At 63.8% G+C, this 55069-nt stretch carries 60 protein-coding genes (1 of these 60 cut by a window edge); 11 read left to right on the forward strand and 49 right to left on the reverse strand.

What is annotated here, in order from left to right; translation table 11 throughout:
• Positions 1-284: 284 nt before the first annotated feature.
• From CCR94_RS05775 to CCR94_RS05790, 4 genes are all read right to left on the reverse strand, one after another.
• Positions 285-1886, reverse strand: a complete 1602-nt coding sequence (locus CCR94_RS05775; RefSeq protein WP_158254642.1) for a tetratricopeptide repeat protein — start codon at positions 1884-1886, stop codon at positions 285-287.
• Between the two features lie 127 nt (positions 1887-2013).
• On the reverse strand, positions 2014-2808 hold the full coding sequence (locus tag CCR94_RS05780) for a DUF1217 domain-containing protein (RefSeq protein WP_104506934.1): 795 nt from the start codon (positions 2806-2808) through the stop codon (positions 2014-2016).
• Complete coding sequence (locus tag CCR94_RS05785) at positions 2805-3077, reverse strand: hypothetical protein (protein WP_104506935.1); 273 nt, start codon at positions 3075-3077, stop codon at positions 2805-2807. The genes CCR94_RS05780 and CCR94_RS05785 overlap by 4 nt, the downstream gene beginning before the upstream one ends.
• Positions 3078-3163: 86 nt before the next feature.
• Positions 3164-3544, reverse strand: a complete 381-nt coding sequence (locus CCR94_RS05790; protein WP_104506936.1) for a hypothetical protein — start codon at positions 3542-3544, stop codon at positions 3164-3166.
• Between the two features lie 164 nt (positions 3545-3708).
• Here CCR94_RS05790 and CCR94_RS05795 point away from each other — a divergent pair, with 164 nt between their 5' ends.
• Both CCR94_RS05795 and CCR94_RS05800 read left to right on the forward strand, forming a co-directional pair.
• Positions 3709-4035 (forward strand): hypothetical protein, encoded by a 327-nt coding sequence (locus CCR94_RS05795; protein WP_104506937.1) that lies wholly within the window; start codon positions 3709-3711, stop codon positions 4033-4035.
• A 13-nt stretch (positions 4036-4048) separates the two neighbouring features.
• Positions 4049-4495, forward strand: a complete 447-nt coding sequence (locus CCR94_RS05800) for a pilus assembly protein PilZ (protein WP_104506938.1) — start codon at positions 4049-4051, stop codon at positions 4493-4495.
• Between the two features lie 101 nt (positions 4496-4596).
• On the opposite strand, the gene CCR94_RS05805 is transcribed toward CCR94_RS05800, so the two are convergent.
• Positions 4597-5268: a response regulator transcription factor gene (locus CCR94_RS05805; RefSeq protein WP_104506939.1), complete on the reverse strand. Its 672-nt coding sequence runs from the start codon at positions 5266-5268 to the stop codon at positions 4597-4599.
• 223 nt (positions 5269-5491) lie between these two features.
• On the opposite strand from CCR94_RS05805, the gene CCR94_RS05810 reads away from it, so the two are divergent.
• On the forward strand, positions 5492-5938 hold the full coding sequence (locus CCR94_RS05810) for a hypothetical protein (RefSeq protein ID WP_104506940.1): 447 nt from the start codon (positions 5492-5494) through the stop codon (positions 5936-5938).
• On the opposite strand, the gene CCR94_RS05815 is transcribed toward CCR94_RS05810, so the two are convergent.
• The 6 genes from CCR94_RS05815 to fliF are packed head-to-tail and all read right to left on the reverse strand — an operon-like array spanning position 5935 to position 13590.
• Positions 5935-6492, reverse strand: a complete 558-nt coding sequence (locus tag CCR94_RS05815) for a transglycosylase SLT domain-containing protein (RefSeq protein ID WP_425332314.1) — start codon at positions 6490-6492, stop codon at positions 5935-5937. The genes CCR94_RS05810 and CCR94_RS05815 overlap by 4 nt on opposite strands.
• Positions 6485-8359: a flagellar hook-length control protein FliK gene (locus tag CCR94_RS25905; RefSeq protein WP_104506942.1), complete on the reverse strand. Its 1875-nt coding sequence runs from the start codon at positions 8357-8359 to the stop codon at positions 6485-6487. Before CCR94_RS25905 ends, CCR94_RS05815 begins: the two co-directional genes overlap by 8 nt.
• Positions 8356-10023 carry a hypothetical protein gene (locus CCR94_RS05825; RefSeq protein WP_104506943.1) on the reverse strand — a complete coding sequence of 556 codons (1668 nt, stop codon included), beginning with the start codon at positions 10021-10023 and terminating at the stop codon, positions 8356-8358. The genes CCR94_RS25905 and CCR94_RS05825 overlap by 4 nt, the downstream gene beginning before the upstream one ends.
• Entirely contained in the window at positions 10020-11207 is a 1188-nt protein-coding gene (locus CCR94_RS05830) for a MotB family protein (protein WP_104506944.1), read from the reverse strand. The genes CCR94_RS05825 and CCR94_RS05830 overlap by 4 nt, the downstream gene beginning before the upstream one ends.
• On the reverse strand, positions 11204-11956 hold the full coding sequence (locus CCR94_RS05835; RefSeq protein WP_104506945.1) for a hypothetical protein: 753 nt from the start codon (positions 11954-11956) through the stop codon (positions 11204-11206). The genes CCR94_RS05830 and CCR94_RS05835 overlap by 4 nt, the downstream gene beginning before the upstream one ends.
• Complete coding sequence (gene fliF / locus CCR94_RS05840) at positions 11953-13590, reverse strand: flagellar basal-body MS-ring/collar protein FliF (protein ID WP_104506946.1); 1638 nt, start codon at positions 13588-13590, stop codon at positions 11953-11955. Before fliF ends, CCR94_RS05835 begins: the two co-directional genes overlap by 4 nt.
• A gap of 191 nt (positions 13591-13781) precedes the next feature.
• Here fliF and CCR94_RS05845 point away from each other — a divergent pair, with 191 nt between their 5' ends.
• Entirely contained in the window at positions 13782-14462 is a 681-nt protein-coding gene (locus tag CCR94_RS05845) for a glycosyltransferase (RefSeq protein ID WP_104506947.1), read from the forward strand.
• A gap of 131 nt (positions 14463-14593) precedes the next feature.
• Here the strand turns inward: CCR94_RS05845 and CCR94_RS05850 are convergent, their stop codons facing one another.
• From CCR94_RS05850 to CCR94_RS05965, 24 genes are all read right to left on the reverse strand, one after another.
• Positions 14594-15541 carry a GDP-mannose 4,6-dehydratase gene (locus tag CCR94_RS05850; protein ID WP_104506948.1) on the reverse strand — a complete coding sequence of 316 codons (948 nt, stop codon included), beginning with the start codon at positions 15539-15541 and terminating at the stop codon, positions 14594-14596.
• 48 nt (positions 15542-15589) lie between these two features.
• Positions 15590-16681, reverse strand: coding sequence for a GDP-mannose 4,6-dehydratase (gene gmd / locus CCR94_RS05855; protein ID WP_104507005.1), 1092 nt, complete (start codon positions 16679-16681; stop codon positions 15590-15592).
• Positions 16682-16692: 11 nt separating this feature from the next.
• Positions 16693-17484, reverse strand: a complete 792-nt coding sequence (locus CCR94_RS05860; protein ID WP_104506949.1) for a hypothetical protein — start codon at positions 17482-17484, stop codon at positions 16693-16695.
• 34 nt (positions 17485-17518) lie between these two features.
• Positions 17519-18235 (reverse strand): hypothetical protein, encoded by a 717-nt coding sequence (locus CCR94_RS05865; protein ID WP_104506950.1) that lies wholly within the window; start codon positions 18233-18235, stop codon positions 17519-17521.
• 17 nt (positions 18236-18252) lie between these two features.
• Complete coding sequence (locus tag CCR94_RS05870; protein WP_104506951.1) at positions 18253-19497, reverse strand: class I SAM-dependent methyltransferase; 1245 nt, start codon at positions 19495-19497, stop codon at positions 18253-18255.
• An 86-nt stretch (positions 19498-19583) separates the two neighbouring features.
• A complete protein-coding gene (locus tag CCR94_RS05875; RefSeq protein WP_146089871.1) occupies positions 19584-22028 on the reverse strand; it encodes an O-linked N-acetylglucosamine transferase family protein in 2445 nt (814 codons plus the stop codon).
• Positions 22029-22134: 106 nt separating this feature from the next.
• The gene (locus tag CCR94_RS05880) at positions 22135-23091 is read right to left on the reverse strand and encodes a flagellin N-terminal helical domain-containing protein (protein ID WP_104506953.1); all 957 of its coding nucleotides are present in this window, start codon (positions 23089-23091) and stop codon (positions 22135-22137) included.
• Positions 23092-23401: 310 nt separating this feature from the next.
• Positions 23402-24361 carry a flagellin N-terminal helical domain-containing protein gene (locus CCR94_RS05885; protein ID WP_244593957.1) on the reverse strand — a complete coding sequence of 320 codons (960 nt, stop codon included), beginning with the start codon at positions 24359-24361 and terminating at the stop codon, positions 23402-23404.
• Positions 24362-24691: 330 nt separating this feature from the next.
• Positions 24692-25465, reverse strand: coding sequence for a flagellar type III secretion system pore protein FliP (fliP, locus tag CCR94_RS05890; RefSeq protein WP_104506954.1), 774 nt, complete (start codon positions 25463-25465; stop codon positions 24692-24694).
• Entirely contained in the window at positions 25462-25977 is a 516-nt protein-coding gene (locus tag CCR94_RS05895; RefSeq protein WP_104506955.1) for a flagellar basal body-associated FliL family protein, read from the reverse strand. Before CCR94_RS05895 ends, fliP begins: the two co-directional genes overlap by 4 nt.
• A 23-nt stretch (positions 25978-26000) precedes the next feature.
• Positions 26001-26726 (reverse strand): flagellar basal body L-ring protein FlgH, encoded by a 726-nt coding sequence (flgH, locus tag CCR94_RS05900; protein WP_244593958.1) that lies wholly within the window; start codon positions 26724-26726, stop codon positions 26001-26003.
• A complete protein-coding gene (locus tag CCR94_RS05905) occupies positions 26723-27349 on the reverse strand; it encodes a MotE family protein (RefSeq protein WP_104506956.1) in 627 nt (208 codons plus the stop codon). The genes flgH and CCR94_RS05905 overlap by 4 nt, the downstream gene beginning before the upstream one ends.
• A gap of 71 nt (positions 27350-27420) precedes the next feature.
• Positions 27421-28533 carry a flagellar basal body P-ring protein FlgI gene (flgI, locus tag CCR94_RS05910; protein ID WP_104506957.1) on the reverse strand — a complete coding sequence of 371 codons (1113 nt, stop codon included), beginning with the start codon at positions 28531-28533 and terminating at the stop codon, positions 27421-27423.
• A 1-nt stretch (position 28534) separates the two neighbouring features.
• Positions 28535-28996 carry a flagellar basal body P-ring formation chaperone FlgA gene (gene flgA / locus CCR94_RS05915; protein WP_184421645.1) on the reverse strand — a complete coding sequence of 154 codons (462 nt, stop codon included), beginning with the start codon at positions 28994-28996 and terminating at the stop codon, positions 28535-28537.
• A 23-nt stretch (positions 28997-29019) separates the two neighbouring features.
• Complete coding sequence (gene flgG / locus CCR94_RS05920; protein ID WP_104506959.1) at positions 29020-29808, reverse strand: flagellar basal-body rod protein FlgG; 789 nt, start codon at positions 29806-29808, stop codon at positions 29020-29022.
• A 10-nt stretch (positions 29809-29818) separates the two neighbouring features.
• Positions 29819-30130 (reverse strand): flagellar hook-basal body complex protein FliE, encoded by a 312-nt coding sequence (gene fliE, locus CCR94_RS05925; RefSeq protein WP_104506960.1) that lies wholly within the window; start codon positions 30128-30130, stop codon positions 29819-29821.
• Between the two features lies 1 nt (position 30131).
• Complete coding sequence (gene flgC, locus CCR94_RS05930) at positions 30132-30551, reverse strand: flagellar basal body rod protein FlgC (RefSeq protein WP_104506961.1); 420 nt, start codon at positions 30549-30551, stop codon at positions 30132-30134.
• 2 nt (positions 30552-30553) lie between these two features.
• The gene (flgB, locus tag CCR94_RS05935) at positions 30554-30934 is read right to left on the reverse strand and encodes a flagellar basal body rod protein FlgB (protein ID WP_104506962.1); all 381 of its coding nucleotides are present in this window, start codon (positions 30932-30934) and stop codon (positions 30554-30556) included.
• A gap of 60 nt (positions 30935-30994) precedes the next feature.
• Positions 30995-32242: an ATP-grasp domain-containing protein gene (locus CCR94_RS05940; RefSeq protein ID WP_104506963.1), complete on the reverse strand. Its 1248-nt coding sequence runs from the start codon at positions 32240-32242 to the stop codon at positions 30995-30997.
• 47 nt (positions 32243-32289) lie between these two features.
• Complete coding sequence (locus tag CCR94_RS05945) at positions 32290-33159, reverse strand: CheR family methyltransferase (protein ID WP_104506964.1); 870 nt, start codon at positions 33157-33159, stop codon at positions 32290-32292.
• A gap of 84 nt (positions 33160-33243) precedes the next feature.
• Positions 33244-33609 carry a response regulator gene (locus CCR94_RS05950; protein WP_104506965.1) on the reverse strand — a complete coding sequence of 122 codons (366 nt, stop codon included), beginning with the start codon at positions 33607-33609 and terminating at the stop codon, positions 33244-33246.
• Positions 33610-33648: 39 nt separating this feature from the next.
• The gene (locus CCR94_RS05955) at positions 33649-34137 is read right to left on the reverse strand and encodes a chemotaxis protein CheW (RefSeq protein WP_104506966.1); all 489 of its coding nucleotides are present in this window, start codon (positions 34135-34137) and stop codon (positions 33649-33651) included.
• Positions 34134-36884: a hybrid sensor histidine kinase/response regulator gene (locus tag CCR94_RS05960; protein WP_104506967.1), complete on the reverse strand. Its 2751-nt coding sequence runs from the start codon at positions 36882-36884 to the stop codon at positions 34134-34136. The genes CCR94_RS05955 and CCR94_RS05960 overlap by 4 nt, the downstream gene beginning before the upstream one ends.
• A 13-nt stretch (positions 36885-36897) precedes the next feature.
• Positions 36898-37401 (reverse strand): hypothetical protein, encoded by a 504-nt coding sequence (locus tag CCR94_RS05965; RefSeq protein WP_104506968.1) that lies wholly within the window; start codon positions 37399-37401, stop codon positions 36898-36900.
• A gap of 301 nt (positions 37402-37702) precedes the next feature.
• Here CCR94_RS05965 and CCR94_RS05970 point away from each other — a divergent pair, with 301 nt between their 5' ends.
• Positions 37703-38743, forward strand: a complete 1041-nt coding sequence (locus tag CCR94_RS05970) for a protein-glutamate methylesterase/protein-glutamine glutaminase (RefSeq protein WP_104506969.1) — start codon at positions 37703-37705, stop codon at positions 38741-38743.
• A gap of 260 nt (positions 38744-39003) precedes the next feature.
• On the opposite strand, the gene CCR94_RS05975 is transcribed toward CCR94_RS05970, so the two are convergent.
• The 3 genes from CCR94_RS05975 to flgF are packed head-to-tail and all read right to left on the reverse strand — an operon-like array spanning position 39004 to position 41633.
• Positions 39004-39489: a hypothetical protein gene (locus CCR94_RS05975; RefSeq protein ID WP_146089872.1), complete on the reverse strand. Its 486-nt coding sequence runs from the start codon at positions 39487-39489 to the stop codon at positions 39004-39006.
• 43 nt (positions 39490-39532) lie between these two features.
• Complete coding sequence (fliI, locus tag CCR94_RS05980) at positions 39533-40870, reverse strand: flagellar protein export ATPase FliI (protein ID WP_104506971.1); 1338 nt, start codon at positions 40868-40870, stop codon at positions 39533-39535.
• 37 nt (positions 40871-40907) lie between these two features.
• Positions 40908-41633 carry a flagellar basal-body rod protein FlgF gene (flgF, locus tag CCR94_RS05985; RefSeq protein ID WP_104506972.1) on the reverse strand — a complete coding sequence of 242 codons (726 nt, stop codon included), beginning with the start codon at positions 41631-41633 and terminating at the stop codon, positions 40908-40910.
• A gap of 156 nt (positions 41634-41789) precedes the next feature.
• Here flgF and motA point away from each other — a divergent pair, with 156 nt between their 5' ends.
• From motA to CCR94_RS06015, 6 genes are all read left to right on the forward strand, one after another.
• Positions 41790-42662, forward strand: coding sequence for a flagellar motor stator protein MotA (motA, locus tag CCR94_RS05990; protein WP_104506973.1), 873 nt, complete (start codon positions 41790-41792; stop codon positions 42660-42662).
• Positions 42663-42665: 3 nt separating this feature from the next.
• Positions 42666-43613, forward strand: a complete 948-nt coding sequence (locus tag CCR94_RS05995) for a flagellar motor switch protein FliM (protein WP_104506974.1) — start codon at positions 42666-42668, stop codon at positions 43611-43613.
• A gap of 28 nt (positions 43614-43641) precedes the next feature.
• Positions 43642-43977 carry a flagellar motor switch protein FliN gene (gene fliN, locus CCR94_RS06000; protein ID WP_104506975.1) on the forward strand — a complete coding sequence of 112 codons (336 nt, stop codon included), beginning with the start codon at positions 43642-43644 and terminating at the stop codon, positions 43975-43977.
• Positions 43958-45019, forward strand: coding sequence for a flagellar motor switch protein FliG (locus CCR94_RS06005; RefSeq protein WP_104506976.1), 1062 nt, complete (start codon positions 43958-43960; stop codon positions 45017-45019). The genes fliN and CCR94_RS06005 overlap by 20 nt, the downstream gene beginning before the upstream one ends.
• 150 nt (positions 45020-45169) lie before the next feature.
• Positions 45170-46258, forward strand: a complete 1089-nt coding sequence (flhB, locus tag CCR94_RS06010; protein ID WP_104506977.1) for a flagellar biosynthesis protein FlhB — start codon at positions 45170-45172, stop codon at positions 46256-46258.
• On the forward strand, positions 46258-46695 hold the full coding sequence (locus CCR94_RS06015) for a hypothetical protein (protein ID WP_146089873.1): 438 nt from the start codon (positions 46258-46260) through the stop codon (positions 46693-46695). The genes flhB and CCR94_RS06015 overlap by 1 nt, the downstream gene beginning before the upstream one ends.
• Before the next feature lie 152 nt (positions 46696-46847).
• Here CCR94_RS06015 and CCR94_RS06020 read toward each other — a convergent pair whose 3' ends face one another.
• From CCR94_RS06020 to flaF, 11 genes are all read right to left on the reverse strand, one after another.
• Positions 46848-48917 carry a methyl-accepting chemotaxis protein gene (locus CCR94_RS06020; RefSeq protein ID WP_158254643.1) on the reverse strand — a complete coding sequence of 690 codons (2070 nt, stop codon included), beginning with the start codon at positions 48915-48917 and terminating at the stop codon, positions 46848-46850.
• A 131-nt stretch (positions 48918-49048) separates the two neighbouring features.
• On the reverse strand, positions 49049-49501 hold the full coding sequence (locus CCR94_RS06025; protein WP_104506980.1) for a hypothetical protein: 453 nt from the start codon (positions 49499-49501) through the stop codon (positions 49049-49051).
• A 22-nt stretch (positions 49502-49523) separates the two neighbouring features.
• Positions 49524-49898: a flagellar protein FlgN gene (locus CCR94_RS06030; protein ID WP_146089874.1), complete on the reverse strand. Its 375-nt coding sequence runs from the start codon at positions 49896-49898 to the stop codon at positions 49524-49526.
• A gap of 21 nt (positions 49899-49919) precedes the next feature.
• Positions 49920-50429, reverse strand: a complete 510-nt coding sequence (locus CCR94_RS06035; protein ID WP_158254644.1) for a hypothetical protein — start codon at positions 50427-50429, stop codon at positions 49920-49922.
• Between the two features lie 70 nt (positions 50430-50499).
• Positions 50500-50898, reverse strand: a complete 399-nt coding sequence (locus tag CCR94_RS06040; protein ID WP_104506983.1) for a hypothetical protein — start codon at positions 50896-50898, stop codon at positions 50500-50502.
• Positions 50898-51680, reverse strand: a complete 783-nt coding sequence (locus CCR94_RS06045) for a flagellar biosynthetic protein FliR (RefSeq protein WP_206605784.1) — start codon at positions 51678-51680, stop codon at positions 50898-50900. The genes CCR94_RS06040 and CCR94_RS06045 overlap by 1 nt, the downstream gene beginning before the upstream one ends.
• Positions 51677-53767, reverse strand: coding sequence for a flagellar biosynthesis protein FlhA (gene flhA / locus CCR94_RS06050; RefSeq protein WP_104506984.1), 2091 nt, complete (start codon positions 53765-53767; stop codon positions 51677-51679). Before flhA ends, CCR94_RS06045 begins: the two co-directional genes overlap by 4 nt.
• A gap of 137 nt (positions 53768-53904) precedes the next feature.
• Positions 53905-54171 carry a flagellar biosynthesis protein FliQ gene (fliQ, locus tag CCR94_RS06055; protein ID WP_104506985.1) on the reverse strand — a complete coding sequence of 89 codons (267 nt, stop codon included), beginning with the start codon at positions 54169-54171 and terminating at the stop codon, positions 53905-53907.
• A gap of 8 nt (positions 54172-54179) precedes the next feature.
• Positions 54180-54593, reverse strand: a complete 414-nt coding sequence (flgD, locus tag CCR94_RS06060; RefSeq protein ID WP_104506986.1) for a flagellar hook assembly protein FlgD — start codon at positions 54591-54593, stop codon at positions 54180-54182.
• Positions 54594-54620: 27 nt separating this feature from the next.
• Complete coding sequence (locus CCR94_RS06065) at positions 54621-55022, reverse strand: flagellar biosynthesis repressor FlbT (protein WP_104506987.1); 402 nt, start codon at positions 55020-55022, stop codon at positions 54621-54623.
• Positions 55023-55029: 7 nt separating this feature from the next.
• On the reverse strand, positions 55030-55069 hold the end of the coding sequence (gene flaF, locus CCR94_RS06070; RefSeq protein WP_104506988.1) for a flagellar biosynthesis regulator FlaF. 308 nt of this gene lie beyond the right edge of the window; 40 of the gene's 348 nt are visible here — the last part of the coding sequence; its start codon lies beyond the right edge, outside the window — the gene reads right to left on this strand; it ends in the stop codon at positions 55030-55032.

Here is a 55069-nt window from a genome sequence, read left to right on the forward strand (position 1 = left end):
GGCTACCTCACCGGTCAAAACCCCTCAAAGGTTCATCTGAAGACGCGTCAGCGCCCGCCGCAAGTCCGCGGCGACGCCGTCGATGGCCGCTGTATAGGACCTCCAAACCGGAACCGTCAAGACAGTTTTTTGACTTTTCTCGCCACCCGGCCGGACGGCGACGCAAGCCAGAGGATTTAATCTCGTAAAATCATATTGTTATTCAGGATCGAAAAATCCTTGCGGGCGATGCGGACAAGGGCCTGACGTCGGCGCCTCAGCCAGACGTCACCTCTTCCCAAACATCAACCGGGAAACTTTCTCCGGATTTCCGGCGTCATTTCGTTGAAAAGCGCTGTCCAATCGTCGCCGTCGGCGCAGCGAAACAACCGCATCGTCGGATACCAAGGCGAATCCGCGCGCGCATGCATCCAGCGCCATTCCGGAATGTGCTTCAACGCGACCCAGACCGGACGGCCCAACGCGCCGGCGAGATGGGCGATGGATGTGTCGCAGGTCACGACCAGATCAAGATTGGCCATGATGGCGGCTGTATCGATAAAGGCGTCCGGACCGGAGTCGATACCGTCAAAACGAATCAAGCGTCCTTCGAGCGCTTTCGGAAACGGAGACGCGACATCCTCCTTCTGCAAGCTGAAGAAGCGCGCGTTGGGCAATTCGGCGAGCGGGGCCAGATGAACCGGCGGGATCGAACGCCGGGGATCGACGCGAAAATCGCTGCTGCCGCTCCAGCACAGTCCGATCTTCACGCCTTCGCCCGACATGCGCGCCCGCCAATGGGCCACGCGGTCCGGTTCGGCGCGCAGATAGGGCGCCGGCGCCGGAATCGTTTCCAAGCGCGTTTCACAGGCGCGGGGCAAGCTGCTGAGGGACAATGTGGCGTCGAAATCGCCCGACTGATCCTTGTCGTCGCGCCAGGCGACCTTGGCTCCCGATGAATCGAGCAACCGCCACATCTTGGCGGGACAGGCGAACGTCACCTCGGCGCCCGCTTCGGCCAGCAGGACGATATAGCGAAAGAACTGGATGGTATCCCCGAGGCCATGGTCATTGACGACGAGAATTTTCCGACCGGCCAATGTCGCGGGCGCGCGAAGATCGAATTTCGCGGATGAAATCAACGTCAGACGTTGGCCCTTGAACCAGCGATGTTCGTAACCTTCCCATCCGGCGGCGAAATTCCCCAGCAAAAGCTGCAAGCACCCCTTGTTGGCCAGAGCCTCGTCGGAATCCGGTTCGAGGCGCAAGGCTTCATCGAAGGCTTCCAGGGCTTCAGAGAATTGCCCCAATTCCTTCAAGGCGATGCCAAGACCCGCGAAGCCGGAGGCGTAATCGGCCTTAAGCTCGATGGCGCGTCGATAGGCGTCGCGCGCCCCGGCATAGGCGCCAAGACGCATCAGCGCGTTGCCAAGATTGAGCGCGGCCTTGATGAAGTCCGGCTTGAGCGCGAGCGCGCGCTTCTGATCCTCGGCGGCTTCGGCCGCGCGCCCGACCGAGACCAGAGCGGCGCCGCGATTACAATAGAAATTGGCGTCGCCGGGCTTCAAAGCGCAGGCTTGGTCGAAACTCTCCAGCGCCGCTTCATAGTTCTTGTGCGCCATGAGCAGGCAGCCGCGATTGAACCAGGCGACGGCGTAATCGGGCTTGAGGCTCAGGGCGCGATCATAGAAAGCGAGCGCGGCCGCCGCATGGCCCTTAGTCTGCAAGATATAGCCGCCAGAGCACAGAGCCTCCGGAAACTCCGGCCTGAGGCTCATGGCCCGGTCGAAAAGGGCGATGGCCGCGTCAAGGCGGCCTGCGGCTTGCTCGCGCAAGCCCGCCTGATAAAGATCGTCTGCTGCGTCATTGTCAGAGCGGATCGCCGCATTGCCCAAATGAAGCGTCATGCGCCGCGGTTCTCCCATTGAATAGCTAGAGCTTTTTCACGTTTCGTGGAAACATGAAAAAGCTTTCGATTTTTGTTTTAACGCATTTTCTTAACGCGAACCGGTGTCCACTTCGCTTGAATATGCTCTAGCCGCCGAGTTTCAAAGTGTTGATGCTCATCAGGAGATCGAAACCGATCCCTGAACCGCTGGAACTCGTCGAATTGAAGAGACTTGTCACCAGGTTGCTGGATGAAGACGCGTCGGCGTTTGGGTTCTGATAATCATATTGCGCCGCGAAGCGTTCGAGGAACTTCTGGACTTTCGTTGAACTCGTGAAATCCGAATATTTGAGCAGCTTGTCGAACGTTGCCGCCTGCCGGTCGATGTTGCTGGATGACGTATAGGATGAAATCCCGAGGGTGGTCTGGACAACGGTGAGGAGCTTCTTGTCAGCGAGAATCGAATAGCCGTCCGTGATCTTGGAAGCGTTCTGTTGGAAATAGAGCGCCAGTTCAACGCCAGGATTGGTTTTCGCCTCGTTCGTTTGCAGCGTCTGCGTCACGTATTTGTCGACAACGCCCTGAGACACAGCGGTCTGCGTCGTGGTGTCGGCTCCATTGGCGGCAAAATTGAACGTATTCACCAAGGCTTTGATCTTGGGATTGTTCAGCGTATTGGCGAGGGCCTTCGAACTGCTCGTGCCCTGTTCCATCGCCTTCTGAATGAGCGTCTTGGCATAGGTCATGTCGCTCAGACCGAAAGCGGTCATCACGTAATTAAACAGCCTTGTATTCTTCACCAGAGCGGCGGCGCTCGTCACCGAGCCAATATTGGCCTGATAATATTTGGTCGCCTGCGACACGGTGGGATCGCTCGCCGTCAACTTCTGATAGCGGCTGAGATTGGTCGATATCTGCAAGTAACTAGAAAACGTGCTCATGACGGCGTCTCCACGGCATGATCCTGCGTGAGCGAACGCAGGCCTTCGCGTTGGCGTGAAACTGGCGGTTCGGTCACGCCCTGGCAGTCGATGAGCCGAAGGCTCGGCCGCCGCGCCCGTCCCGCCGCTCGCGATTGGGCGACGATGGCGTGGAGGTCGCGCAGGCATAGCGCCAGACTTTCGGCAGCCAATTCATCGCGTTGCTCCTGCCTGGGCGCGCTGCGCAGGGCGCGGTGAATCGATTCGATTCGATTGATGATATCTTCCATTGCGGGCGTCCGTCCTGCGCATTTTGGACGGAGCTTCCGCTTTCCGGGTTAATTTATTTTCAACTCCAGCGGGAAAATTTGTCAGATCACCCGCCTAGATTGCGGTGAGTCGGCGGCGCGTAGACGGACGAGGCGCGCGCGAGGTTGCGCTGGTCGATCTTGGCGGCCAGGGTTTCGGCGAAGGCGGTGGCGATGCCGCCGGACCGGGGGTGCGCGACTTCGGCGGCCAGCGGCGCCTGCGCCGCGATGGGGGCCGGCGCGTGGACCGGCATGGGCGCGGGCGCGGCGACCTGCGGCTGATATTCGGCGCGCAAGGGCTCCTGGACCAGTTTTTCCTGCAAAATGGCGCAAAGCTCATCGATGGAGCGATCAAGCGAGACGAGCGCGCGATATTCCGGAACCTGTAGCAGGCGTTGGCGCATGTCTTCGCGCAAAGCGCGCATGGACTCGAGAATTTCGTGCGGCATCGAATCAGTCCTCCCCGTTGGCTTTGAGGACTTTCCACGCCAAGACTGGCGCGAAGCTTTCGTTTCCGCGCGAGTCCGCGCGAAAGCCTCGCAAAAGGATTCTGACGTTCAATGGTGGGACGAGCACGGGATGAACCCGTCACAACCGCCGCAAGGACCGCTCCATGATCGCCACGAGTTTTTCCGCGCCGGACGACATTTCCGCCGTTGCGGACAGCCCCTCGATCCTGCGCCTGCGCCTGCTCGAAATGCAATTCGCCGCCGCCGGTCCGCTGCCGGACGCGCAGCGCCAGTCGGCCTACGACCTGATCGGCGCGCTCAAGCGCTCCATCGCCGAAAAGCCCGCGCTCAGCTTCGCCGACGTGGTCGCCAAGCTGAAGACCTGGGACGACCTGGCCCGCGACACGATCGGCGACAAGGCCGACGATTTGCAAATCGACATGATGCGCAGCGCCCTGGCCGATCTGCGCCGCCTGCCGTCAGCGGCCTGACACAGGAGGCCCCATGCCGCCGCGCGAATTGATCGCCGAGCAGATTCCGCTCCGCCGCCCCTCCCTCTTCGACCTGTTCCGCCGCAAGCCCCGCAGCGATGTCACTTACACCGTGCTGTCGACGGGGCCGGCGGCGTTCCCCGGAGAGCGCCGATTCGCGCCCAGACGCCGGACGCGCCTGCGCTCCGGCAAGATTCTCGACCGCGCCAACCGCTTTCTGGTGGAGACGTCCATTCTCGATCGTTCGGCGGGCGGCTTGCGCTTGCGCCTGGCGCACAATTGCGAATTGCCGGAGATCTTCCACCTGTTCGACGACGAGAGCGAGAGCATTCACGCCTTCCGCGTGATCTGGCGGCGTCACGACACCGTGGGCGTCCGCGCGCGGCCGGGCGGCCCCGTGCCCGCGACACGGCGGCTGATCATCGAGCTGCGCGGAAAATTCTACGCCATCAAGGATTAGAATTTTCGCCCGCGCGAGCCTTCGTTGGGAAGGAACGCCGCGCAAAAGAAAAAGGCCGCGCGGGGGAGACGCGGCCTTTTGATGGATCGGGGGAGTCCCGGTCAGTTCAGTGTCAGGCAATACCCGAGATAGCGCTTGGAATCGATGGGATCGTAACCCAGGCGGTGACGCAGCTTCTTGCGCAGCTTGCTGATGTGGCTTTCCACCACGTCCTCTTCGACCTCGTCGTCGAACAGCCCGTAGATGGCGTTGAAAATCTGGGTCTTGGTGACGCGCTTGGACTGGTTCTGCACCAAATATTCCAGGATGCGGCGCTCGCGGCGCGGCAGCGGCAACGCGCTTCCGCCGACTTCGGGATCGCGTCCATCGAAATAGACGCGCATTTCGCCGACGACCTTGTATTCGGGAGACGTTTCCTTGCGGCGACGGATCGCGCCGACGCGCGCCATGATTTCGCGCACATGAATCGGCTTGCGCACCACATCGTCCATGCCGGCGGCGAACAGCTCCAGCGTCTGTTCCAGCGACGGCGAATCGTTGAGCGCGATCACCGGCGCGACGCAACGCTCGCGGATCAGGCGCGGAAAGGCCTCGCGATTGGTGCAATCTCCGATGAGAAACGCCTCGACCGCCTGGAGATCCGGCTTGCCCGCGCCCGACACCCACTCCTCGAATTCGTCCGGGCGCAGGCCTGTCGAGGCCACGCCTTCGCGATTGAAGCTGGTGGCGTAACCCGTCTTCACGATATCGCGCTCATCAACAATGACGAACATGCCATCCCCCGTTTCCGAAAATCATTTCCGTTCGTGCGCCCTTGCGAGCACACGTATAAGTTGTGTTAATATGGTTAATGAAGCATTAAGAACAGCCGAGGCTGTGCCATAATTGACCAAGCTATGATCGTTCCATTATGTTTTCGTTGATATTTTCAAACGCATTCTCGCCAGGCTTCATTCGGCGCTCGGGGGCGCGCCGCCTCACCTTAGGTTGCATCCCATGCGTTCACGTTCCGCCTTTTCGCGCCCGGACGGCGATTTCGCCTCAATCCTCGCTTCGCTGGACGAGGACGCGAAAAGCGATTTCTTTCGCCCCATCGTGGGCGTGGCGCGGCTGTGGCCCGATGCGGCGGAGCGGCGTTGCCCCGCCACGGGGATCGCAAGCGCCTATGCCGAGCAGCAACCGGAACCCGGCGCGCCCGCGCGCGAAATTCCCGATCGCCACATTCCCGGCTTCCAAATTCCCGGATTCACGGAGATATCCCAACGCATTTCGGCCGCGCGCGGCGCCGCAGAGCTTCACCGGCTGCGCCGCGCGCTCGCGCTCGCCGCCCACCCCGACCGGGTTCCGCCCGAGGACCGCGCCGAGGCGGAACGGCTGATGGCGCGGGTCAACGCCGCCATCGATCGCGCCCTGTCCGAAGCGTCGAGCCTTCCTGGAGCCTAAGCGCCGCCCGGCGCGCAGAAGCGCCGCGCATTGTCGGTCCAGCCGCCAAAACCGCTGCGCACCATGCTGGAAATCACGGCGCAGACATATTTCTTCTGTGCGTAATTATTGTCCGGGCCGGCGTTGTAGCGCGCCACCGCCAGGGTCCAACTCGGCTCTCTCGCGCGGAGCTCCTTCAGGAAGCGGGCGGCATAGGCGACATTGAGCCGTTCGTCGAACATGGCCGCGAGCGAGGCGAAGTTCTTGCCGTGGAAGCGATGGTTGATCTGCATGCAGCCGATGTCGATGAATTTCGCGCCGCGCGCCTTGGCCGCGTCGAACTTCGCCATGGCCTCCGGCAGGCTGGCGGAGAAGACCGCCACGCCGTCGACGTTCATCGCATAGGGTTGCAACTGCCCGCGCGCGCCGGTTTCGGTCAGGCCGACCGAATAGAGCACGGCGAGCGGGACGTCTTCCGCTTGCGCGGCGCGCGCCATCTCCCGCTCGCATGACCCGAGTTTCGGCTCCGCCCAGGCTGCGCTGGCGCAGGACACGCCAAGGAGCGCGCTACAAATAAAGACCGCGATCGCCGGCAGGGCGCGGATCGCGCAAGTGGTCGACTGGGTCACTGCTGTTGTCCTGTCCTTGGCGCTCGGAGGAATTCTGCCTCTGCCGCGTCGATTCGGAATTGCCGTCGGTCTGGCCGCTGGCATTGCCCTGGGAAGCGCCCGACGCCTGCGAAGAGTTCTGCCCGGCCCCCTGCCCGCCCTGCCCGCCGCCGGCAAGGGCGCCAGACATGTCGCCCGCGGCGCTCGAACTGATCGCAACGCCCCCGAGTCCGAGGCCGGCGTTGTTCAACTGGTTCTCCAGAGCGGTGCTCTTGTCCGAAATCATGCGGGCGGTTTCGCCACGGTCCGAAACAAAAGCCAGCTCCAGACGGTCGCCGGAGCTTTTCAGCTTGACCGAAAGGCCGCCGAGATCCTGAGGCGTCAGGGTGATTTCGAGGTCGCGGCGCAGCGTGGGCGTCGGCGTGGACGACGGGTCCGGACGCGCCGAGGCGGCGGCCGAAGCCGTGGTCGACGCGGGCGCCGCCGCGTCCGAGCCGTTTATCGCCCTGGACACGCCGAAGCTGGACGCCATCGCGGCGAAATTCGCCGTCGAGGATGGCTGCGCGATGGCGCCGGCGGCCTGCGTTTCGGCGGGCTTTCCCGTTTCGCTTTCCTTGCCGGGCTGCTGATGCGATTGCGAGCCGCCGCTCAGGTTGGCGTCGACCGGCGGCAGCCAACTCTGCTGCGACACCACATGAACCGACACGGTGTCGGCGTCCCGCTCCGGAAGCGCGGCGGCGGCGCGCGCCGGCGTCTTGTCGGGGGTGGCGCTGGCGGGTGTGGAGAGCGCCGCGCCAATGCGCGCCACGGGATCCTCTTGCAGCGCCGACGGGGTCCTGGACGGCGACGCTGCGGAAGCGCCGGCGACGGGCGTGGCGGCGACGGGCGGCGAAGCAACCAGCGTCTGGGCGACTTGCGCCGCGACGTCCGGCGGCGTGACGACCGGCTGAACCGCGACGGAAAGCAGGTCTGTCGGCGCCGTTTGCGTGGCGGCGGGCTGCGAGGCTTCGGCGACGCTGGCGTCATCCGTCGTGGACGGTCGGCGCGTGGGCGCGTCGGCCTGCGCCGTCGTGGAGGACGGCTTGGAAGATGCGGCGTCCGCCGTCGTGGAGGTCAAGGCGGGGCGCGGCCATCGGGCGCCGATCGACGCCGCCAAATTGGCCGAAGCCGCAAGGTCCGAGGAGGCGAGCGCGCCGGACGTCGCATCGGAGGCGACGGGCGCCTTCGCGTCCTGTGTCGCGCCTCCGGTCGAGGGCGCGGTTTGCGGCGCGGCGACCGCCCCGCCCTGTCCGGCGGCGTCGGACGTCTGAGGCGGAGCGCTGGGGGCGGAGACAGTCTGGCCCAACGAGACGGTCGTCGTCCCTGGCGATTCGGTCGCCCCGCTCTGTCCGACGTCGGCGGCCAGCAACGCGGCCAGAGGGTCGCGCGTGAAGGATGTCTGGCTCGTCGTCGAGGCCGGAGCGTCGCTGGCGACCGAGGATTGGGCGACCGAGGATTGGGACGATGTCGTTGCGGAAGAGTCGAGCCAGGCGGCGGCCATGCGGCTGGCGAGGCGGTCGCCCGCCCCCAGCGCTGAAAATTTTTCCGGTGAGTCCTGTGGCGTCGCGCCGTTTGTCGTCGCGCCGGTCGAAGCGGCCGAGTTCCCCCCCGCGGTCGCAAGCGCCGACGCATCGGCGCTGGAGTCGCCCCGCGGTTGCGCGTCGTCGGAGCTTCGCGCCATCGTTGCGTCGAAAGCGGCCAAATCGGAGGTCGCGTTGCGCGACCCCTTGCGCGACATCGCCAGAGCGCCGCCCGCGTCTTGCGTCAGTCCCGCCGCCGTCAGACTGGTCGTCATTTCTCCCTCGCCATGGTTTTCCTTGCGCTGGCGATCACCGCATCGCCGTCCTTCAAGAGTTTCTCCGCCCGCTCCAGATCGGCGTCCGTCGTATTGGCGTCGCCGGCGGGCTTGTCCTTGAACCCTCTCGCCGGCGGCCGGAACACCCGACCGGACACGTAGGCCGCCGCGTCGTAGAGCGGCTGGTCGCCCGGCGGCAATTGGGCGCGATCGACGCCGTCGAGCAGATGCCCGCTGCGCGCGGAGTCCGCGGCGCCCACAGCCGCCAGCGCGCCATAGACCGTCGCGCGCTGCCGCTCCGCCGAATCCACCGCGCTCAGCTCGCGCGCGCGGCCGGCGGCCATCGTCGCGAGATCGACATTGCCGACCACGGACGCGTTCTGCGCCACCGTCAGATAGATGTTGCGCTTGGTTTCTGGCGTGAGGCTTTCGACGAAGCCGTCGAGTTGGCTCCATTCCTCCAATTTGATCGACAAAGCGACGCGCGCCACGCCGAGCATGAACTGGCGCAGGAAATTCTCGGCATAGGGCGAAGCCCGGAACCGCGCCCAATATTGCCGTCCCAGCGCGGCGAAGCGCTCATATTGGCGGTCTTCCGCCAGCAGCCCGACCTCGCGGCGCAACGCCGCTTCCTCCACCAGCCCGCCGGGCGCGAGCAGGCGCGCGACGTCGAGCTTGGCGATGGCGGCGGCGCGGTCGCGGCTCAACAGGATCGACTGGACGAAGGCCACCGACGGGCCGAGCGTGGGATCGAGCGCGAGCGGATCGAGCGTGAGCATGAAATCGCGGTCGGGCCCTTCGACATTTTCAAGATAGGCGATCGCCGCCTTCGCGATGGGCGCGTCGCGGCCAAAGAATTTTGGCCCCGCGAGCGCCTTGCGCCCGGCCTCCGGATTGCCGCCCCGGAGCAGATAGGAAATCAGCGCCTGGGTGTTTTCCTTCTTCTCCCAGGTTTCGGGCGGCGCATCGAAAATGGCGCGGCCGAGCTTGCGCAGGTGCTTGGGCATTTCCTTGAAAGCCGCGCTGTCGCCGGCCGAGACCTGCTCTTGAAGGTCCTGGAGATGGCGCACCATGATCTCGATTTCGCTCGGCGGCGGCAGCGGCGGCAGCGGCACGATGGCGACCTTCTCGCCGCCGCCGCCGCCGCCTTCATGACCGCCTTCCGCGGCTTTCTCGCCATGCGCTTCGACGCTCTGCGGCTGTCCTTCCGGCTTCGCGCCCTCGGCTTCCGCCTTCCGGCCTGCCTCCGGCGCGGCGGGGCGCCCCGCTTCGCTCTGCGCCACGACTTCGGGCGCTCCCTTGACCATGCGCCAGGCGAAATAGCCGCCGCCCCCAAGGCCGGCGAGGAGAACAACGCCCGCGACCGGAACGAGCACGCGGGCCTTGCCCTTGAGCTTTGGGAGGACTCCCTTGCCCTTGGGCTTGTCTTCGCCGGGTTCGTCGTCCTCCAGCGGCGGCGGTTCGACCGCGACAGCGGCGAGTTCGACCTCGGCCTCGAGCTCGGCCTCGTCCTCGACCTTCGCCTTCTTCTTCAGAAATTTCGGCAGCGGCAATTTCGGCAGCGGAAGCTTGGGCAGCGAGATCTTGGGAAGCGAAATTTTGGGCAGCGAAATTTTGGGCAGCGCGAGTTTCGGCAGCGAGAACTTCAGCTTCGGGATTTTCATGACGGCGCCTTGCGCAACAGGATTTCAATGCGGCGGTTTTCAGCCGACTCCGGCTGGGCGGGATTCGCGGGCTTGCGGTCGGCGTAACCTTCAATGCGTTCGAGGCGCCCGGCGTCGAGACCGCCACGCATGAGCATGAACTGCGCCATTTCCGCGCGTGACGCCGACAGCCGCCAATTGTCCGTGGCGGCGCCGTTGCGGAACGGCCGCGAATCGGTATAGCCGCGCAGCACGATGTCGCCCGGCCGCTTCGAAAGCATCCGCGCGATGCGCTCCATCAGATGCACCATCTTCGGATTGGGCGCCGAGGATCCCGATTCGAACATGCCGAACTTGTCGTTGTCGGTCAGGCTGATCAGCAAGCCTTCCGAAGTCGCCTTCACGTCGAGTTTCGGCTGATTGTCGCCAACCTCGTATTTGGCGGCGGCGGCGATCTGCTTTTGCAGCGCGTCCACGTCAGCCTTGACCGCCGCTTCCTGCGCGGCTTGCGCTGTCTGAGCCGCCTGGGCCGCCTGCTCGGCCGGCGTGGGCGGGGCTTTCCCCTTCTGCCCGGATTTGGCGGCTTCGCCATCCTTGGGCGGCGTCTCGGCCTTGGCGGGCGCGGGCGGCGTCATCGGCCCCTCCTCGTCCGCCGCCTCTTCGGCGTCGTCGGCGGCGCCCTCGGCGGCGCGGAACGGATCGCGATAGGCGTCGGCCGAGCCGGTCTCGGCGGCTGAACCCGATTTGCCGTTCTTCTTTTCCACCGGGGCCTTGCCGGCGATCTGCTCCAGCGCGGCATAGGGATTCTGGAACAGGGTTTCGTCGTTCATCAGCGCCTTGGCGTTGATGTCCTTGACGGGGTCCTTGCCCTTCTGCTCCATCTTGCCTTCCTTCTGTCCCTGCGGCGGCGCCTTGTCGGGCTCGCCCTCATTGACCGGAGGCTTGTCGTCGGCGGGTTTTTCGTCGCGGATGCCGCGCTTGTTCTTGGCGAAATCCTCCATCTTCACCGGATTGAAATAGCGGGCGATGATGGTCTGGCTGTCCTTGTTGGTGGAATTGAGAATCCACAGCACAAGAAAGAACGCCATCATCGCCGTGACGAAGTCGGCGTAGGCGATCTTCCAGGCGCCGCCGTGATGGCCCTCTTCGTGTCCGCCATGGCGGCGGACAATGATGATTTCCTGTTGTTCGGCCTCTTCGCTCACGAACCGCCCTCCTGCTCACCGTCAGGCGGCAGCGCGCCCAGAGCCTGCATCCAGGCCGCAAGTTGGGTTTCGATGATCGTGTCCTCGGCGCGCACGCGCACGTCGATGCTGTCGCTCATCGCATAGGAGATCGACGCGGACCTTCCCTCGAACTTGCTCTTCAAGGCGTCGAGCAGATCGGGGGGGCCGCTGATTTCGAACAAGACGTTGGCGCGCGAGGCGAACAGGACTTCGAGATTTTCCACCAGGGAATCGGTGACGCGGGTGATCACCGCCTGGTTGAGGAACGGCCTGAGAATGTTGGCGACGATTTGCGCGCAGCGCGTTTCGAAATCGGCGAGCGCGGCGCGATGCGCCTCGAACAACCGCTCGCCCTCGGTTTCCACCCATTTCCGGCGCTCGCGCGCCGCGTGCGCCTCGACCTCCTCGCGCAGATCGGCGCGCGTCTCGGCCAATTCCCGGCGCGCCGCCTCCCGTCCCTCTTCGAAAGCCGTCAGCAGGCTTTGCTCGAGTCGTTGCGACGGGGTCGGGCGCGGATCGGCAAGACGCGGCTCCACGCGGCCGTCCTGGCGCGCGTCCGGCGTTTCGCTCCTGCGCAGCAGAGGCGACATCCGCGCCGCCTTTTCATCCGCTGTGCGCTTTCGCGGCGGCGGCCAGGATGGCGACGGCGCGGGGGGAGCGGCCTCCGGCTCCGGTGCGGCCGCCGCCTGGTGGCGCGCCAGATACTCGGCGAACGGAACCGGCTTCATGCGCGCTCTCCGTGACGAATCCATTGTTTCAGGATCGCGGCCGCCTGGACCTCATCCAGGTCCACCATCTGCTCCATCCTCTTCTGCGGGCTGCGGTTGCGTTTCGCATTGAGGTCTTCGAGCAGAGCCTGTTCCTCGGCGCTGTCGCCGATCAGATTGGGCTCGATTCTGCCATCGGGCCTGCCAGCGCCGCCGGCGAGCGCGAGCGCGCCTTCGCCGCCGAGAGTCTCGCGCATGTCGATCAGCGCGCGCGTCGCCGGACGCAGGCCGACGAAGACGACGAGGGCGGCGACGCCGAGCAGGGCCAGGGCGCTGATGATGCTGCCAAACTGGCGCAGCAGCACGTCCACGACCGGCAGCGGCGGCGCCGGCTCAAGCTCCTTGCCGCTGTCGACGAAATCCACCGCCGAGATCTTGATTACGTCGCCGCGATCCTTGCGCAGCCCGGCGGCGGAGGACACCAGTTGCTCGATCTCCGCCACCTGCTTGTCGATGGCCTCCGGCGTCGCCTTGTCGCCGAGCGTCGAGACGATGCCCTGCTTGTTGATCAGCACGGCGACGGAAAGGTTTTCTACGGCGTAGCCGTTCGAGACGGTGTTGGTGATCTTGGAGGAGAGCTCGAAATTGGTCAGATCCTCCTTCTTGTTGCTTTCCTCGTTGGCCTGCTTGCCGTCGCCCGAGGAGGCGCTGGGCTGCGGCACGTTGCGGCCGACCGACGTCGGCGACTGCGTGGACGTGTTCTGAGAATTCTGCGTTTCCTTGATGGTGCGCACCGAGCGCTCGACGCGCGACTCCGGATCGTAGGTGGTCTGCGTCGTCTCCTTGCGATCGGTGTTGAGCCGCGCGGCGACGCTGATCTGGAAATTGCGCAAGGAGAGATAGGGCGCGAGCGTGCGGCGGATGTTGTTCTGGATCTCCGTCGATACGTTTTTCTCCAGCGTCAGCATCTTGGTCGGGCCGCCGTCGACGCCGTCCGAACCCGAGGCCAGCAACGTGCCATCGACGTTGAGAACCGTCACCTGGTCCACCGTCATGGAGGGAACGGCGGAGGCGACGAGGTGGCGAACCGCCTGCGCGATCAGCGCATTGTCCTGTCCCTCGGTGCGCAGCACGATGGAGGCGGACGGCGGCTGCTTGGCGCGGCGGAACGAGCCTTCGTCGGGCATCACCAGATGCACCCGCGCCGCCTTGACGCCGCGCATGGTCTGGATGGTGCGCGCCAGCTCGCCTTCCATCGCCCGAAGGCGCGTCACCTCCTGCATGAAGGAGGTGAGGCCGAGCGATCCGAGCTTGTCGAACAATTCATAGCCCGTGCCGCCGGAGCGGGGCAGCCCCTGCTCCGCCAGCAGCATCCGGGCGCGGGCGGTGTCGCCGTAAGCGACATAGACCGTCGCGCCATCGGCGGAGACGTCGAAAGCGACGCCCGACTCTTTTAGCGCGGCGCCTATGCGGGAGACGTCCTGTTTGTCGAGGCCCGCATAGAGAATATCGTTGGTGGGCCGGCTAAGATAATAGCCGGCGCCGCCGATCATGCCAAACACGATGAGGCCGATCGCAGCCAGCAGCGACAGGCGGCGCGGCCCGAGCGCAAGCAGATTTGACAACAGACGGTCGACTTGTTCTCGGGCGCTCATTCCTGATTCCGGTGCGGGGTCATATTTGCACTGGCATCATCGCGGCCCAAACTTGCGCGGAGGTTTTGAAGCAACTTTTCCGAAAGGTCGCACCCGAGCCGGATGCGCAGGATTGGCGCAAGCTCGGCGCCATTCAATCATGGCCACGCTGGGCCACGTCCCGGCGGATTCGGACAGACCAAGGGGATGCAATGTTGCCGGTGACGATCGTCAGCGCCACGCGCTACAATCAGGCGAGCTTTTTCCAGAATTCCGCCCTGGGCCGCTGCCTGCAAACCTATGCGGCCTTTGGCGTCAAATCGCGACTCTTCTTCGAGAACAAGCGCGGGCTCGGCGTCTGCTACAATGAAGCGATCGCGGAAACGATCGACGAGGAAGAAATCCTGGTTTTCGTCCACGACGACGTGATGATCGCGGACTTCTTCTGGGTCGACAAGCTGATGCTGGGCTTGAGCAAGTTCGACGTGATCGGTCTCGCCGGCAACAAGCGCCGGGTCGCGCGCCAGCCCGCCTGGGCTTTCGTGGATGAAAACTGGACCTGGGACGATCGCGCCAACCTGAGCGGCATCGTCGGTCACGGCGAAGGCTTTCCCTGCAATCTCGACGTCTACGGCGACGTGTTCCAACCCCTGAAGCTGCTCGACGGCGTGCTGCTCGCCGCGAAAAAGAAGACCTTCTCCAGAAATGGCGTGCGGTTCGACGAACAGTTCAAGTTCCATTTCTACGACATGGATATCTGCCGCCAGTTCGAGGAGAGAAACCTCAGCATGGCCGCCGCGCCGATGGGCGTGATTCACCGCAGCGGCGGCGGCTTCGGCGGAGAGGAATGGCGCGCGGGCTATCAGAGCTATCTGGAGAAGTGGCGCGACTGATACGAAATCAAGAATGATTCATTGTTGATTTCGTATTCCGCTCGCGCGGAATTCCGCGCGAGCTGTTTTCGCGGGTTGCGAAGCGATCTCGCGGAAACCGTATGTTTCGAGCGGGCCAGCTTCGAATCATTTCACCCGGCGCCGGTCGTCGCCGCGAGTTCGGCCTCGACCATTTCGCGAATCAGATCCTGAAAGGATGTCGTCGCGGACCAGCCCAACAGGCGGCGCGCCTTGGCGGGATCGCCGCGAAGCTCGCGCGTCTCCGCGCGACGTTCGGGCAGGTCCGCAAACACCACGTGACGTCTGAAATCCAGGCCGACCACCGCGAAGGCGGCTTCGCAAAGCTCGGCCACACTGTGCGTCACCCCTGTCGCCACGATGAAATCCTCGGCGTTCTCGGTTTGCAGCATCAGATGCAGCGCGCGCACGTGATCCCTGGCGTGACCCCAGTCGCGCCGATGGTCCGCCGGACCGAGGTGCAGGATTTCGCCCGAGCCGCGCGCGATTCGCGCAACGGCTTGCGCGACTTTCCGGGTGACGAAATGCGCCGGCCGCAACGGGCTTTCATGATTGTAGAGAATGGCGCTACAGGCGAACAGGTTCTTCTGGTCGCGATAGGCGCGAACCATGTGCATGGCGTAAACCTTGGCCGCGCCATAGGCGTTGCAGGGGGAGACGGGCGTGGTTTCGGTCTGCGGCGTTTCCGAGGCGGCGGCGAAGATCTCGCTGCTCGACGCCTGACAGAACCGCGACCGTGGCGAAACCTGATGGATCGCCTCCAGCATGCGCGCAACCGCCAGACCGTTGATGTCGCCGCTCTGGATCGCATCGTCGAACAGTTGCGCGCTCGAAGCGCGCGCGGCGAGATTATAGACCTCGTCGGGCTGTAATTGCGCAAGCACGGCTCGGATGGCGTCGAAGCTGGTCAGGTCCAGATGCAGCAACCGGCCGCGATAGTCCGCGTCGGACACGGTTGTCCGATGGGTCGCGCCGAACACCTCATAGCGCTCGCCCAGCAGCAAATCCGTCAGATAGGCGCCGTCCTGGCCCAACGCACCGATCACCAGCGCCCGCTTCATTGTCGCTCCCCGGCGCCGGCGGCTCCGCCCTCATGCGGATTCCGCGTATCACTCGAAATGTTCAGCGTATTTGAAGCCGTTGTTCCTCACAAGCTGATCGCGCTTGGCCTCGGCGAGATCCGCCTGAACCATTTCGCTGACCAGCTCCTCGAAACTCGTCTCGGGGCTCCAGCCCAGCTCGCGGCGCGCCTTGGTGGCGTCGCCGAGCAAGGTTTCCACTTCCGCCGGGCGGAAGTAGCGCGGATCGACCTCGACGACGCAGGCGCCGGTTTGCCAGCAATAGGCTTTCTCATCCAGCCCCGACCCCTCCCAGCGCAGCGGCATGCCAAGCTCGCGCGCGGCGAGATCGACGAAATCCTTCACGGAATGCTGCGCGCCCGAGGCGATGACGAAATCGTCGGGCGTGTCATGCTGCAACATCATCCACATCGCGCGAACGTAGTCGCGCGCGTGTCCCCAATCGCGCCGGGCGTGTACGTTGCCGAGGAAAAGGCGCTCCTGGATGCCGAGTTTTATGCGCGCCAGCGCGCGCGTGATCTTGCGCGTCACGAAGATCTCGCCGCGCACGGGCGATTCGTGATTGAACAATATGCCGTTGCAGGCGAACATCTGGTAGGATTCGCGATAGTTCACCGTCATCCAGTAAGCATAAAGCTTGGAGGCCGCATAGGGCGAACGCGGGTAGAACGGCGTCTTCTCGTTTTGAAGCGGCTCCTGCACCAGGCCGTAAAGTTCCGATGTCGAAGCCTGGTAGAATCGCGTCTTGCGTTCCAGGCCGACGATGCGGATGGCCTCAAGCAGGCGCATGGTCCCGAGACCATCGGCGTTGGCGGTATATTCCGGCTGCTCGAACGACACGGCCACATGGCTCTGCGCCGCAAGATTGTAAATCTCGTCGGCCTGGGTGCGTTCGACGATCCGGATCAGGCTCGACGAATCCGTCATGTCGCCATAGTGCAGCGTCAGGTCATTGCCCTGCGTGTGCACGTCGTGCAGCAGATGGTCGATGCGATCCGTGTTGAAGAGCGAGGCGCGGCGGCGCACGCCATGCACCGCATAACCCTTGGCGAGCAGGAACTCCAGCAGATAGGCGCCGTCCTGGCCGGTGACGCCCGTAATCAATGCGGTCTTCTTCGCCATGGTTGCGCCGATCAATGGGTTGCGGAAACGTTCACGTCATCCGACAAGACGACGTTGTGACCGAAGCGCGCGGGGCTTGCGCCCAGCTCGATACGCTTGAAGATCAGGAAACTGTGCAGGCGCTCCAGCAGGAAGCCGGCCGAGCGCCGCTGAGAACCCGATCGCGGAATGAAATGGCGCGAATGGAGAAACTGCGCGGCGGCTTTCAGAATCTGGAAGGTCCAGTTATAGCTGTCCTTGCTGAAGACCCCGATGTTGCACGAGGGAATGTGGTTCTGCACGCTCAGAAAGCTCGCCGCCTCCGTCGCATTCAGGATCCGGCTCTCCACCAGGAAGTTCACGAAGTTCAGGAGATCCTCGAGGACGTGGTCCAATGCGTACTGGCCGAGCATTTTCCCCGCGAAGCCGATCGGCGTGTTGAACAATTCCTGTTGCGTCGTTCGATCGAAGGCCGCGTCGAAAGCGCCGAGTTCATCGGCCCTGATGGTGGTCGCGTAGGGCAGATTGACCGAACGCCGGCCGACGGTGGGCGCGTCCGCCGCGACAAGGCGGCGATAGTGAAAAATCCGGATGAAGGCGCAATCGGGCGTCAGCTCGCCGAGATGATCGAGGATCCAGATCAACTGGCCGTATTCCGACAAGGCGCCGCCGTTCGGACCGAAAAGGTTGTCGTCGACGATCGCCAGACGTTGCGCGCTCGCGATCAACTTCGGCGCCACCATCAAGTCGATGTGGCGCGCGTAATCCGCCGGGAATGGCACATGCCCGAGGCAGACATTCAGCGTGTTCGTTGTCATGGTCATGATGGCGCCGATGTTTGGATGGCCTCGCGGCCGTTCACTGGGCGAAGAGCAGATCCTGTGGCCAGGTGCTTTGCGCATTGATCGCTTGCAACTGCTCGATGATTTCCGGACGAACCGTTTGCGGATCGACCCACCAGTCCTCGAAGGGAATGGGCAGCGGCGACACCGGCGGGAACAGCACGCCGACATCCTTGGCCACCGCTTGATAGCCGTGGGCCGAAAGGATCGCGCGGCTCTCGTCGCGGGCGCGCGTGTCGCCGGCGTAAACGTCTGTCTCGAAGGTGATGACCGAAAAACGCCATTGCGCGAGCGGCAGCAGCTTTAACACGCCGAGCGTGTTGATCGAGGGATCGATGTCGAGCTGAAGATAGTCGAGTTGGCGATCCTCGCCGAACCATTGCGGCAGCGCCTGCGCGTAGTCGATCGACAAGGCGTCCGCGATCACCAGCTTGCTGTCCGGACGGCAGCGCTTCCAGTGCGGAAAATGGCTGGCGTCGAGTTCCAGGGTTACGCCGGTCCAGCCGAACTCGCGATGGAGCAGGCAGGTGTTGTTGTTGTCGATCGGCACATGGCCGCCGACTTCGAGATAGCGTCCCTCGCGCAAACCGCCGAGCGCCATCAGGACGAAAATGTCCTGCCAGGCTTGGGAATGATTTCGCGACAGTTTTTCGGCACCGAGGAAGGGGCTGCGCAGATGCGGCCCCATTTCGGCGGTCCATTGCCAATCGCGTCTGAAGATGGAAGGTGTCATCGCACAAGTCTCCGACGCTAGACGATTTCAATGTCTGGAAAGGGGAAGATGAAGCGGCCGCCGCGATTGCGGAATTCCTGCTCGCGACTCAGGATGTTTTCGCGGAAATGCCAGGGCAGGACGAGGAAGTAATCCGGCGCCATGGCCTGCGCTTCCACCTCGGAAACGATGGGAATATGCGAACCCGGCGTCACGCAGCCGAACTTGTCGGGATTGACGTCCGCGATCGCCGGAATCTCGGCCGCGGTAAATCCACAATATTGCAAGGTGACATTGCCCTTGGTCGATGCGCCGTAGCCCAGCACTTTCCGACCCTGGCCGTTCAAGGCGAGAATCAGGCTGCGCAGGTCCTCGCGATGTTGGCGCGCGCGCGCGGCGAAGGCCTCATAGGGCTTCGGCGTGTTCAGCCCCATCCGCTCCTCTTGCCCGAGCATCCAGTCAATGACGGCGCGATTGACCCGGCAGGCTCCATTGGTCTTTTTCGCCACGGTGAGCGCGAAACTGCCGCCGTTGATGTCGTTCTGGGTGACGTCGACGACTTTCAGATCCGCCGCGTCCATGATCCTGACCATGGCGGCGAGGCTGTAATATTCGAGATGCTCGTGGCAGATCGTGTCGTAGGACGTCGCGCGCAGCATGGCCGGCAGATAGCTCTGCTCGAGATGCCAGACGCCGTCGTCGTGGAGGATCGACGCCACCTGGCGCGCGAAATCGACCGGGTCGGGCAAATCGTAGAACATGGCGATCGACGTCACGATGCGCGCCTGCCGGTCCGGCTCCACGGAGCGATAGGCTTGCGCCGAGAAGAAGTCGGGGACCAGCGCGATGTCGTCGGTGTAGAAGGCGCGAAACTTGGCTCCCGTCGGATCGATGCCGATCTTCCTCAAACCGGCGCGCGAATAGGATTTCAGGGTCGTGGCGTCGTTGCTGCCAATATCGACAACGACGTCGCCGGCATTGAGCGAGACCAGGGATTCGAGCGCGGCGACCTTGCGCTGAAGATGCCGGACCATCGACGCATTGAGGCCGGAGCGGTAGCCGTAATTGTCCCCGAACATCGCCTGATCGTTGAAGTCGTGCGCGAGCTGGACCAAGCCGCTGTCGGCGCACCACACCAGTTGCAGGGGCGCGACTCCGACCGGGATTTCCGCTGATTTGGGAAACACGCCGGTCAGAGCCTGCTCACCAAGATCGAGGACCGGAACCAGGTTGGCGCCGCCGCCAATGCGACACCGGCTGATCCTCTGGTAGAGCGCGTTCATTCCTTATCCTTTGCTTTGCCTGCATCATCGCGGCGCAAACTTGCGCGAGGGTATCGCGCGTCGACAACGCCGGCGCCGCCGCGCGTTCAAACCAACGCGGGTTCGACCTCGACGCAAAACGCCTGTGGCTGTTCGCCCGCGACGAACCGCCGCCACATCTGGCGATAGGCGGATTCCAGCGTCGCCGTGAATTTCGGGCCGTCGCTGAACGGCGCGGCCTCGAAAGCCGGCCTCAAGGCATGGCGCATCTCGCGCAGCTTTTCCGGGTCCGCGACCAGTTCGAGCGCGCGCGCGACATATTCGTCCTTCGAGCGCACCGCGAGATGGTCGAAGCCCATGGAGCCGAGGAAGCCCAAGGTCTGGCGCGAGGCGAGCTTTTCGCCGGGCAAGGTCACGACCGGAACGCCCATCCACATCGCCTCGCAACTCGTCGTCGCCCCGCCGAACGGGAAGGGATCGAGCGCGACGTCAAGATCGTTGTATTCGTCCATCATGTCCGGATAGGGCGACGGCCCGCGCAGGTCGACGCGTTCCGGCGCGACGCCAAAGCGACGGAAAGACTCATGGACACGCTCGCGAACGCTCTCCACCGCCATGCTCTTCCACTTGAGCACCAGCCGCGCGTCGGGACGGGCTTCCAGGATTTTCGCCCACAGTTCGATGACGCCCGGACGCAATTTGGAAATATTGTTGAAACTGCCGAAGGTCGGATATCCGTTCTTGAGCATCGGCGGATCGACCACGACTTTTTCCACGGCGAGCGGCCGGTAGCAGAAACGTCCGTAAGGCAGGCGCACCACCGATTCGGTGTACCAATGGTCGGTTCCCGGCGGCGCCGAAATTGAATCGAGGATGATGTAGTCGATCGTTTTCACGCCGGTCGTGCCGAGATAGCCGATCCAGCTCGCCTGGATCGGCGCGGGCTTGTAGGCGAACAGCGGCAGGCGCGTGTAATTGGTGTGGCCGGCAAGATCCACGAGAATGTCGATTTCGTCGGCCCGGATCATTTCCGCCGCCTCTTCTTCGGTCGCGCCGAAGATTTCGCGCCAGTGATCGGAGTGCTTTATGATCTCCTCGGTGTAGAAATCCACCAGCGGGCGATTGCTGTAACAATAGATTTCAACCTTGTCGCGGTCATGCGCCTCGAGGCTGTTCAAGACGAAATAGCCGACCGGATGGGCGCTGAAATCGCCCGAGACATAGCCGATGCGCAGCCGCCGCTCCGGCGAAAGGTCGCGCGGCGGCAGAGGCGCCGGCTGCACCCGATCCATCACCACGCCGAAAGCCCGCGCGGTGGCGAGGAGATCGTCGTTGCCATAGACATCGCTGTACTGCATCGCCAGAAGCTTGTTGCAGTGGGCGGCGTAATATTGCGGGTCGATGTCGAGCGCGCGGCCATACGAAGCGATGGCGTCTTCGGTCAACCCTTCGTCGAGAAGCGCGACGCCCAGATTGTTATGCGTGCCGACGTGATTGGGATTGATCTCGAGCGCCCTGGCGAAGCTGCGAATGGCCTGATCGAGTCGCGTGGCCGTGGTGAGCGTGGTGCCGAGATTGAAATGGCCATCGGCTTGCGTGGAGCTCTCGGAAAGATCGATGGCGCGGTCGAACGCCTCGATCGACTCATCGAGCCGGTCGAGTTGCATCAGCGTCGCGCCGAGATTGTTTTGCGCTTCCAGGCAGTCCGGCTGGAGCGCGACGGCGCGCTCAAGGTGAACCAACGCTTTATCATGTTGGCTTAACGCCGCGAGACCCGCGGCGAGGTTCACGAGCGCCTGGGGGAAGTCGGGCTGGCAAGCCAGGGCCTGCGAGGCCGCCGCGATCGCCTCCTCGATGTGCCGTGACATCAGCAGGGCGATGCTCCGGCTGTTATGGGCCTCGGCATATTGCGGCCGCGCCGCCAGGGCGCGGTCAAGGACGCTCACGGATTCGTCGTACTTGCCGCGCAGACGCAAAATATTGCCGAACGTATTGCAGGCTTCGGGACAATCCGGCGCGATCTCCAGCGCGCGCCGGCAACTCGCTTCGGACGCATCGAAATCGCATTTGTCATAGAAGGCTTTGGCGAGATTGGCGTGGGCGTCGGCGTAACTCGGCCGCAAGTCGGTCGCGCGTTGATAGGAGGCGATCGCCTCATCGCGGCATCCGAGTTTCAGTTGGATGTTGCCCAAGGCGTTGTAGGCCTCGGGATAATCGGAGCGCAACGCCAGGGCGCGATAGACCGCCGCCAGGGCTTCATGCGGCCGGTCGCGGGCGAGCAGGACCAGCCCATGATTGTTGTGAAAGGTCGGATCGTCACGCTGGCCGATGGCTTCGGTCAGGAAGACTTCGGCGAGGTCGGGACGCCCCACGATATAACAAAGCACGCCCATGCCATGAAGCGCGTCGGCGTGTGTCGGGTTGACTCCGAGGATGCCGCGATAGAGCTGTTCCGCGGTGTCGAGGTCACCCTCCTGATGAGCCTTGGCGGCGAGAAAGAAGCTTTGCCGCACCACTTCATCAGGCGACATCGGCGGGAGTGCAAAACTCATTTCAATTTCCTTCACCAAACCGCTTGTCTTGACCAAATCCACGACTCCCCTTACGTGCGGCCGGCCGCACCGAAAGGATTGGCCGCGCCGCAACGAGAAGAAAACCTTACTGGAACAGTTTGAGGATCATCTGGCTCGACTGATTCGCGATCGAGAGCGACTGCACGCCGAGTTGTTGCTGGGTCTGCAGCGCTTGCAGACGGGTCGAGACCTGATTCATGTCGGCGTCGACCAGGGCCGCGACGCCGTTGCTCAGGCTGATCGTCATGGCCGAAATGAACGTTTGCTGAGTTGTGATCTGATCCTGCGCCGAACCGATCGTCGAAGCGGCGTTTTCGAGCTGGGTGATGGTGTTGTTCACCGACGCCAGCATGTTGGCGAGATTGGTTACGGCGGAGCCAGTGGCGCCCGTGACGTTGATGAGGCCGACGGTTTGGCCTGCGCCCGTCGCGCCGAGGACGGAATAGGAGTAGCCGGCGCCGGTCGAACCCAGGATGCCGCCGGTCGCGGTCTGCACGGAGGTCGCGGCGCTGCCGTTGGTGTAGAAGCTCACGCCGCTTAAGTTCATTGTGATGAAGCCGACGCCGCCGTTATTGGTGTAGGCGCCGACAAGATTGACGGTGGTCTGGAAACCGGCCGTTGAATTGTTCACCGTGCCGTTCAGCCAGTTCTGACCGTTATACGCCGAACCTGAGGCGATCTGGAGCAGAGAGTTCTGCTGGGCCGTGATGTCGGACTGAATCTGCGTCAGGTTGGCGCCAGGATTCTGGGCTGCGACCAGGTCGTTCTTGATGGTGTTGACGACCGAAATCGCCTGGTTGATCGCGCTGTTGAAGGTGCTGAGCATGGAGGCGCTCCCCTTCAACGCCGCAGTCACGGCGCCCAGCGCGCCATTGTCCGAGCTCATCGTTTGCGCGATCGACCAGTAGGACGCATTGTCGGATGCGTTCTGGATGGTCAGACCCGTCGACAATTGTGTTTGGGTCTGCGCCAGAGACTGCTGCGTCATGGTGAGATTCTGCAGCGCAGTGAGCGCGGAGGCGTTATTTAGCAAATATGACATGGCGGTTCGATCCCAAGGCTATGCGGATTTGCACTGGGAACGTTCCGGGGCCTTCGAGCGCGCAGAAAGCCGGCGCGACTTCGTCTGACCTGACGCCGCTTGCCTCGATGCCTTTCTTTCGAAATGCGATGCGATGCAAGGTTGGCGACATCCGGAGTCTCCCACTGGCGCGATTCCCGAAAACAGACGCGAATCGCGTCGGACGCTGAGGCCCGTGAGAATCGTTTAACCATGCCAAGCTGGATCGAGGCTGAAATGCCAACGGCCGCGCTCTTTCGAGCGCGGCCGCCAAAGTTTGTTTTTGGACCGATTACTGGAACAGCTTGAGGATCATCGAGCTGGACTGGTTCGCGATCGACAGCGACTGCACGCCGAGCTGCTGCTGGGTCTGCAGCGCCTGGAGGCGGGTCGAGACCTGGTTCATGTCGGCGTCGACGAGCGAGGCGACGCCGTTCGACAGGTTGGTCGACATGGTCGAAACGAAGGTCTGCTGCGTGGCGATCTGCTCCTGGGCGGCGCCGACCGTCGAAGCTGCGTTTTCGAGCTGGTTGATGGTGTTGTTCACCGACGCCAGCATGTTGGTGAGATTGGTTACCGACGTGCCGGTTGCGCCCTGGACGTTGATGAGGCCGACGGTTTGGCCCGTGCCCGTCGCGCCGAGGACGGAATAGGAGTAGCCGGTGCTGGTGGCGCCCAGGATGCCGCCGGTTGCGGTCTGCACGGAGGTCGCCGCGGAACCCGTGGTGAACAGCGAGACCTTGGTCGCGTCGATCGAAATGGTCGAAACGCCGCCATTGTTGGTGTAGGCGCCCACGAGGCTCGAAGCGGAGCCCATGAAGCCGGCCGTCGAACCGTTGACGGTGCCGTTAAGCCAGTTTTGGCCGTTGAAGGTGCCGCCGGTGGCGATCTGCAACAGCGAGTTCTGCTGGGCGAGAATGTCTCCCTGGATCTGGGTGAGGTTGGCGCCGGGGTTCTGGGCCGCAACGAGATCGTTCTTGATCAGGTTGACGACCGAGATCGCCTGGTTAATCGCCGAGTTGAAGGTCGACAGCATCGAGCTGCTGACCTTCAGCGCCGAAGAAACAGCGCCCAGCGCGCCATTGTCCGAGTTCATGGTCTGAGCGATCGACCAGTAGGAGGCGTTGTCGGAGGCGTTGGCGACCGACAGGCCGGTCGAAAGTGTTTGCTGCGTGGCGGCGAGGGCATTCTGAGTCTGGGTCAGGCTCTGGAGCGCGGTCAGAGCGGTGGCGTTAGTAAGAAGGTACGTCATTTTGGACTGTTCCTGTCGGATGTTGAAATCGTGTTGAGGAACATCCCGGGCTGACCGGAACAACGGAGGCGGCTTCATGCCTTCGAGTTCGTCGCGAACTCAACCCGTTGTGCATGAGTTGCAACCTAGCCGCGAAAACTTGCCAACGGGTTAACCCGGCGCAGGTTTGCCGCTCACAGCGAGCCGCTCTTGGCAATGGACCTGGAGAAAATGATTTGCATCAAATCGGCGCCAATCGACGCCTGGTGGATTGGCGTCAAATCGGCGCCGGCGGGACTTGTATCAAATCGGCGCCTCGCGCCGGTCAACAACGTCCGCTTGGCGCGCGAATCAATTCACGGAGCGCACGAGGCTGCCAATCAGCATGTTCCAGCCGTCGATCAGCACGAAGAACAGCAGTTTCATCGGCAGGGAAATCATCGAGGGCGGCAGCATCATCATGCCCATGGACATGGTCAGCGTCGCCACGATCATGTCGATGATCAGGAACGGCAGGATGATCAGGAAACCCATTTCGAAACCGCGCCGCAGCTCCGAGATCATGAAGGCGGGAATCAGCACGCGCAGGTCGGCCTTGCCGCGATCCGCGATCTCGAACGAGCCTTTCGAGAGATCCTCGAACATGCGCAGATCCTTCTCGCGCGTCTGGTTCGCCATGAACTGACGAAACGGCTCGACGATTTTCGGAAGGGCCTGCTCCTCCGTGATCTGATTGTCCATCATCGGCTTCACGCCGTCCTTCCAGGCCTTGTCGAAGGTCGGCGCCATCACGAAGAAGGTCATGAACAGCGCAAGGCTGATCAGCACCAGATTGGCGGGCGCGCTCTGCAAGCCGAGCCCTGAGCGCAGGAAGGACAGAGCGACGGCGAAGCGGGTGAAGCTCGTCACCATCATCAAAAGGCCCGGCGCCAGCGACAGCACCGTGAGCAGGGCGATCATCTGGATGATTCGCCCGCTGGCCATGCCCCCGACGGAATTCAGCGCGGAAGCGAGGTCGCTCGACGGCGGCGCGGCGGTGGCCGGCGCCGCGCCCGTCGCGGCGAGAGCGGCGGGAGCGAGCAAAACCAGAAGGATGACGACAAGCGGCAGGATACGGCGAATCATTGCACCACCAGCGCCTTGATAATGAATCTCGAGACGAGTCCCCCCGAGCGCGTCCGCACGCGTTCGCTGATGTCGGAGCGCAAATGCTCGAGACCGGAGACGCCCTGGATCTGTTCGAGCGTCAGCGTGCGAAGGAGAGCGAGAATGTCGGCGGAGATTTCCGCCACCAGCACGTCGCCGCGCGGCAGAGTCTTGCCCTCGAACAGGATCGCGCCTTCGATGCGCACCCAGACCTCGTGCGGCGAGGCGAGATTGGTCACCGCGGCCGGGATGTCCATCGACCCCATCTGCGCGACGGACACATCCTTCCCGTCGTCCTTCTTCTTTTCGCCTTGCGCGCTGTCCTTGGCGGCCGACGTGGTGTCGACCGGCTTGTTCATCGTGGCGAAGCCGCCGCCGACGCCGGCGGCGATCGCGCCGGCCACGACGAAGCCGATGGCGTTCTGCGCCATGGACATGCCGCCCTTGCCCGTATCCTTCTCCGCCGGCTTGGCGGGTTTCTTCTCGGCCATACGCCTCTCCCGCTAAAGCTTGTCTAGAATGGTTTCGCCGCGTCGAAGATCTGCTGCCCCCAGGAGGGTTGCTGGACTTCGGTGATGCGTCCCTTGCCGCCGTAGGAAATGCGCGCCTCGGCGATTTTCTCGTAGGAGATCATGTTGTTGCTGCTGATGTCGCGCGGCCGGACGATGCCGGCGATCTGCAACTGCCGCATCTCGAAATTGACCCGCACTTCCTGCGAGCCGTTGATCACCAGATTGCCATTGGGCAGCACGCGCGTGACCACCGCCGCCACCGACATCTGGATCTTCTCCGAACGGTCGATGGTGCCCTGTCCGTTCGAGGACGAGGATGCGTTGATGTCGGCGGCGGAGTTGACCTTGTGGGTGTTCGATCCCAGGCCGAAGGACCAGTCGAAGCTTCCGGTTTCCTGCGCCGTCTGCGAACGTCCGGAGGTGTTGCCGAAACTCGCCTTGTCATTGATGAAGATGCTGACGGTGATGACATCGCCGATCTTGGACGCGCGCGGGTCGGTGAACAGGTTGGCGGCGCCGTCCTGGAACAGGGAGCTGCCGGTGTTGGCGCGGGGCATGTCGATGTTCAGCATGGCCGGATCGGTGCGCGCGGCGAAACCGCTGCCCACAGGAGACATGGACGGCTCCTGGAACAGGTCGGGTTTTCGCGCGCAACCGCTCGCCAGCGGCGCCAGCAGCGCAAGGACCAGGACGTGGGGGATGACGCGGGGGATCATGGGATGAATCACGATTTTTTCTCGTCGGATTTGGCGGCGGCGCCGGACAACAGATCGCTCAGCCGCGCGGCGCGCTCTGCGTTCATTTGACCCATCACGGCGCTGGCGACCGCCGGCTTGAGTTTGAGCAGGATGGCCGTCGCGGAATCGTCGTCCATGGCGGAAATCTGGGCCGAGGCGGCTTCCGGATTCATCTTCGAATAGATCGCGATCAGGCTCCCGTTGGCGCGCGCCAGCAATTCCTCGCGCTTGTTCACCCAGTCGCGCACCTCGACCTCCTTGGCTTCGAGCTCCGCGATCTTGATCACCATCTGCGCCTGGAGCGTCTTGACCCGCTCCTCCTGCCAGGAAAGGCGCGTCGCGGCGGCGGAATTCGCGACCGCCGCGCAGAAGGTCTCGACGCCCTTCATGCCCTCGACCGCCGGCGGTTTCGCCATAGCGACCCCGGCCTTCTTGAGTTGCACTTTTCGCAGGCCGGGCATGTCCGGGTCGGTCTTTGGCGGATCTTTTTTTTGCTTTTCCTCGCCTTCGCCGCCGCCGCCGCCATGCTCGGCGGCGACCGCCGGCGGGCTCGCGCCCGCGAGGTAGCAGAACGCCAGGGAGAGCGGCAAAAAGATGTGAATCGCACGGTTCATCGCGGGCCTTCCTTCGCCCGCACTGTCGCCCGGCAAGCTTGCGCCGCGCTGGCGCGGCGCGGCGGCGTTAACTATTGGATAACGATGTCGGCCTGCAAGGCTCCGGCCGTCTTGATGGCCTGGAGAATCGCAATGATGCCCTGCGGCTTGACGCCGATTTCGTTGAGGCCTTTGACCAGGCCGCGCAGACTGCGTCCGCCCACCATGGCCACGGAACCGCCGGCCTGGCTGGCGTCGATCTGCGTTTGCGGCGTCACCACGGTCTTGCCCCTCGACATGGGGCCGGGTTGCGACACCTTCGGCGTCTCGGTGACGCGCACGGTGAGCGCGCCCTGCGTGACCGCCACGGGCAGGATTTGCACGTCCTGGCCGATCACCACCGTGCCGGTGCGCGCATCGACGACGACGCGGGCCGGCGTGTCCGGCTCGACCATCAACTCACCGATCTCGGCGATGAAATGGGTGGCGCCGACGCCGGGCGGCTTCTCCAGAGTCACGGAATTGGGGCTGTCCTCGCGCGCCGCGCGGCGATGATAGGTCGCCCAACTGTAGGCGTTGATGGCGTCGGCGACGCGCACGGCGGTAGTGAAATCCGGATTGCGCAGCTCCAGGTTCATCGGCCCGTCCTGGCCCAGGCGGTTGAGGAGTTCGCGCTCGACACTGGCGCCATTGGGCACGCGGCCGGTGGTCGGCACGCCCTGCGTCAGGGTTTCCGCCTGGCCCTGCGCCGCGAAACCGGTCACCGCCACCGCGCCCTGCGCCACCGCGTAGACCTGTCCGTCGGCGCCGGTCAATGTGGTGAGAAGCAGCGTGCCGCCCATCAGAGAGGCGGCGTCGCCCAGCGACGAAACCGTGACGTCCACGCGCGTTCCCTTCGCGGAGAACGGCGGCAGGTCCGAAGTCACCATCACCGCCGCGACATTGCGCGTGCGCAGGTTGGCGCCGCGCACATTGACGCCCATGCGGTCCATCATCGCCTGCAAGGATTGGCCGGTGAACGGCGCGTTCTGCAAGGTGTCGCCGGTGCCCTGCAGGCCCACCACCAGGCCATAGCCGACCAGCTGGTTGTCGCGAACCCCCTTGACCGACGCAACATCCTTGATGCGGACGGCGCCCTGCGCCGCGCAAAGCGAGACGCCGAGAAAAACCCCGATCGCCAGAAGAGCCGCGCCGAGAATTTTCATGTCACCCGCCATTCACCAGCACCGTTCCGTCCGCCTGGATGGCGCCGGTCACGATGACTCCACTTTCGATATTGCGCACCTGCACGACCTGGCCGACATAGCCGTTCTGCAAAGCCTGCGCGTTGGTGACGATGTTGAGGCCGTCCTTCTGGTACACGAGCTGAACCAGACCCCCCATCGACACCGCGCGCGGCTCCTCGACGGCGATGGCGGGAATCGCCCGCCCCGGAAGCAGCGTGCGCCGCGCCGCCTTGCCGACGATATCGGCGCGTTCCCGCAGCACGCCGGAGAGATCGCCGTCCGGCTCCGGCGCATCGTTCAGCATGGCGTCGGTGATTCGGTCGCCGGGATAGATCACCTGCGCCGGGACGACGATCTCGCGCGAACCGGCGCGCGCCGGCCCCGCAACGATAAGCGCCGCCGCAAGGGTCGCGACAACAACCGCGACACAAGCCGGCCACATCCGCGCCAATCTTTGCATAACGCTCAAGTCCTCATATTGGAGAGGGTTCCGGCCATCGAGCTGGCGGCTTCCATCACCTTCGAATTCATCTCGTAGGCGCGCTGCGCCTGGATCATGGTGGCGATTTCCGACACGGGATCGACGTTGGACGCTTCGAGATAGCCTTGCTTGATCTTGCCGATGCCGGGATCGCCGGGCACGCCGGTCACCGCCTGGCCCGACGCCGCCGTGGGCTCGAACAGGTTGCTGCCCAGCGCCATCAGGCCGGCCTCGTTGACGAAGGTCGCCAGCGTCAACTGGCCGATCTGCTGCGGCGTGGTCGTGCCGCCGATCGTCGCGGAGACGACGCCGGTTTCGCTGACCGTGATCGCTGTCGTATTGTTCGGCACCACCATGGCCGGCATGACCGGATAGCCGTCGGTGTTGACGATCTGGCTGGTGGCGTTGGTCGAGAACGAGCCCGCCCGGGTGTAAAGCGTTTCGCCGCTCGGCGACTGCACCTGGAACCAGCCCCGGCCGGAAATGGCGATATCGAGCTGGTTGTTGGTGCTGGTCATCGAGCCCTGGATCTCCAGCGGCCGGATCGCCGCCGTGCGCACGCCCAGACCGATCTGCGCGCCTTCCGGCACCACCGAACTGGCGCCGCGATTGGCGACGCCCTGGATGCGCTCGGCCTGGTAGATCAGATCGGTGAATTCAGCGCGCGACCTCTTGAACGCGGTCGTGTTGATGTTGGCGATGTTGTTGGCGATAACTTCCAGATTCTGGTTCTGGGCGTTCATGCCGGTGGCGGAGATGACAAGCGCGCGCATGAGTTAACCCTTAAATCTGCATCTGGCTGATCTGCTGATAGGCGGAGATCGCCTTGTCGCGGATGGCGAGGCTGGTCTGCAACGTGCGTTCGGCGCTCATCACGCTTTCGGTCACCTGCTGGACGCTGGCCTTGCCTTCCAGGCCCGCCATCGAGGTGGTCTCGGCGGTCTTCAGCGTCTTGATCGCGTCGCTGGCCGCGCTCGCGAGCGCCTGGCCGAAATCGGCGCCCGCGGTCGCGGTCGCGGTCGAGGCCGCGGCGGGGGAAGCGCCGGTGACGCCGCGCGCGACGTCGAGGGCGAGGGGAAGTATGGCTGCGATCATGTCAGGTCCTCATGAGATCGATGGTTTCGCTCAGCATCTGGCGCGACTGCTTCACGACTTGCAGATTGGCTTCGTAGGAGCGGTTGGCCTCGCGCATGTCGGCAAGCTCGAACAGCATGTCGACATTGGGCATTTTCACGTCGCCATTGGCGTCGGCGGCGGGATTGCCGGGCAGGTGGTCGACGCGGAACGGCGTTTTGTCCACGCCGATGGATTTCACCTGCACGAGATTTTCTCCGCTGGCGCGGTCGAATTCGGTCTCGAAGGTGATCGTCTTGCGCGCATAGGGATCGGCGCCGCCGGTCGCCCCGGTGGACTGCGCATTGGCGATGTTTTCGGAGACGACGCGCAGGCGCGTCGATTGGCTTTGCATGCCGGAGCCGGCGATGCGCAACGAGGAAACGAGAGGATCAATCGCCATGGTCAGGCCTTCACCGAATTCATCAGCATCTGGTGGAACGAGCGGACTACGGCCACGTCCAGCGCATGGGCGCTTCCGACCTCGCCGGCCTTGAGCATTTCCTGTTCGAGATTGACGGAATTGCCCGAATAGACCACGTCCCAGGACTCGCTGGGTTTGACGCGGGATTTCGATCCCGCCAGGGCGTCCGGCTGGATGTGGCCGGGCGCCGTCCTGGCCATCGGCAACTGAAGATGCGACAGCACCGAGGAAAACGGCGTCACGTCCTGGGCGTTGTAGCCCGGCGTGTTCGCGTTTGCGACATTCGACGCGATGGTCGTCTCCCGCGCCGAGAGCCAGCTCGCCCTTTGCGAAGCCAGCGAAAACACCGCCAGGGTCTCCACGGGTCCAACTCCTGTGTTTGTTTGTGAGGCTTAACAGAAGATTAGACGCGCAATCTTGCCTCAGGCTGGCCCAGTAGCCTGATCGCCAAGATGCTGATCGCGCGGCTGCTCCCGCGCCCCGACCATGCGGCTGAAGGCGTCGAACAGCCGACGCATGTGCGCCGATTTGTAGGGAAAGGTGATGGGGCAATCGAGATCGTGCGCGATCATCGCCGTCCCGATCTCGAAGATCAGCAGGCGACCGTCGTCGGTCTCCGCGCAATCGATCTGAAAGTAGTCGAGGCCGAGGCGCCGCTTGAGGCCGTCGAGCGCGCCGGCGTGACGCCGCGCGAATGTGGCGAACTCGCGCATGAAAGCCTCTTCCTCCGCGCGATTTTCGGCGCTGTAGAGCATGTCGGCGTTGAGATAATGCACCATCCAGCGCGACGAGACCGCATAGTGGATGGGCAAGGCTTCCCCGGCGATGAAGGCGATACGGATCTTGCGGTACCTGCCGTCTGCGCCCACGTAATCGACGAAGGGCGCGACATAGAATTCATCGACCTGATGCGCGCGCAGATAGGCCTTGAGTTCAACCGCGTTGGCGATCTGTTCGAGTTCCTCGCCCGCATGGGAATCGACGGGCCGGACGATGATCGGAAACGAATCGGTCTCCGCGGCGAGCCCCTCGCGGGTCACGCGGCGATTCTCGGGGAACGACACGCCATCGAGATCGCGCAGCAGGCGCCAGGCGCCATCGCGGGTCAGACGCGCGATCGCCGCGGGATTGTTCAGGATGGGGCGCGGCCAACGCGGGGCCGCCTCGTCGATCAGAGCGAGGATTTTTTGATTGGCGCGGGATTCCGCGACGGCGACGAAGGCGATGTCGTGCGGGGGCGGCGCAATGAGGTCCGCCTCGCTCTGGACATAGAGGAAATCGAGATTGACGCCTGAGCCTTCGAGCAGGAATTCCACCGGCGCGTTCGCCATGAAATCGCCGGGCGCCAGCAGCGCCAGCAGGCGCGGCGCGCCGGGGATCGTCTCGTTCTGCGCGAACAGGTTGCGCCGTTCAAGCGCCGCCCGCTGCAAGCGCATCCGCGCAGCCGGCGAGCCGCGCAATTGCTCCACCGTCGACAAATCCATCAGCGCATTGGCGTCGTCTGGATTCGCCGCGATGCGCGCCTGAAGCGCTTGCGCGAAGGGCGCGAGCGATTCGCCGCGCATGGCGCGACGCGTCAGCCCGGCGAGACCGATCAGCGGTGGTTCGGTCAGGCCGACCGCCCCGGGAAGAGAGTCTTGGCGGGGAAGGGCGGACAGCATTTTCGACATGACGAGGCTCCAGGGACGGGCCTCCGACCGGCGCGGCGCCCAAAACCCTATTTTGCCGCGCGGGCTTGCTCCAGGCTGGCGCCGCCGCGCGCAGCCTCGTGATTCGATGTCGCGGCGCGCCGCGTGAGGATGACGCGATTGTCCGAATGCGGCTTGAATTCGGAGGAATAGCCGATCACGCTCTCCGCAGCGCCCAGCACCAGGAAGCCGTCCGGCGCCAGCCTTTGCGCCATGCGATTGAGCACGTCGCGTTTCTGATCCGGAGCGAAATAGATCAGCACATTGCGACAAAAGATCACGTCGAACTGGCCGAGTTGGGAAAAGTCGGACATCAGATTCTGCTGGCGGAAATCCACGCGCGCGCGGATGTTCTGGTTGATCACCCAATTGTCCTTGCGCTTGGCGAAATAGCGCACGAGATGCTGCGCGGGCAGGCCGCGCTGCGCCTCGAAATGGGTGTAGACGCCGTCCTTGGCTTTCTTCAGCACGGATTCGGCGATGTCGGTGGCGATGATGTCCACCGTCCATCCGGCCATCGTGCGCGCCTCCTCGTCAATGATCATGGCGAGGGAATAGGGCTCCTGACCTGTCGAGCAGGCCGCCGACCAGATCCGCAGCTTGCGCTGCCGCGCCCGGATTTTTACCAGTTCCGGCAGGATGGCGCTGCGGAAGCCTTCAAACGGCTGACGATCGCGGAAAAAGAAGGTCTCGTTGACCGTCATGGCCTCGATGACCTTCTTGGCGAGCGCCTTGTCGGTCTCGATCATGATGACGAGTTCGCCGAGATCGCTCAGGCCCGCCTGCTCGATCACCGGCGTCAGCCGCGCCTCGACAAGATATTTTTTCTCCTTGTCGAGCGACAGGCCGGAGGATTTCAACAGAAAGGCTTGCAGGGCCGAAAACGCTTGTTGGGACATGGACAAAACTCAAACTCGAGACGCACCAACTTAAGCGAACCCATCATCAAGAACGCGACCGATGGGTTCGCCCACTTTTCGACTTCAGCACAAACCGACTTCTTCGAATTTCGATTTCACGATCTGCTTGTTGAAGGGCTTCATGATATATTCGTCGGCGCCCGCCTGCATCGCCTTGGTGATGTGCTTCACGTCGCTTTCCGTCGTGCAGAACAGCACCTTCGGCGAGCCGCCATTGGGGAGCTGGCGCAGGCTTATCAGGAACTCCAGCCCATCCATCACCGGCATGTTCCAGTCGAGCAGAATGGCGTCGGGCATGGTCTCGTTGACCGCAGCCAGCGCCTTCTGGCCGTCCTCGGCCTCGAAGGTCTTGAAGTTCAGCTCTTCCAGGATTTTCTTCGCTATGCGCCGAATCATCGGCGAGTCGTCAACCACCAGCACGTTCTTCATCGTTCACTCCATTGCGCTTTTCGGATTTTCGTCTTGCCTTCAGATTTTCTCCTCGGAGAAGTCGAACACCGCGTCGACGTTGAGCAGGGGCAGGATCTGCCCGCCGACACGATTGTAGCCAGAGGCGAATCGCGCCCGTCGCCTGCCGATATGCGGCGGCGGCGCGATGGAATTGTCCGCCGTCAGCGTCAGCACGTCGCCCACCTCATCCACGAGAAGCGCGAAGGATTCCTTGTGATGTTCGATGCCGATGGCGAGGCTGCCCGACCCCCCCGCCTCCGGCTCCAGGCCGAGGCGGCGGCGCAGGCTGACCGCCGTGACGATCTTGCCGCGCAGGTTGACCAGCCCGACAATGTCGGGCGGCCCTCCCGGCGCGGGCGTCACCGAGCCGATGCGGAAGATAGTCTGGACCTTGGTCACCGGCAGCCCGAATGTGTCGCCGGCAACCTTGATGGAGAAGTATCCGTCCAGCGCGTTGCCCGCGGTCTGAAGGGTTTCGCGGATCACTTTCGAGGGTTCGTAGCTCATGCGGCCGCTCCGGCGAAATAGGCGTCGTCCCGCGTCGCCTCGGTCTGCTGCTCGATGCAGTCGCGGATCAGATCGAGCATCTGGTTACGCTGGAACTTGCCAACGGCGCCGACCATCCCGGCCTCCTCCGCCGCGCGGAGAATTTCCCGCGTGGCGTAAGGCGCGATGGCGATCATCGGGAATTGCGCGCCGGCCTCGCGCAGCCGGTCGGCCAGCTCGTAGCCCGCAAGATCGGGCAGCGAGACATCGATCAAAGCCGCGTCAAAGGCGCCGCTGTGGGTCAGCGTGGCCAGGGCTTGCGCGCCCGTGCCGCACTTGACCACCTCGAAGCCGTGCGCTTGCAGCGTCGCGGCCAGCATGTCGCGGAAGAAGGCCGCGTCGTCGACCAGCAGCAGCCGACTCTTGCGATCCTTCGGGCGCTCCGCCTGGGGACGCGCGATGTCGATGAAGTGCACGACGTCCAGCAGTTCGACCACCTTGCCGTTGATCTCGGCGGCGCCGACAATGCCCGGCTGGTCGCCGGCGATCTCGACGTCGAGCTTCTCCTCGATGATATCGACGATGGCGTCGATCAGCAGGCCGAAGGGCTCGCCGTCCGGGCTGATGACGAAGACCGTGTTGTCGCCTTCCTTGACCATGACGTCGGGCGCCGCGGTGACGATGGGCATGAGACGGCCCTGGTGTTGCATCAGCATCATGCCGTTCGACATTTCGATCTTGTCGGAATGCACCGTCTCGATGCGCGCGATGTTGGAGAGCGGCAGCACCTTGTCCACGCCCGAACCGGCGCGGAAGTAGACAAGACGCGTGCAATCGCCGCGCAGCGCGCCGCTCTCGACCGCGGAGGCCGAACTCTCCCGCGACTGTTCGAGACCCAGCGACTGACAGACGCCATTGGGGTCGAGGATCAGCACCACCGAACCGTCGCCGAGAATGGTGTGGCCGGAGAAGGACGACAGATGCGACAGCGAGCCGCCCATCGGCTTGACCACGATTTCCTGAACATCCACCACCGCATCGACCGTGATGCCGAAGGAATGCGCGCCGACCCGCATGATCACGGCGAGCTGTTCGGCTTCCGCGATGGGGGTCTTCGGCGCCGCCAGGTGCAGCAGTTCGGCGAGACTGCCGATCGGCAGCACCGCTTCGCGCAATTGCAGGATTTTCGAGCCTTGCACGAATTCGATCTTGTGTTCGCCGGCGTTGAGGCCGACGGCCTCGACCACGGAATGCTGCGGCAGCGCGAAACGCTGGCCGCTCGCCTCGACGATCAGCGCCGGCGCGATGGCGAGCGTGAGCGGAATCTTCAGCGCGAATTTCGCGCCCTTGCCCGGCGTCGACGACAGGGCGACCGATCCGCCGATGGTCTGGATGTTCTCCCGCACCACGTCCATGCCGACGCCGCGTCCGGAAACATTGGTGACCTTGTCGGCGGTGGAGAAACCCGCCGCGAAGATGAAGCGATAGATCTCGTCGTCGCCCATCCGCTCCAGTTGCTGCGGCGTCGCGATGCCGACCTGGATCGCCTTGGCCTTGATCTTGGTGATGTCCAGGCCGCGGCCGTCATCGGCGATTTCGATGGTGATCTGGCCGGCCTCGTGGGCGGCGGACACGCGCACCGTACCGGCGGCGGGCTTGCCGGCGCGCAGACGCTCCTCGGGCATTTCAATGCCGTGATCGGCGCAGTTGCGCACGAGATGGGTGAGCGGATCGCGGATGAGGTCGATCAACTGGCGGTCGAGTTCGGTGTCGGCGCCCTCGGTGACCAGATTGATCTTCTTGCCGAGATCGTTGGCGAGATCGCGAATCATGCGCGGCAGGTTGGAGAACACGCGCTCCACCGGCTGCATGCGGGCGCGCATCACCGCGTCCTGCAAGTCCGTGGTCATGGTCGAGAGCCGCTGCAGCGGCGACTTGAGCGTCTCGTCTTCCTTGTGGCGCGTCAGCTCGATCAACTGATTGCGGGTCAGCACCAGCTCGGAGACCAGATTCATGATCCGCTCGAGCGTATTGAGATTGATGCGGATCGTGTCGGCGCCCTTGGCGCGCCGGTCGTCGGCGGCGGACTCGCTGGACTTGGAGGCGGGCGTCGGCGGAGGGGTCGGAGTGGCCGGGGCCGCGCCGGTCTGGGGGGCTTGACGGCGCACGTCCAGCTTGGCGGCCCGAAGCGAGGCCACCAGAGCGTCCAGGGATTCCTGCGTTTGCGGATTGGCGAGCTTTTCCTCGAGCGAAGGCTCCGGCGCTTTTGGGGATGGCGCGGCGACCGGTTCGACCGCCGCCTCGATCTCCCGAGTCTCGGGAGCCGGCTGAGCGATCTCGGCGACGGGTTCGACAACTTGGGTCGCTTCGGTCGCTTCGACTTCGGCCCCCTGGCAGATCGCCACCTGGTGTTCGAGCAGCGCGATCAGGGCGCTGTCGTCGCCCTCCGGCTCATGGCCCGCTTCTTCCAGATCGCCGAGCAGCACCTTGACCTGATCCACCGCCGTCAGAATGGCGGAGACGACTGTCGGCGTCGCGGTCGCGCCCTCCCGCAGGCAGCCGATCAGGCTTTCCGCGTGGTGCGTCAGGCGTTGCAGGCGCTCCAGGCCCAGGAAGCCGCAGGTTCCCTTGATCGTGTGGACCAACCGGAAGATGCTGGAGATCAAGGCCGCGTCGTCGGGATTGCGCTCGAAGTCGACGATCTGCGCCGAGGCCGATTCAATCTGCTCCGACGATTCGGAGAGGAATTCCATCAACATTTCATCCATGGCGCGACTTCCATCAGCTCTTGGTTTTGCGGGAGCGGGACGCGCCCGCGGATGAGGGAGCGCCCTCGTTGATCAGCCGGTTCACATAGGCCAGTCCGATCCGTATCTGCTCGGCCGTCGCCTCGCAGGAGCCGACGATCGAATCGGGATAATCCGGACCGGTCGACTCCTGGGCGATCGTGCTCTGGGCGTCGGTGACGATCTGGTTCAGACGCGACAGCACCGATTCGAACTTGCGACGCAGCAAGGGATCGACGTCGGCGTAGGCCCTGAGGGCGTGCTTGGCGTCGGGCAGCGTCGATTGCTCGAAATAGGCGCAATAGCTCCGGGGTTGCCAGGCCAGCGCCTCCTCGGTCATCTCCGGCATGGTCGGCAGGAATTCCAGGAGAAGTAGAACTTCATTGAAAACATTGAGATAGTCATTGGCAAGGCCACTAATTGGGTTGACGAGCCCGAGCGCGGCCTCTTGGGCTCCGGCCTCCGGCGGTGAAAAGTCATTGTCCTTTGCGTGAAGCATAGCCACCCCAGAACACCCGCATAAGTTGTGTCATTGATGATTTGCTCGCAAAACGATAAAAAACGGTTACCATACATCCCGCCAGCGCATCCATTCGGTTGCAATCGCCGATTTTTCATCGACGACGCTTTAGCGGCCACAACCCTGCGTTGAATGTTTTATTAATGAAGTCGCGTCAATATGAAGTTGGGGGACGGCCTTCCACACACCGATTCCGCCGTCGCCGCCGACACGCGCCGGCGGAAAACACCCGGCATTTCAGGAAGCGCGACATGACATCCACAGGAGCGAAGCCGACACCATGCTGAAACAACAGCCGGCCTCTGCGCCCATTCGCGTGCTCGTCGTCGACGATTCCAGCTTCATGCGCAACGCGATAACGCGGCACATACAACGCGACACCCATTTTCGCGTGATCGACACCGCCACCAACGGCCGCGAAGCCGTCGCCAAGGCGGAACAACTCAAGCCGGACGTCATCACGATGGACGTCGAAATGCCGGAAATGAACGGCATTGACGCGCTGCGGCAGATTCTCGCAAAATCCAACATTCCCGTGATCATGGTCTCCTCCCAGACCGAGGCCGGCGCCAAGACCACCATCCAGGCGCTGCAACTCGGCGCGATGGATTTCATTCCCAAGGCCGGCGGCTTTGAACAGTTGCACGAAAAACTGCACGCCGTGGTGGGCGCCACCCGCGCCCGTCTGCGTCCGCAGGTGGTCAAGCCGTCGCTCTCGGCGCCGCGCCGCGCGATGCCGATGCGCGCGCGCATCGCCAAGCCGCAACTCGTGGTGATCGGCTCCTCCACCGGCGGTCCGCGCGCTTTGTGCCAGGTGCTGGAAGTCCTGCCGAAAAACTTTCCCGCCCCCATCGTGATCGCGCAGCACATGCCGCCGCAGTTCACGGCGGCCATGGCCAAATGGCTGAGCGACGTCTGCGCGATCAAGGTGGTGGAGGCAGCCGACGACATGGCGCTTCAGCCTGGCGTCGCCTATGTCGGGCCGGGCGGCATGCAGTTCCGCCTTGTCAATGGCAAGGCCAAGATCGCCGCCGCGCAGGGCGAGAGCCTCTACAAGCCGAGCGTCGACGTTCTCGCCGACAGCGCGGCGGCGGCCTATGGCGGCAATGTCCTCGCCATCATGCTCACGGGCATGGGCAATGACGGCGCCAAGGGGTTCAACAAGCTGAAGGAAGGCGGCGCCCATGTCATGGCGCAGGACCAGGCCACCTCGTCGGTCTGGGGCATGCCGCGCGCCGTGGCCGAGAGCGGCTGCGCCGACGAAGTTCTCCCAGTGGGCGAGATCGGCAAGCGCATCAAGGCGATGTTCGGGCTGGCGTAAGACGCGGGGATCCTTCATCCGGTCAGAGTATTTTCAAGTTTCGTGGAAACATGAAAATACTCTGGATTTTTATTCTAGCGCATTTTCCTCACGCGAACCCGTGTCCACTTCGCTTGAAAATACTCTAGAGCGCGATGCGTTTCCACGGAAACGCATCGCGCTCTAGACTCGTTGTTTTCGCATGAGCTTTTCCAAAAACCGGTGTCCAATTTTGGGATCTTGCTCTGGCGCCCCTTCCCCGCGCGGGAAAAGGGGCATCGTCATTTCTCGGCGCCGTTTGGCGGCGCCGCCTGGGCAAGCGATCGCAGGCTCGCGACCACGATCCAATATTCCGCCATGCGCCGGATCGCGATGATCCTGCCGATCTCCGGAAGTTCGTCGCCGACCTTGATGCGGCGATAGCCTTCCGTCGTCTCCAGCAATGCGCTGTCGGCATTCAGATCGACGATGCGCAGGTCGCGCCGCGCGGCGTTTTCGCTCTTCACGGGCTGACGGACTTGCGTCGCGCCGATCGGCGTCATGTCGATTTCGAGAACGCGGCCCGTGCGCCGCGGATCGTTTTGCATCGGCACGCTGCGCACCGCCGCCTCGACCGCGCGCACGCGATTTGGCTGCGTGAACAGGCTGAATTCCTCCATCGCCCAGACGCGCGGCGCCTCGCCCTGATGGTTGACCATATGGGCGGCGAACCACACGGACCCGGCGGCGCACATCAATCCCACACCCTTGAGCGCCCAATCGCTCATCATCTTCGCTCCTCTCTCGCGCCGGCCGGACCGGCCTGCTGGATCACGCTGCCGGCTTGTCCGACTGCAACGCATTGGCAAGTTCGCGGAAGGCGTCCTGGCTCGGCGGATCGTCGCGCGCCTGGTTCATCGCCTCGTGGATTTTCGGCGTGAAGCCGACCGCCTGATCCATCAGCGGATCCGAACCCGCCTGATAGCCGCCCATCAGCCGGAGATCGCGCGAGGACTCGAAGCGCGCGATCATGGCGCGCAGTTTCATCACCAGCGCGCGCTGCTCCTTGGTCCAGACATGGTGGGCGAGACGCGACACGGAGGTCAGCACGTTGACGGCGGGATAGCGGCCCTGGTCGGCTATGGCGCGGTCCAGCACGATATGCCCGTCGAGCGTGCCGCGAATGTTGTCGGCGACGGGATCGTTGTGATCGTCGCCATCGACCAGAACGGAGAACACGCCCGTGATGGCGCCGCCGCCAATCACGCCGGGACCGGCGCGCTCCAGCAGTTTTGGCAATTCGCTGAACACGCTCGGCGCATAGCCGCGCGCCACCGCCGGTTCGCCCGCCGCCAGCGCGACATCGCGCGCGGCATGGGCGAAGCGCGTGATGGAATCGACGATCAACAACACCGACTCGCCCTGATCGCGTAAAAATTCGGCGATGGTCATGGCGGTCTTCGGCGCGAGGCGGCGCATCATCGCGCTCTCGTCCCCGGTCGAGACCACGGTGATCGCCAGCTTGCGATTCTCGCCGAGCGCTTCGTCGAGAAATTCGCGCACCTCGCGGCCGCGCTCGCCGACCAGCGCGATCACCACGCTGTCGAAGCCGGGCGAACCCGCGAGCATGGCCAGCAGCGTCGATTTGCCGACGCCCGAGCCCGCGAATATGCCGACGCGCTGTCCCGCGCAAAGCGGCGTGAAGAAGTCAATCACGCGGACGCCGGTGCGGATCGGCTTCTGCACGCGCTGCCGGCGCATGGCCGGCGGCGGCTCCGCGTCGATCGGCTGCGAATGCGACCCCTCGATCAGCGGTCCCAGACCGTCGACCGGCGCGCCCAGGGCGTTGACGACCCGTCCCTTCCAGGAGTGATGCGGCTTCAGGAGCAACGGCCGCGCGCGAAAGGCGAGATTGCCCACGCCGCCCTCGACGCGCGCGTTGAACGATTTGACGGTGACCCCGGAGATGTCGATCTTCACGACCTCGCCCGGCGCCGACCGGCCGTCCAGATCGAGCGCGACGACATCGCCGAGTTTCAAATAACGCGACAGTCCCGCGACGCGATAGGCCGAAGGTCCGACCTCCGTCACCACGCCGCCCACCCGCACCGGATCCAGGTGGAGATCGGCTTCGAGAACTTCGCGCTGCAAGCGCTCCAGGGCGTCCATCACAAGACCTTCCTCATTCGCTCCGACTCATCGCGTCTCAACTGGGCGAACCCAATGTCTTGATGGCGTCGTTGAAATTGCTCTCGGTGCTCTGAATGGCGTTGTTGGCGCTCTCGAAATTGCGCTGGATCGTGATCATGTGCGTCAGTTCGAGGATCGGATTGACGTTCGAACCCTCGACCATGCCCTGCAGCACGCCATTGCTGTTGAAGTCGAGCACGGGCGAGGCCGGCCGGTCGGATTTCACCGCCGAATTGTCGGCGCGGCTGAGCCTGGCGTTGGGATCGAGCTGGAACAGGCCGATGGCGCCGACCTGACGGCCGCCCTGGCTGATCATGCCGTCGGAGGCGATGATCGGCGGACCGGCGCTCCCGTCGAGCAAGACGGCCGAGCCGCCGGCGTCGAGAATGGGATAATTGTTGACCGTCAACAGCGAGCCGTTGGCGTCCATGTGCAGCCGCCCGTCGCGGGTATAGGCGACGCCATCGGGCGTCTTGATGGCGAAATAGCCGTCTCCGCGCACGGCGAGGTCGAGCGGGTCGCCGGTGCGCGAAATATCGCCCGTCTTGCGCGAAATGTAGCTGTCGCCGGGGACGGCGAAGGCCACCGACGTCGAGCCCGCGCGCGAGAGCAGCGTCGAGAAGCTGATTTCCTCGGAGCGATAGCCGGCCGTGTTCACGTTCGCGATGTTCTGGGCGACCGTGTCCAGGCGCTTCAGCAGCGCGGCCTGTCCGGAGAGAGCGACATAGAGACCAGATTGCATCGGAAACCCGCTACACAAGTGAATGCGAAATCTTGAAGAGACAACCAATCCTTAACCATCGGCGCTGGCGCGAGGCTGACGCGCGGGGGGCGCCAGCCTCACGCAAGCCCGACCACGCACTAATGGGCCTCAAGCTTCGGCAAGCGGAGAGCGCTCGTGAATTTTGTCATCGGCTTAGCCATATCTTTCGGCTGCATGCTTGGCGGCTATGTCGCCATCGGGGGCCATCTACACGCTCTCATGCAGCCCTATGAGTTTCTGATCCTCGGCGGCGCGGCGCTCGGCATCTTCGTGGTGCAGAATCCCATGCCGGTCATCAAGGACACGGGCGGCGCCATGATGGAGGCCATCCTTGGCAAGGGGCCAAAACAGAAGGACTTTCTCGACCTGCTGACGCTGTTGCACAGCATCATGCGCGAAATGCGCGGGAAGTCGCGCGGCGAGGTCGAAGCGCACATCGACAATCCGCAGGAATCGGAAATCTTCAAGCTGCATCCGAAAATCCTCGGCAACAAGTTGCTCTGCAATTTCATCTGCGACTATTGCCGCCTGATCATCATCGGCACCGCGCGCTCCTTCGAGATCGAGGCGCTAATGGACGAGGAAATCCAGACGATGACCTATGACAAGATGAAACCCTACAACGCGCTGACGAGCGTCGGCGACGGCTTTCCGGCGCTCGGCATTGTCGCGGCGGTGCTCGGCATCATTCACGCCATGGGCTCGCTGGACCAGGGACCGGAAGTGCTCGGCGGCCTGATCGGCGCCGCGCTGGTCGGCACCTTCTCCGGCATTTTCGCCTCTTACGGCATCATCTCTCCGCTGGCCATGCTGATCAAGTCCACGCGCACCAAGGCCCTGCGCCAGTTCGTCCTGGTGAAGCAGACCCTGCTCGCCTACATGAACGGCGCCATGCCGCAGATCGCCGTCGAATTCGGCCGCAAGACCATCCCCGCCAAGGAGCGCCCCACCATCGACGAGGTGGAGAGTGAAACCACCGGCGGCGGCGGCGACAAAGCGGCGGCCTGATCGATGAACACGGCGACTGAACCGCGCGGAGCGGCGGACAAGCTCCTCGACAATCCCGGCTTGACGGTCGAGCGTCTGCCGATGCTCACCATGATCTTCGACCGGCTGGCGCAATCCTGCGCCGAGGGCATCCGCCCCTATGCGCCGGCCGTGGTCTCCTGCTTCGTCAATTCGATCTCGACCGATCACGTCTGGGACGCGCTCGACGCCTATGACGGCTCCATAGCGGCGATCTTTTATTCGTCCGAACTCGACGCCCGCATTCTGGTCGGGCTCGACCGCCGCTGCGTCTATTCCCTGATGGAAGTGATGCTCGGCGGCGATGCGCAGGAAGCCCCCTATGACGAGGACCGGACATTTTCCACCCTTGAGGTGCGCGTCGCCCAGACCGTGCTGGAAATCGCCTCCGAGGCTTTGAAGTCCGCCTTCGGCCCGGTGATCGAGACCACGTTCCGGCTGGAGCGCGTGGAAACGCGCATGGACTTCACCATCATGGGCCGCCGCAACGTGCTTGCGGTGATCGCCAAGATCCTGATCCAGGCCATGGATATCGGCGGACAGATGTTCGTCGTGATCCCCCAGCCCGCGCTCACGCCCATCCGCCAGAAACTGGCGCGCGACCTGTCGAGCGACGGTTCCGCCAGCGATCCGCGCTGGCTCAAGATGATGCGCGACGGCGTGCAGAAGGCCGAAGTGAGAATCACCGGCGTGCTCGACGAATATGAAGAGACGCTCGGGGCGATCTCCGAATGGAAGATCGGCGACGTGCTGCCGCTGAAACCCAGCGCCCTGACCCGGGTGCGCTTCGACTGCAAGAGCCAGGCGCTGTTCTGGTGCGAACTGGGGCAGTCCAAGGGGGTCTATACCCTGAAAGTCGCCGAGCGCGTCAATGTGGAGGAGATGCCCTTGGCCCAGTTCCTGAAATCCGCCGCCGTGACCGAACAAGCCTGAAATCCCGATTGAACCGCCGAGCAGCCTCATGACCGAAACAGAAGATTTTCCTCAAAGCCCGCAGGTCGAGCCGCAGCCGAGCGCGGCGGACCCCGATCTGACCCGGCATGACGCCATCCTGCGCATTCCCGTCACCGTGCAAGTGGTGCTCGGGTCCGCGAAAATGCCGGTCGCCCACCTGATGAAGCTCGGGCGCGGCGCGGTGGTCGCGCTCGACCAGCGCGTCGGCGAACCCGTCAATGTCGTCGTCAATGGCCGCATCGTCGCGCGCGGCGAAGTGGTGGTGGTTGACGAAGACAATTCGCGCTTCGGCGTATCCCTGACGGAAATCGTGGGCTCATCGGATGCAGACGCCTTCAACTGAGGACGGCGGCCGCTACGGCGCGCCGAATCGCGCAAACGGCGTCGCACGGCCGCTGTTCGGCGCCGAAAAGGTCGCGGCCTTGCTGCTCGCTATGGACAAGCAGGTGGCGGGGCGCCTGCTCAAGCTCCTCGATCCGCTCGAATTGCGCCAGGTCACCCGTGCCGCCGCGGACCTTGGCTCGGTCAATCCCGCGACGATCGAACATCTGATCTCCGATTTCACCGAGATGTTCACCGCCGGCGCCGATCTGTTGGGATCGGCGGGCTCGGCTGAAAATTTGCTGGCCGGCGCCCTGCCCGAGGACGAGGCGGCCGAAATTCTTTCCGACGTGCTCGGCAATTCCAACAAGGCGATGTGGGACCGCCTGTCGGCGGCGCCAGAGGCCGCGCTCGCCAGCTATCTGCAAAAGGAACATCCGCAGACCTTCGCTTTCGTGCTGTCGAAACTTTCCTCGACCGCGGCGGCGAAGGTGATGGCGCTGACGCCGCCCCAACTGCGCAACAGCCTGATGAAGCGCATGCTGTCGCCCCGTCCGGTGATGGACCCGATGATGCGTCTGCTGGAGCGCACCATGCACGAGGATCTGCTGCTCAATGTCGCGCGCAACACTGGCGGCGACACCCACAGCAAGATCGCCGAAATCATCAACAAGATGGAGCGCGACCAGATCGAGGAAGTGCTGAACGCCCTGGCCGAGGATCGCCCCAAGGACGCCGAGACGCTGCGCGGCCTGATGTTCACCTTCGAGGACATCGCCAAACTCTCGCAGAAAGCGCGCACCACCGTGTTCGACAAGGTGCCCGCCGATCGCGTCGTCATGGCGCTCAAGGGCACCGACCCGACCTTCCGCGAATTGATTCTCTCCTCCATGGCCGCACGCGCGCGGCGCATGGTGGAAAGCGAGCTCAATTCGGGCGGCCCGGCGCAGCAACGCGACGTGCTCAAGGCGCGCCGCGCCATCGCCGACACGGTGCTGGAAATGGCCGAACGCAACGAGATCGAGATCCATTCGAGCGGAGATGGCGACGCGGTTTTTGAATAGTGCGGTTTCCGCGAGATTGCTTCGCAATCCGAGAAAACCACTCACGCGGAATTTCCTAGATCGCGAACGTGGAATTCCGCGTGAGCGAGATACGAAATTCGAATGGAACATTCGGATTTCGAATAAAAGCTCTGGATTTCGCAGGAGACCATGTCAGACAAACCCGACAAGGAAAGCCAGACCGAGGAACCGACCGAGAAGCGACTTTCCGATTCGGTCGAGCGGGGCGATACGCCCAATTCGCGCGAGGTCACGACTTTCGCGGGTCTGTTCGCCGCCGTGCTGTTCTTCTATTTCTTCCTGCGCTCCGGCGCCCGTCCCATGGTCGCGGCGATGCAGAACATGCTCGACCAGAGCGGCCAATATCAGATCGGCGCCGGGCGCAACGCCCTCCACCTGATCGACGCGACCATGCGCGCCGTCGGGCAGTTTCTGCTGCCCGCGATCGTTCTCATCATCGTCATGGCGCTGGTCGCGACTTTTGGACAGAACGCGCCACAGATCGCGCCGGAGCGACTGATGCCCAAATTGGAGCGCATCGCGCCCGACTGGTCGCGCGTCATCTCCATGCGCGGCGTCACGGAGCTGTTCAAGAGCCTCGCCAAGCTGCTGATCGTCGGCCTTGTGGCCTTCTTCGTGATCAAGGGCGAGATCGGCGCGGCGATCGCGACCATCCAGTCCGACCCCGCCGGGCTCGCCGAGCACATTCTCGACGTCTCGACCCGGCTGCTCAGCGGCATCACGCTCGCGGTCTTCGTCCTCGCCGCCTTCGATTTCGCGTGGACCCGCATCCATTGGAAGCGCGACCTGCGCATGAGCCGCCAGGACGTGAAGGACGAAATGAAGCAGATGCAGGGCGACCCCATGGTCAAGGCGCGGCAGCGCTCCGTCGCGCTCGAACGCGCGCGCAAGCGCATGATGGCGGCCGTCCCCACCGCGACCATGGTGATCGCCAATCCGACCCATTACGCCATCGCGCTGCGCTACGTGCGCGAAGAGGGCGGCGCGCCGAAGGTCGTCGCCAAGGGCCAGGATCTGATCGCGCTCAAGATCCGCGAGATCGCCGAACAGAACGACATTCCCGTGATCGAGGACAAGGCTCTGGCAAGGTCCATGTACGATCGTGTCGAGGTTGACATGATGATCCCGGCGGAATTCTACCGCGTCATCGCGGAACTGATCCACTTCCTCAACCGGACTGGCGCATCGGGCCAGCAGCAACAAGGGCGGAGCTCATGATGCCGACACCCATTTCGCCCGCCGTGCCGCGCGCGTGTGAGCAGGCGCTCGCGGAAGCTCTCGCCGATGTCGCGACGGAATTGCGCCTCGTCAACGTCATCGACCTGATCGGCTACGTGCATGGCCAGCGCTACGCCAATATCGAGGATCTGATCCACTCCTCGGCCGAACTCTATTTCAAGCAGGGCGCGTTGCGCTATGCCTGCGCCGCCGACGCCGACGTGCGATGGAACGCGCCACCGAGCGTTTCCCTGAGCATGGAGTTCCGCTGGCGCGGCGCGACCGCGCTGTTTCGTCTGCAACTCGACGCGGCCAGCGCTTCGATCGACATTCATCATCTCGCGCTGGACACGCCCGGCGCGCCGGAAGACGTGCCGACGCGATTCGCCTCGGCGCTGGCGGACGCCCGGCTGCGCCCCCCCAGAAGGGCGGCGTAGGCAAGGCCGGCGCAAGCCCTTCGATCCGGCTTGTCACCCGAAATCCGAATGATCCATTCCTGATTTCGTCTTCCGCACGCGCGGATTTTCGCCCTCACTTCAGGGAAATCCGCGCGCTGTTGTCGCGGATCGCGAGTCTCGCGGAAACCGGATCAGGCGATCTTGGAGCCCATGCGCAGCCCGCCCCAGTGCTTGCCGCGCACGAAAATCGGCGCGGAAATGTCCTTGATCAATTCCACGCGCCCGCCGCCGAGATCGCGCGGATAGGTCTGGCTGAGATAGGCGCTGGTGTTGCGTCCCGCGAGCAGGCCGGTCATATCGTCAAAAATCCGCCGGTTGCGGCAATTGGCGTTGTTCCAGACGGGATCGCCGCCCTGAGGCGCCGAATATTTCTTGTTGTGAACGGGAAGATAGCCGTTGCGATCGACCGCCGCCGAAAAGACGACAGCCGAATCCAGCGTGGGAATCGGCTCCTGGATCGCCGGCAGGGTCGCCTCAAGGAAGTCCAGCGCCCGATTGCGGTACTGCCTCGGATCGGTCCCGGGGATCTCCGCGTAATTGACGTCGAACAGATCGACCTCCGAAATCGCTCCCGATCCCAGCGCGTTTTCGAACAGCGACGAGATCATCGCGGCCCGCGCGATGACGATCTCGCGCAACGTCTCCTCTTTCGCCTGGAGACGCTGCATGAGAGCTTTGAGCGCCGCGGCCGTCGGTTGCGGCGTCTCGATGAAATGCAGCCGGTAGCCGAAATCCGCCGGCGCCGCCCGGGCGCGCAGGGGCCCGATGTCCTTGAGGTCGATCTCGACAGCCGCGCCCATCTCCAAGCTGACCTCGGAGCCGTTCACAAGAGCCGAGCCTTCCGAAATCTCCAGGACTTCGGTGGCGAAGGAACGATCGCGATGGACCAGCGTCGCGGGAATCTTGGCCGGCGAGCGCGGGAACTTGCGCTGGTCCGCGTCGGCGAAATTCTTCAGCGTCACCGAAAGCCGCTTGGTCAGGCGATCGAACAGGGTGCTGACCTGCCGCGATTGGGTCGCGACCTTTTCCGTCGCCTGATTGGCCTCGGCGACCACGCCATTGAAGAGCTCGACGCTGCCGCCGAGTCGCGTCGCGCCTTGGGCGGCGGAATTGGCGCTCTCTCCAATCTCCTGGACGGCGCCGATCTGCTGGTCGGAACTCTGCGCCACCGAAGCGGCGATGTCGCTGATGCGCCCGATAATGTCGCGCACGTCCCGCATCGCCGCGACGGACGATTTTACGGCGGTTTCGATGTCCGCGATCTGCGCCGCGATATCGCGGGTCGCGCTGCTGGTGCGCTGCGCCAGGGATTTGACTTCGTTGGCGACCACGGCGAAGCCGCGTCCGCTTTCGCCGGCGCGCGCGGCCTCGATGGAGGCGTTGAGCGCCAGCAGGCTGGTCTGGCTGGAAATGCCGGTGATCAGCGTCACGATCTCCGTGACCCGCGCGGCGCATGAGGCCAGTTCGGAACAACGCCGCTCCGCGTCATCGGCCCGATCGACCGCGTCATTCACCAGAGCGTGCGCGTCATTGGCCTGGCGTCCGACCTCCTGGCTCGACGCATGAAGTTCGGAAACGGCCGCCGCGACGGCGCCGATCGATTGCGTGGCGGTCGCCGCGCCATCGCCCACCAGCGTGACGCCGCCGCGCAATTCGGCGATGATCTTTTCGAGATCGCCGACGATCGCGCGCATCGCGCCGGACTGGGTCGCCGCGACCGCGTTGGAGGCGTCCATTTCCACATCGACCACGCGCAGCAGGTCGCTCGCCTCGCTTTCGCGCGACGCCGTTTCGGCGCCGGAGACATAGGCGCCGACGCTCTCGGCCATATCGGCGAAAAGCGCCTCGAGCAGCGCGCCCACGAGGACGGATTCGCGGGAAGTCCTTCCAAGAATCGCCTGAACGCAAGCCCCGGTGAAAAAGCCATGAGCGGCGATATAGGCGTCCAGGGGAAGCCCCGCGCGCGCCTGCGCCTCGCCGAAACGGCGGGCGCGCGTCGCCCGCTCCGGGCCGGACGGCCCCGACAGGAGATCGCGCCAGTGCGCGCCCAGCGCGCCCTCAAGACGGGAGAAATCGCCTTTCGCGAAGGCGGCGGCCGTCGCCGGGTCGGAAGCCACCCGCGCGCGAAACGCCTCGAACAGGCTTTTCAGGCGGGGCGACAGGAGCGTGGACAGAGCGGTCTGCGCGTCAGCAGGTTGCATAACGGCTCCACGCATTTTTGCGAGCGGATAAAACTCCATCTCCCCCCCGGACCCTTCCGAACGACGGTTGAACCGAATTTCCGAGATTGACGCCGTCGGCTTGCCCGGAACTTCTCATGGTCGCGTCGGCGTCAGCGCGGCGCCTCGTTCTTCGGCATGTAAGAGAAATCCTGGAGCAGGACGTCCTTGACCGCCCCTTCGCCAAGACGCGCGTTCAACGACACCGCGAGCTTCTTGGTGAGCGCGTCCATGTCGAATTTTTCCAGGTGATGGAAATCGAGGCGCGGGTCGCCGTAAAGCGCGCGGAACGCTTCGTCCATGATCAGGGCGTCGGGACTCACCGCGGACTTCTCCGCCACCTTGGCGTCGAACCCGTAGAGGAATTGCACCAGCACGTAGCCGAGCAGCGCGCCGTCGGCGACGATCGGCACATTGATCACCTTGGTCTTGCGATATTCGTAGACATGCTCCGCCGCTTCGGCCTTTTGCGGCGACGCCTTCGCCGCCTGCCATTGCGAGACGGCGTTGCCGGCGAGCACGGCGATTGCGCTCGCCCAGATCGCCAAGGCCAGCATCTTGATCATCTCAAGCCTCCAACCGGCCGGGTCATACCCCGCCGCGTCCGTAGGTTCCGTCGGACTCGGCTTCCTGGAGCGCGCGCGACACCAGGCCTGAAATTTCGTCAATCGCCCGCAGGTGATGCGCGAGCACCTGTCGATTCGCTTCGAGCTTGCCCACCAGCCTCGCCACATTGTCGTGATCGACGCGCTTCAGGTCGAGCTGGCTGAAATTGCGCAGGATGCGATTGAGCTCCAGCAAACCCTGCTGCTTGCGCGTGTTGAATTCGGCGAGCTCCACCGCGCGATTTTCGCGCAGCAGCGCCGTCTCCTGGTCGATCACGGTTTCCACGCGCGCGATGACGTCGGAAAAGGCCGCGTGAACGTTGATATGGCCGAAGGTCGCCGCGCCATGATGAGACATCGAATGATCCATGAAGCCCCGCTAGATTTTGATTCTGGCGTCAACGAGCGGCGGCAGCGCCGGTTGCATCTTGTTGACGGTCGAGCTCTGCAACAGGTCCTGATGCGTGGCGAACAGGCGATCGGCAATTTTCAGCGCGCCGGACTTCGCCACTTCATTGGCGATTTTTTCGGACATCATGGAACGCCAGACATCGCCCGCCACGCCGGAGCCGTAGACATCGGCGGCGTCCTTCGGCAACATCTCGTCGATCATGCTTTTGAGCAGCACGCTCTCCAGACTCATGGCCGCCTTGCGCGCGGGGCTCAGGTCGGGCGTCAGCGTCTGGCCCGGATTGTGATAGGCGTATGGCCCGGTGTCGACCGGCGCCGCCGTTCGCGTCAGCGTGGTCGAGAAGTCCGTCGAGGACGCGCTCGCCTGGGCGCTCGCCGGGGCGCCGTCGGTCAGGGCGCGCGACGCCGCCGAGGCCTTTTGCGGGTCCGCCGCGCGGGCGACATCGAGGATGAGATCGGATACGGGTGAAATCGCCATGCGCGCCGGAGTCTCGTTGTTGCGCATAGCCCTGTATGCGCGAGTGTTTGAGCAATCTAGCCGCGTAAACTTACGGGAGGCTTGAGGACGCGCGCGCCGCCAGACTTTCGCCGATGTCCAGCAATTGCAGTTTCTCGTCTTCCCGCGCGATGGACACCGCGGTCTCCTTGACGATTTTTTCCAGCGTCTTCTTTTGCGCCGAGCGTTGCAGCAATTGCGCCTTCTGCGCCGACTCCTCCGCCGCCAAGTCGATCTCGCGCCGTTCCGACTGGATCAGGTGACGGCAGGCGAGCCCAAGGATGAACGAATCGTTCTTCTCGACATCGCCAAGCATTCTCAGCAAGGCGCGTTTCTCCTCCTCCACCAGGATCCTTCTCCGCTGGATTTCCCCGAGCTTGGCCTCGTCGATCTGGTGGAGTTGGGCTTTCACGCGCAGCAGGCGCTGGAGTGAACGATGTCTTTCACGCATCAGTTTCCCCTGACGGCCCAGTCGGCGAAGTCCGCCATGAAGGCGGTGACCATGGTGTTGGAAATCAAATAGAGCAGGAACAGGCCGCCCGTGATCAGGAACGGGCCAGAGATGAAGTAGACTTGAATCTGCGGGGTCAGGCGGTTGAGCAAGCCCACCGCGAAATTGGCGACGACGCCGAACACGATGAAGGGACTGGTGATGCGCATGGCGGAGACGAAGGTCCGCGCCAGCGTGTCGGAAAAGGTGATGAGCGCGGTCTGCGGCCGCAACACCGTTCCGACCGGCATCACGGCATAGGACGCGACCACGCCTCGGATCAGCTCCCAATGCAATCCCATGATGAAAATGAGGCAGGTGGCCCCCGCGCTCACCAGGACGCCGATCGCCGGCAAGCTTTCCGACTCGTCGATCGGCGCGCCGAGCGGGTTGGTCATGCCGATGTTCATCGACGCGGCCATCATCATGGTTTCCAGCGCGAGGAAGAACAGCCGCCCCAACAGGCCGATGAAGCCGCCGATCAGCGTTTCCGAAAAGATCGCGCCGCCCAGCGCGCCGAGGCTGTCCGTCAAAGGATGGCCATCGAACGCGAAAGGCTTTCCGCCGGTCAGCGTGGGCGCGAGCGCGAGCGTCAGCGTCAGTGCGACGAACAGCTTGATGCGCGTCGGAATGCGCTGGCTGGAAAACCCCGCCGTGGTCATCAGGCAGGCGCCGATCCGGCAGAACAGCACGAAGATCGAAGCGATCATCTCCGGCGCCGTCGTGATGACCGTCGAAATCACGACACCGTTCCCAGCGACTTGATCTCCACGCCGCGCGCCAGTTCGAGATGCGACAGCACCGGCAAGGTCGCGAACAGGCGCTCGATGATCATGCGCACATAAGGACGCGCCTCCGGCGTGGCCACGATCGCGAACTGCTCGCCGGCGTCCATGAGCTTGCGGATCACCTTGGCCGCTTCCTCGCCAAACTCCTCGACCAACCGGGGGTCGATGTCGAACTCGGTCACGTCGCCCTTGGCGTCGCGCTTCAGGCTCTGGTGGAACACCAGATCCCAGCGATTGCCAAGCCGCAGGATTTTCAGCACGCCGCCCTGCGCGAGATCGCCGCAGATCTGTTGCGCCATGCGGATGCGCACATGTTCGGTGATCTGCTCCGCCCGGCGCGCATGCGGCGCGATCTCGGCGATGGCTTCCAGGATGAGATGCAGATTGCGAATCGAGATGCGCTCCTGGAGCAGCAGCTTGAGCACCGCCTGCAAGCCCGAATAGGAGATTTGCGAGGGGCTGATTTCGTCGAGCAGGCGCTTGTATTCCGGGCCGAGGCGATCGAACAGCGCGCGCATGTCCTTGTAGGACAGCAGTTGCGCGAGATTGTTGCGGATGACCTCGGACAGATGGGTGAGCAGCACCGACATGTTGTCGATCGGATTGAATCCAAGACGCCTGGCTTCGGGAACGAAAGCCTCCGCGATGGACCAGGCCTTCATGCCGAAGGCCGGCTCGCGAATTTCCTCTCCGGGCGTGTCCGGGCGCTTGCCGTCGCCGCTGATCACCACGAATTCGCCGATGCGCACTTCCTGTGTGGCGACCACGGCGCCGTGAATCTTGATCTGATAGCATTTTGGCGGCGCGGTGAGCGAATCCGAGACCTTGATCTCCGGCACCACAAATCCGTACTGGGTCGCGAACTTGCGCCGCATCCGCGCCACGCGGGTCGAAAGTTCGTTTTGCGAAAGCAGGAGGCGCGCCGAAAGCTGCTTGCCGAGAACCAGTTCGATCTCGTGGGTGCGCAGGGATTCCTTGACCGAATTCTTCTGCTCCACCTTGGCCGACTCTTCGCGGGCGCGCTCGGCGGCCACTTGCGCATCGCGCTCCTTGGCGAGCTTTTGCGGAATGGTCTGGCCGAGGAAGGCGAGCGCGCCAGCCAGAATCGCGAAAGGAAAGAACGGCAGCACCGGCATCAGGCCGAGCATCAAGAGAAGCGCGCTGGCGACGAGCATGGCGCGCGGATAATTGCCGAGCTGGCTGAGCACGGCCTTTTCCGTGGAGCCGCGCGTGCCGCCCTTGGAGACCAGCAGGCCCGCCGCCAGCGAAATGATCAGAGCCGGAATTTGCGAGACCAGGCCGTCGCCAACCGACAGCTTGGTGTAGACGTCGGCGGCGGTGGCGATGTCCAGGGAATGCCGGGTGACGCCGATGACAATGCCGCCGAACACGTTGACCGCGAGAATGATCAGGCCGGCGATGGCGTCGCCGCGCACGAATTTCGACGCGCCGTCCATCGCGCCGAAGAACGAGCTTTCCTCCTCCAGTTCGCGGCGACGCTGCTGCGCCTCCTTCTCGTTGATCAGGCCGGCGGAAAGGTCGGCGTCGATCGCCATTTGCTTGCCGGGGATGGCGTCGAGGGTGAAGCGCGCGCCAACTTCGGCGATGCGCGACGCGCCCTTGGTGATGACCATGAAATTGACGGTGATCAGAATGGCGAAGACGACGAGGCCGATGACGAAGTCGCCGCCCATCATCAGCTTGGCGAAGCCGCCGATGATATAGCCGGCCGCCGTGACGCCATGGGAGCCGTCGGTGAGAATGAGCCTTGTGGTCGCGATGTTCAGCGCCAGCCGGAGCATGGTCGAGACCAGGAGAATGGTCGGAAAGGCCGAGAACTCCAGCGGCTTCTCGATCCACAGCGACACCATCAGAATCAACACGGAGAGCGCGACGGAGAACGCCAGGCCCATGTCGATCAGGAAGGCGGGGATCGGCAGGAAGAAAATGCAGAGAATGCAGACGATGACCCCGGCGAAGGCGATATCTCGCCCACCCTTGGCGGCGGGATTGACCGGTGCGATCGCGGCTGCTTGCGTCATGTCTCATCCTCGTTGAAGCGCGGACCGAAGATGGACGGGCAAGCTTGCCTCAAACTGCCGCGCGTGGTTAACGCATGGTCCCGAAATGCGGGGCGTGTTTTCGGATGAGACCAGGCGCAGGAAAGCGAGCGCGGTCTTCAATATCCTCGTTCAACGCGGCCGTAGACCTGCTCGGTGAACGAATGGATCTGGGCGCCGATCAGCGAACCGGTGAACGCCAGCATCACCAGCACCACGACGATTTTCGGCACGAATGTGAGGGTCGATTCCTGAATTTGCGTCAGGGCCTGAAACAGCGCGATCACAACGCCGACCACCATGGCCGCCGCGACGGCGGGGCCGGTCGCGACAAGCACGGTCCAGATGGAGGCGCGCAGCAGATCTAGGGCGTCGGCTTCGTTCATCGTCTCTCTCAGGAGATGGTGACGCCCGTCGCCAGCGTTACGGTCTTGCCATTCGTCAGCGTGGCGGTCGAGCCGCTGGAGCTGACCGTGACCGAGGCAATCGTGCCGCTTACCGTGCCGTCCGATGAGGTCACCGTCTTGCCGATCGCGGACTCGGCCTGGTTGATCATGGTGTTGTTCAGCAGCGAGGTCAGCGTGGTGTTGGTCTGGACCTGCTGCTCCACGGCGGAGAAGCTCGCGAGCTGCGACAATTGCGAGGTCGGATCCATCGGAGAGGTCGGATCCTGATATTTCAGTTCGGTCATCAGCAATTGCAGGAACTGGTTATAGTTCATGGTGGAGGACGCCGCCGCGGTCGTGGCGGCGCTCGCCGTGTTGCTTGTGCTGGTCGCGCTGGTCGCGCCGGAGACTGCTGCCGTCATGGTTCGGATCCTTCGTTTCTGCGGCCGTCAGGCCGCGTTGGCGGACGCCTTGTCCTTCATCAGTTCGGCTTCGAGCGGGAACAGTCCGCGCAAGGTTTTCATCGCTTCGAAGATTCTCCCGGACTCCACAAGGTCGTCGGCGCCGCGCAGACCATCGGAGACGGGGCCGCCTCCGAACGCCGCGCGGCTCGCCGCCGACATGTCGATGAACATGCGCAGAGCCAGCGGCGAGGCCTCCCGCTCCATCAACTGTGTTTGCAAGACGAAGTACAATTGCCGCAGCGGCGTGTTGGCTTCCTCCGGCTGGATCACATGCGCCTCGAGCAGGAAGGTCGCGTCGTTGAGCAGTTCGAGCGTTGACTTGCGCTCGACCTTGATGACGGCGCCGTTGAGATAGAGCTTTTCACCCGCGCGCAATTTCAGCAGCATAAGCGCCTCACACCAGTCCGTCGCGGATGATCACGTTGATTTCGATG

Source organism: Rhodoblastus sphagnicola, from assembly GCF_002937075.1.
Classification (GTDB): domain Bacteria; phylum Pseudomonadota; class Alphaproteobacteria; order Rhizobiales; family Beijerinckiaceae; genus Rhodoblastus; species Rhodoblastus sphagnicola.

What these genes read in the sequence shown, in the direction of transcription:
- CCR94_RS05950 (WP_104506965.1), bottom strand. Translation starts at nt 33,609, where the DNA reads ATGAAGAACGTGCTGGTGGTTGACGACTCGCCGATGATTCGGCGCATA.
- gmd (WP_104507005.1), bottom strand. Translation starts at nt 16,681, where the DNA reads ATGGCGAAGAAGACCGCATTGATTACGGGCGTCACCGGCCAGGACGGC.
- CCR94_RS05810 (WP_104506940.1), top strand. Translation starts at nt 5,492, where the DNA reads ATGCGTTCACGTTCCGCCTTTTCGCGCCCGGACGGCGATTTCGCCTCA.
- CCR94_RS06015 (WP_146089873.1), top strand. Translation starts at nt 46,258, where the DNA reads ATGCCGACACCCATTTCGCCCGCCGTGCCGCGCGCGTGTGAGCAGGCG.
- CCR94_RS06005 (WP_104506976.1), top strand. Translation starts at nt 43,958, where the DNA reads ATGCAGACGCCTTCAACTGAGGACGGCGGCCGCTACGGCGCGCCGAAT.
- fliF (WP_104506946.1), bottom strand. Translation starts at nt 13,590, where the DNA reads ATGAGCGCCCGAGAACAAGTCGACCGTCTGTTGTCAAATCTGCTTGCG.
- CCR94_RS05785 (WP_104506935.1), bottom strand. Translation starts at nt 3,077, where the DNA reads ATGGAAGATATCATCAATCGAATCGAATCGATTCACCGCGCCCTGCGC.
- CCR94_RS05960 (WP_104506967.1), bottom strand. Translation starts at nt 36,884, where the DNA reads ATGGATGAAATGTTGATGGAATTCCTCTCCGAATCGTCGGAGCAGATT.
- CCR94_RS05790 (WP_104506936.1), bottom strand. Translation starts at nt 3,544, where the DNA reads ATGCCGCACGAAATTCTCGAGTCCATGCGCGCTTTGCGCGAAGACATG.
- flgD (WP_104506986.1), bottom strand. Translation starts at nt 54,593, where the DNA reads ATGACGGCAGCAGTCTCCGGCGCGACCAGCGCGACCAGCACAAGCAAC.
- CCR94_RS05970 (WP_104506969.1), top strand. Translation starts at nt 37,703, where the DNA reads ATGCTGAAACAACAGCCGGCCTCTGCGCCCATTCGCGTGCTCGTCGTC.
- CCR94_RS06030 (WP_146089874.1), bottom strand. Translation starts at nt 49,898, where the DNA reads ATGTCTCATCATGGCGCGGCGACCTTCGGCCATATCAACGTTCACGCG.
- CCR94_RS06025 (WP_104506980.1), bottom strand. Translation starts at nt 49,501, where the DNA reads ATGATCAAGATGCTGGCCTTGGCGATCTGGGCGAGCGCAATCGCCGTG.
- CCR94_RS05850 (WP_104506948.1), bottom strand. Translation starts at nt 15,541, where the DNA reads ATGAAGCGGGCGCTGGTGATCGGTGCGTTGGGCCAGGACGGCGCCTAT.
- CCR94_RS05940 (WP_104506963.1), bottom strand. Translation starts at nt 32,242, where the DNA reads ATGTCGAAAATGCTGTCCGCCCTTCCCCGCCAAGACTCTCTTCCCGGG.
- fliE (WP_104506960.1), bottom strand. Translation starts at nt 30,130, where the DNA reads ATGATCGCAGCCATACTTCCCCTCGCCCTCGACGTCGCGCGCGGCGTC.
- CCR94_RS05905 (WP_104506956.1), bottom strand. Translation starts at nt 27,349, where the DNA reads ATGAACCGTGCGATTCACATCTTTTTGCCGCTCTCCCTGGCGTTCTGC.
- CCR94_RS05870 (WP_104506951.1), bottom strand. Translation starts at nt 19,497, where the DNA reads ATGAACGCGCTCTACCAGAGGATCAGCCGGTGTCGCATTGGCGGCGGC.
- CCR94_RS05995 (WP_104506974.1), top strand. Translation starts at nt 42,666, where the DNA reads ATGAACACGGCGACTGAACCGCGCGGAGCGGCGGACAAGCTCCTCGAC.
- flgI (WP_104506957.1), bottom strand. Translation starts at nt 28,533, where the DNA reads ATGAAAATTCTCGGCGCGGCTCTTCTGGCGATCGGGGTTTTTCTCGGC.
- flhA (WP_104506984.1), bottom strand. Translation starts at nt 53,767, where the DNA reads ATGACGCAAGCAGCCGCGATCGCACCGGTCAATCCCGCCGCCAAGGGT.
- CCR94_RS05945 (WP_104506964.1), bottom strand. Translation starts at nt 33,159, where the DNA reads ATGTCCCAACAAGCGTTTTCGGCCCTGCAAGCCTTTCTGTTGAAATCC.
- flgG (WP_104506959.1), bottom strand. Translation starts at nt 29,808, where the DNA reads ATGCGCGCGCTTGTCATCTCCGCCACCGGCATGAACGCCCAGAACCAG.
- CCR94_RS05805 (WP_104506939.1), bottom strand. Translation starts at nt 5,268, where the DNA reads ATGTTCGTCATTGTTGATGAGCGCGATATCGTGAAGACGGGTTACGCC.
- CCR94_RS05825 (WP_104506943.1), bottom strand. Translation starts at nt 10,023, where the DNA reads ATGAAAATCCCGAAGCTGAAGTTCTCGCTGCCGAAACTCGCGCTGCCC.
- CCR94_RS05845 (WP_104506947.1), top strand. Translation starts at nt 13,782, where the DNA reads ATGTTGCCGGTGACGATCGTCAGCGCCACGCGCTACAATCAGGCGAGC.
- CCR94_RS05880 (WP_104506953.1), bottom strand. Translation starts at nt 23,091, where the DNA reads ATGTCATATTTGCTAAATAACGCCTCCGCGCTCACTGCGCTGCAGAAT.
- CCR94_RS05860 (WP_104506949.1), bottom strand. Translation starts at nt 17,484, where the DNA reads ATGACCATGACAACGAACACGCTGAATGTCTGCCTCGGGCATGTGCCA.
- fliN (WP_104506975.1), top strand. Translation starts at nt 43,642, where the DNA reads ATGACCGAAACAGAAGATTTTCCTCAAAGCCCGCAGGTCGAGCCGCAG.
- CCR94_RS05975 (WP_146089872.1), bottom strand. Translation starts at nt 39,489, where the DNA reads ATGAGCGATTGGGCGCTCAAGGGTGTGGGATTGATGTGCGCCGCCGGG.
- CCR94_RS05875 (WP_146089871.1), bottom strand. Translation starts at nt 22,028, where the DNA reads ATGAGTTTTGCACTCCCGCCGATGTCGCCTGATGAAGTGGTGCGGCAA.
- CCR94_RS06035 (WP_158254644.1), bottom strand. Translation starts at nt 50,429, where the DNA reads ATGGCGATTTCACCCGTATCCGATCTCATCCTCGATGTCGCCCGCGCG.
- CCR94_RS06040 (WP_104506983.1), bottom strand. Translation starts at nt 50,898, where the DNA reads ATGCGTGAAAGACATCGTTCACTCCAGCGCCTGCTGCGCGTGAAAGCC.
- CCR94_RS05965 (WP_104506968.1), bottom strand. Translation starts at nt 37,401, where the DNA reads ATGCTTCACGCAAAGGACAATGACTTTTCACCGCCGGAGGCCGGAGCC.
- CCR94_RS05800 (WP_104506938.1), top strand. Translation starts at nt 4,049, where the DNA reads ATGCCGCCGCGCGAATTGATCGCCGAGCAGATTCCGCTCCGCCGCCCC.
- CCR94_RS05865 (WP_104506950.1), bottom strand. Translation starts at nt 18,235, where the DNA reads ATGACACCTTCCATCTTCAGACGCGATTGGCAATGGACCGCCGAAATG.
- CCR94_RS05795 (WP_104506937.1), top strand. Translation starts at nt 3,709, where the DNA reads ATGATCGCCACGAGTTTTTCCGCGCCGGACGACATTTCCGCCGTTGCG.
- CCR94_RS06065 (WP_104506987.1), bottom strand. Translation starts at nt 55,022, where the DNA reads ATGCTGCTGAAATTGCGCGCGGGTGAAAAGCTCTATCTCAACGGCGCC.
- CCR94_RS05775 (WP_158254642.1), bottom strand. Translation starts at nt 1,886, where the DNA reads ATGACGCTTCATTTGGGCAATGCGGCGATCCGCTCTGACAATGACGCA.
- CCR94_RS05885 (WP_244593957.1), bottom strand. Translation starts at nt 24,361, where the DNA reads ATGACGTACCTTCTTACTAACGCCACCGCTCTGACCGCGCTCCAGAGC.
- fliI (WP_104506971.1), bottom strand. Translation starts at nt 40,870, where the DNA reads ATGGACGCCCTGGAGCGCTTGCAGCGCGAAGTTCTCGAAGCCGATCTC.
- fliP (WP_104506954.1), bottom strand. Translation starts at nt 25,465, where the DNA reads ATGATTCGCCGTATCCTGCCGCTTGTCGTCATCCTTCTGGTTTTGCTC.
- flgA (WP_184421645.1), bottom strand. Translation starts at nt 28,996, where the DNA reads ATGTGGCCGGCTTGTGTCGCGGTTGTTGTCGCGACCCTTGCGGCGGCG.
- CCR94_RS05955 (WP_104506966.1), bottom strand. Translation starts at nt 34,137, where the DNA reads ATGAGCTACGAACCCTCGAAAGTGATCCGCGAAACCCTTCAGACCGCG.
- CCR94_RS06020 (WP_158254643.1), bottom strand. Translation starts at nt 48,917, where the DNA reads ATGCAACCTGCTGACGCGCAGACCGCTCTGTCCACGCTCCTGTCGCCC.
- flgC (WP_104506961.1), bottom strand. Translation starts at nt 30,551, where the DNA reads ATGGCGATTGATCCTCTCGTTTCCTCGTTGCGCATCGCCGGCTCCGGC.
- CCR94_RS05780 (WP_104506934.1), bottom strand. Translation starts at nt 2,808, where the DNA reads ATGAGCACGTTTTCTAGTTACTTGCAGATATCGACCAATCTCAGCCGC.
- flhB (WP_104506977.1), top strand. Translation starts at nt 45,170, where the DNA reads ATGTCAGACAAACCCGACAAGGAAAGCCAGACCGAGGAACCGACCGAG.
- CCR94_RS05835 (WP_104506945.1), bottom strand. Translation starts at nt 11,956, where the DNA reads ATGAAGCCGGTTCCGTTCGCCGAGTATCTGGCGCGCCACCAGGCGGCG.
- fliQ (WP_104506985.1), bottom strand. Translation starts at nt 54,171, where the DNA reads ATGAACGAAGCCGACGCCCTAGATCTGCTGCGCGCCTCCATCTGGACC.
- CCR94_RS25905 (WP_104506942.1), bottom strand. Translation starts at nt 8,359, where the DNA reads ATGACGACCAGTCTGACGGCGGCGGGACTGACGCAAGACGCGGGCGGC.
- CCR94_RS05895 (WP_104506955.1), bottom strand. Translation starts at nt 25,977, where the DNA reads ATGGCCGAGAAGAAACCCGCCAAGCCGGCGGAGAAGGATACGGGCAAG.
- flgF (WP_104506972.1), bottom strand. Translation starts at nt 41,633, where the DNA reads ATGCAATCTGGTCTCTATGTCGCTCTCTCCGGACAGGCCGCGCTGCTG.